At 45.2% G+C, this 57,671-nt stretch carries 53 protein-coding genes (1 of these 53 running past the window's edge); 10 read left to right on the forward strand and 43 right to left on the reverse strand.

Annotated features, from left to right (window positions below; all coding sequences use genetic code 11):
• Window positions 1-670: 670 nt before the first annotated feature.
• From DYE48_RS09305 to rpoE, 12 genes are all read right to left on the reverse strand, one after another.
• Window positions 671-961 carry a four-helix bundle copper-binding protein gene (locus DYE48_RS09305; RefSeq protein WP_115823368.1) on the reverse strand — a complete coding sequence of 97 codons (291 nt, stop codon included), beginning with the start codon at window positions 959-961 and terminating at the stop codon, window positions 671-673.
• 15 nt (window positions 962-976) lie between these two features.
• A complete protein-coding gene (locus DYE48_RS09310; RefSeq protein ID WP_115823369.1) occupies window positions 977-1,660 on the reverse strand; it encodes a Na-translocating system protein MpsC family protein in 684 nt (227 codons plus the stop codon).
• 888 nt (window positions 1,661-2,548) lie between these two features.
• Window positions 2,549-3,172 carry a thymidine kinase gene (locus tag DYE48_RS09315; RefSeq protein ID WP_089654860.1) on the reverse strand — a complete coding sequence of 208 codons (624 nt, stop codon included), beginning with the start codon at window positions 3,170-3,172 and terminating at the stop codon, window positions 2,549-2,551.
• 299 nt (window positions 3,173-3,471) lie between these two features.
• Window positions 3,472-3,717: a type B 50S ribosomal protein L31 gene (locus DYE48_RS09320; RefSeq protein WP_115823370.1), complete on the reverse strand. Its 246-nt coding sequence runs from the start codon at window positions 3,715-3,717 to the stop codon at window positions 3,472-3,474.
• 177 nt (window positions 3,718-3,894) lie between these two features.
• On the reverse strand, window positions 3,895-5,181 hold the full coding sequence (gene rho, locus DYE48_RS09325; protein WP_115823371.1) for a transcription termination factor Rho: 1,287 nt from the start codon (window positions 5,179-5,181) through the stop codon (window positions 3,895-3,897).
• Window positions 5,182-5,642: 461 nt separating this feature from the next.
• Window positions 5,643-6,611: a class II fructose-bisphosphatase gene (gene glpX / locus DYE48_RS09335; protein WP_115823373.1), complete on the reverse strand. Its 969-nt coding sequence runs from the start codon at window positions 6,609-6,611 to the stop codon at window positions 5,643-5,645.
• A gap of 57 nt (window positions 6,612-6,668) precedes the next feature.
• Entirely contained in the window at window positions 6,669-7,955 is a 1,287-nt protein-coding gene (locus tag DYE48_RS09340; protein WP_115823374.1) for a UDP-N-acetylglucosamine 1-carboxyvinyltransferase, read from the reverse strand.
• Window positions 7,956-8,022: 67 nt separating this feature from the next.
• The gene (gene fsa / locus DYE48_RS09345; protein ID WP_115823375.1) at window positions 8,023-8,664 is read right to left on the reverse strand and encodes a fructose-6-phosphate aldolase; all 642 of its coding nucleotides are present in this window, start codon (window positions 8,662-8,664) and stop codon (window positions 8,023-8,025) included.
• A gap of 121 nt (window positions 8,665-8,785) precedes the next feature.
• Window positions 8,786-9,649 (reverse strand): class II fructose-1,6-bisphosphate aldolase, encoded by an 864-nt coding sequence (gene fba / locus DYE48_RS09350; RefSeq protein WP_115823376.1) that lies wholly within the window; start codon window positions 9,647-9,649, stop codon window positions 8,786-8,788.
• Between the two features lie 158 nt (window positions 9,650-9,807).
• Window positions 9,808-10,179, reverse strand: coding sequence for a response regulator (locus DYE48_RS09355; protein WP_115823548.1), 372 nt, complete (start codon window positions 10,177-10,179; stop codon window positions 9,808-9,810).
• A gap of 763 nt (window positions 10,180-10,942) precedes the next feature.
• Window positions 10,943-12,547, reverse strand: a complete 1,605-nt coding sequence (locus DYE48_RS09360) for a CTP synthase (protein WP_115823377.1) — start codon at window positions 12,545-12,547, stop codon at window positions 10,943-10,945.
• 309 nt (window positions 12,548-12,856) lie between these two features.
• The gene (gene rpoE / locus DYE48_RS09365; RefSeq protein WP_089654852.1) at window positions 12,857-13,402 is read right to left on the reverse strand and encodes a DNA-directed RNA polymerase subunit delta; all 546 of its coding nucleotides are present in this window, start codon (window positions 13,400-13,402) and stop codon (window positions 12,857-12,859) included.
• A 251-nt stretch (window positions 13,403-13,653) separates the two neighbouring features.
• On the opposite strand from rpoE, the gene DYE48_RS09370 reads away from it, so the two are divergent.
• Window positions 13,654-13,968 (forward strand): hypothetical protein, encoded by a 315-nt coding sequence (locus DYE48_RS09370; RefSeq protein WP_089654851.1) that lies wholly within the window; start codon window positions 13,654-13,656, stop codon window positions 13,966-13,968.
• Between the two features lie 84 nt (window positions 13,969-14,052).
• Here the strand turns inward: DYE48_RS09370 and icmF are convergent, their stop codons facing one another.
• From icmF to DYE48_RS09410, 8 genes are all read right to left on the reverse strand, one after another.
• Window positions 14,053-17,298 (reverse strand): fused isobutyryl-CoA mutase/GTPase IcmF, encoded by a 3,246-nt coding sequence (gene icmF / locus DYE48_RS09375; RefSeq protein ID WP_115823378.1) that lies wholly within the window; start codon window positions 17,296-17,298, stop codon window positions 14,053-14,055.
• Between the two features lie 15 nt (window positions 17,299-17,313).
• Complete coding sequence (locus DYE48_RS09380) at window positions 17,314-17,940, reverse strand: TetR/AcrR family transcriptional regulator (protein ID WP_115823379.1); 627 nt, start codon at window positions 17,938-17,940, stop codon at window positions 17,314-17,316.
• Window positions 17,941-17,942: 2 nt separating this feature from the next.
• The gene (gene meaB, locus DYE48_RS09385) at window positions 17,943-18,881 is read right to left on the reverse strand and encodes a methylmalonyl Co-A mutase-associated GTPase MeaB (protein ID WP_089654848.1); all 939 of its coding nucleotides are present in this window, start codon (window positions 18,879-18,881) and stop codon (window positions 17,943-17,945) included.
• Between the two features lie 12 nt (window positions 18,882-18,893).
• Window positions 18,894-20,033, reverse strand: a complete 1,140-nt coding sequence (locus tag DYE48_RS09390; protein ID WP_089654847.1) for an acyl-CoA dehydrogenase — start codon at window positions 20,031-20,033, stop codon at window positions 18,894-18,896.
• A 12-nt stretch (window positions 20,034-20,045) separates the two neighbouring features.
• On the reverse strand, window positions 20,046-21,191 hold the full coding sequence (locus DYE48_RS09395) for an acyl-CoA dehydrogenase (RefSeq protein WP_115823380.1): 1,146 nt from the start codon (window positions 21,189-21,191) through the stop codon (window positions 20,046-20,048).
• 21 nt (window positions 21,192-21,212) lie between these two features.
• Window positions 21,213-22,064, reverse strand: coding sequence for a 3-hydroxybutyryl-CoA dehydrogenase (locus DYE48_RS09400; protein WP_115823381.1), 852 nt, complete (start codon window positions 22,062-22,064; stop codon window positions 21,213-21,215).
• A 13-nt stretch (window positions 22,065-22,077) separates the two neighbouring features.
• On the reverse strand, window positions 22,078-23,265 hold the full coding sequence (locus tag DYE48_RS09405) for an acetyl-CoA C-acetyltransferase (protein ID WP_115823382.1): 1,188 nt from the start codon (window positions 23,263-23,265) through the stop codon (window positions 22,078-22,080).
• A 171-nt stretch (window positions 23,266-23,436) separates the two neighbouring features.
• A complete protein-coding gene (locus tag DYE48_RS09410) occupies window positions 23,437-25,569 on the reverse strand; it encodes a heterodisulfide reductase-related iron-sulfur binding cluster (protein WP_115823383.1) in 2,133 nt (710 codons plus the stop codon).
• Between the two features lie 210 nt (window positions 25,570-25,779).
• Between DYE48_RS09410 and cls the strand changes: the two genes are divergently transcribed.
• Window positions 25,780-26,964, forward strand: a complete 1,185-nt coding sequence (gene cls / locus DYE48_RS09415) for a cardiolipin synthase (protein WP_115823384.1) — start codon at window positions 25,780-25,782, stop codon at window positions 26,962-26,964.
• 5 nt (window positions 26,965-26,969) lie between these two features.
• On the opposite strand, the gene DYE48_RS09420 is transcribed toward cls, so the two are convergent.
• The 6 genes from DYE48_RS09420 to speE form a co-directional block, all read right to left on the reverse strand.
• On the reverse strand, window positions 26,970-27,149 hold the full coding sequence (locus DYE48_RS09420) for a XapX domain-containing protein (RefSeq protein ID WP_089654841.1): 180 nt from the start codon (window positions 27,147-27,149) through the stop codon (window positions 26,970-26,972).
• Window positions 27,150-27,893: 744 nt separating this feature from the next.
• Window positions 27,894-29,561, reverse strand: a complete 1,668-nt coding sequence (gene argS, locus DYE48_RS09425) for an arginine--tRNA ligase (protein ID WP_115823385.1) — start codon at window positions 29,559-29,561, stop codon at window positions 27,894-27,896.
• Window positions 29,558-29,998: a YwiB family protein gene (locus tag DYE48_RS09430; RefSeq protein WP_115823386.1), complete on the reverse strand. Its 441-nt coding sequence runs from the start codon at window positions 29,996-29,998 to the stop codon at window positions 29,558-29,560. Before DYE48_RS09430 ends, argS begins: the two co-directional genes overlap by 4 nt.
• Window positions 29,999-30,082: 84 nt before the next feature.
• Entirely contained in the window at window positions 30,083-30,529 is a 447-nt protein-coding gene (locus DYE48_RS09435; RefSeq protein WP_115823387.1) for a hypothetical protein, read from the reverse strand.
• Between the two features lie 97 nt (window positions 30,530-30,626).
• Window positions 30,627-31,499, reverse strand: a complete 873-nt coding sequence (gene speB / locus DYE48_RS09440; RefSeq protein WP_115823388.1) for an agmatinase — start codon at window positions 31,497-31,499, stop codon at window positions 30,627-30,629.
• Between the two features lie 5 nt (window positions 31,500-31,504).
• Entirely contained in the window at window positions 31,505-32,335 is an 831-nt protein-coding gene (gene speE / locus DYE48_RS09445; RefSeq protein ID WP_115823389.1) for a polyamine aminopropyltransferase, read from the reverse strand.
• 137 nt (window positions 32,336-32,472) lie between these two features.
• Here speE and DYE48_RS09450 point away from each other — a divergent pair, with 137 nt between their 5' ends.
• Window positions 32,473-34,524 (forward strand): transglycosylase domain-containing protein, encoded by a 2,052-nt coding sequence (locus DYE48_RS09450; RefSeq protein WP_115823390.1) that lies wholly within the window; start codon window positions 32,473-32,475, stop codon window positions 34,522-34,524.
• Window positions 34,525-34,801: 277 nt separating this feature from the next.
• Here DYE48_RS09450 and DYE48_RS09455 read toward each other — a convergent pair whose 3' ends face one another.
• From DYE48_RS09455 to DYE48_RS09485, 7 genes are all read right to left on the reverse strand, one after another.
• Window positions 34,802-35,146 carry a YolD-like family protein gene (locus DYE48_RS09455; RefSeq protein ID WP_244199402.1) on the reverse strand — a complete coding sequence of 115 codons (345 nt, stop codon included), beginning with the start codon at window positions 35,144-35,146 and terminating at the stop codon, window positions 34,802-34,804.
• A 124-nt stretch (window positions 35,147-35,270) separates the two neighbouring features.
• The gene (locus DYE48_RS09460) at window positions 35,271-35,498 is read right to left on the reverse strand and encodes a hypothetical protein (RefSeq protein WP_089654948.1); all 228 of its coding nucleotides are present in this window, start codon (window positions 35,496-35,498) and stop codon (window positions 35,271-35,273) included.
• A gap of 102 nt (window positions 35,499-35,600) precedes the next feature.
• Window positions 35,601-36,143: a YwhD family protein gene (locus tag DYE48_RS09465; protein ID WP_115823391.1), complete on the reverse strand. Its 543-nt coding sequence runs from the start codon at window positions 36,141-36,143 to the stop codon at window positions 35,601-35,603.
• A gap of 86 nt (window positions 36,144-36,229) precedes the next feature.
• Complete coding sequence (locus tag DYE48_RS09470; RefSeq protein ID WP_115823392.1) at window positions 36,230-36,793, reverse strand: GNAT family N-acetyltransferase; 564 nt, start codon at window positions 36,791-36,793, stop codon at window positions 36,230-36,232.
• Window positions 36,790-38,817, reverse strand: coding sequence for an ABC transporter permease subunit (locus DYE48_RS09475; RefSeq protein ID WP_208639648.1), 2,028 nt, complete (start codon window positions 38,815-38,817; stop codon window positions 36,790-36,792). The genes DYE48_RS09470 and DYE48_RS09475 overlap by 4 nt, the downstream gene beginning before the upstream one ends.
• Before the next feature lie 102 nt (window positions 38,818-38,919).
• Window positions 38,920-39,420 carry a YwgA family protein gene (locus DYE48_RS09480; RefSeq protein ID WP_115823393.1) on the reverse strand — a complete coding sequence of 167 codons (501 nt, stop codon included), beginning with the start codon at window positions 39,418-39,420 and terminating at the stop codon, window positions 38,920-38,922.
• A gap of 13 nt (window positions 39,421-39,433) precedes the next feature.
• Window positions 39,434-40,729 (reverse strand): HD domain-containing protein, encoded by a 1,296-nt coding sequence (locus DYE48_RS09485; RefSeq protein ID WP_115823394.1) that lies wholly within the window; start codon window positions 40,727-40,729, stop codon window positions 39,434-39,436.
• A 233-nt stretch (window positions 40,730-40,962) separates the two neighbouring features.
• Here DYE48_RS09485 and lipL point away from each other — a divergent pair, with 233 nt between their 5' ends.
• Entirely contained in the window at window positions 40,963-41,805 is an 843-nt protein-coding gene (lipL, locus tag DYE48_RS09490) for an octanoyl-[GcvH]:protein N-octanoyltransferase (protein WP_115823395.1), read from the forward strand.
• A gap of 82 nt (window positions 41,806-41,887) precedes the next feature.
• Here lipL and pta read toward each other — a convergent pair whose 3' ends face one another.
• Window positions 41,888-42,859: a phosphate acetyltransferase gene (gene pta, locus DYE48_RS09495; protein WP_089654941.1), complete on the reverse strand. Its 972-nt coding sequence runs from the start codon at window positions 42,857-42,859 to the stop codon at window positions 41,888-41,890.
• Window positions 42,860-43,115: 256 nt separating this feature from the next.
• On the opposite strand from pta, the gene hemQ reads away from it, so the two are divergent.
• The 4 genes from hemQ to DYE48_RS09520 all read left to right on the forward strand — a co-directional run bounded on the left by hemQ (window position 43,116) and on the right by DYE48_RS09520 (window position 45,845).
• Window positions 43,116-43,853, forward strand: a complete 738-nt coding sequence (hemQ, locus tag DYE48_RS09500; protein WP_089654957.1) for a hydrogen peroxide-dependent heme synthase — start codon at window positions 43,116-43,118, stop codon at window positions 43,851-43,853.
• Between the two features lie 694 nt (window positions 43,854-44,547).
• Complete coding sequence (locus DYE48_RS09510) at window positions 44,548-44,970, forward strand: cell wall hydrolase (protein WP_115823397.1); 423 nt, start codon at window positions 44,548-44,550, stop codon at window positions 44,968-44,970.
• 42 nt (window positions 44,971-45,012) lie between these two features.
• Window positions 45,013-45,507 carry a spore coat protein GerQ gene (gene gerQ, locus DYE48_RS09515; protein ID WP_115823550.1) on the forward strand — a complete coding sequence of 165 codons (495 nt, stop codon included), beginning with the start codon at window positions 45,013-45,015 and terminating at the stop codon, window positions 45,505-45,507.
• 89 nt (window positions 45,508-45,596) lie between these two features.
• Window positions 45,597-45,845, forward strand: a complete 249-nt coding sequence (locus tag DYE48_RS09520) for a hypothetical protein (RefSeq protein ID WP_115823551.1) — start codon at window positions 45,597-45,599, stop codon at window positions 45,843-45,845.
• 2 nt (window positions 45,846-45,847) lie between these two features.
• Here DYE48_RS09520 and DYE48_RS09525 read toward each other — a convergent pair whose 3' ends face one another.
• The 4 genes from DYE48_RS09525 to DYE48_RS09540 form a co-directional block, all read right to left on the reverse strand.
• Complete coding sequence (locus tag DYE48_RS09525; protein WP_115823398.1) at window positions 45,848-46,216, reverse strand: DUF423 domain-containing protein; 369 nt, start codon at window positions 46,214-46,216, stop codon at window positions 45,848-45,850.
• Window positions 46,217-46,228: 12 nt separating this feature from the next.
• Complete coding sequence (locus DYE48_RS09530; RefSeq protein WP_115823399.1) at window positions 46,229-46,528, reverse strand: YwdI family protein; 300 nt, start codon at window positions 46,526-46,528, stop codon at window positions 46,229-46,231.
• A 772-nt stretch (window positions 46,529-47,300) separates the two neighbouring features.
• Entirely contained in the window at window positions 47,301-48,644 is a 1,344-nt protein-coding gene (locus DYE48_RS09535) for a sodium-dependent transporter (protein WP_115823400.1), read from the reverse strand.
• Window positions 48,645-48,773: 129 nt separating this feature from the next.
• On the reverse strand, window positions 48,774-48,992 hold the full coding sequence (locus tag DYE48_RS09540; protein ID WP_115823401.1) for a uracil-DNA glycosylase: 219 nt from the start codon (window positions 48,990-48,992) through the stop codon (window positions 48,774-48,776).
• A 73-nt stretch (window positions 48,993-49,065) separates the two neighbouring features.
• Here DYE48_RS09540 and DYE48_RS09545 point away from each other — a divergent pair, with 73 nt between their 5' ends.
• Window positions 49,066-49,782, forward strand: coding sequence for a YwaF family protein (locus DYE48_RS09545; RefSeq protein WP_115823402.1), 717 nt, complete (start codon window positions 49,066-49,068; stop codon window positions 49,780-49,782).
• Window positions 49,783-50,079: 297 nt separating this feature from the next.
• On the opposite strand, the gene DYE48_RS09550 is transcribed toward DYE48_RS09545, so the two are convergent.
• From DYE48_RS09550 to DYE48_RS09570, 5 genes are all read right to left on the reverse strand, one after another.
• Entirely contained in the window at window positions 50,080-50,652 is a 573-nt protein-coding gene (locus DYE48_RS09550) for a cytochrome c oxidase subunit 3 (protein ID WP_115823403.1), read from the reverse strand.
• Entirely contained in the window at window positions 50,649-52,556 is a 1,908-nt protein-coding gene (gene ctaD, locus DYE48_RS09555; protein WP_115823404.1) for a cytochrome c oxidase subunit I, read from the reverse strand. Before ctaD ends, DYE48_RS09550 begins: the two co-directional genes overlap by 4 nt.
• 24 nt (window positions 52,557-52,580) lie before the next feature.
• Window positions 52,581-53,279 carry a cytochrome c oxidase subunit II gene (coxB, locus tag DYE48_RS09560; RefSeq protein WP_115823405.1) on the reverse strand — a complete coding sequence of 233 codons (699 nt, stop codon included), beginning with the start codon at window positions 53,277-53,279 and terminating at the stop codon, window positions 52,581-52,583.
• A 314-nt stretch (window positions 53,280-53,593) separates the two neighbouring features.
• Entirely contained in the window at window positions 53,594-53,902 is a 309-nt protein-coding gene (locus tag DYE48_RS09565; protein ID WP_089653560.1) for a phasin family protein, read from the reverse strand.
• Window positions 53,899-55,563, reverse strand: coding sequence for an ABC1 kinase family protein (locus DYE48_RS09570; RefSeq protein WP_115823406.1), 1,665 nt, complete (start codon window positions 55,561-55,563; stop codon window positions 53,899-53,901). Before DYE48_RS09570 ends, DYE48_RS09565 begins: the two co-directional genes overlap by 4 nt.
• A gap of 224 nt (window positions 55,564-55,787) precedes the next feature.
• On the opposite strand from DYE48_RS09570, the gene DYE48_RS09575 reads away from it, so the two are divergent.
• A protein-coding gene (locus DYE48_RS09575; protein ID WP_115823407.1) for a M6 family metallopeptidase crosses the window boundary here: on the forward strand, window positions 55,788-57,671 show its 5' portion. The gene runs 234 nt beyond the window's last position; 1,884 of the gene's 2,118 nt are visible here — the first part of the coding sequence; the start codon lies at window positions 55,788-55,790; its stop codon lies beyond the right edge, outside the window.

Below are 57,671 nucleotides of genomic sequence, written 5' to 3' on the forward strand. Positions count from 1 at the left end.
TCTCACCTACATCGAATGGGGTGGTTGGGAAGCTGCGAGACTCCCGCGGGAATGGATTGACTGGCGAGACCCCGCAGAGCGAAGCTCGAGGAGGCTTGCCGTCATCCCCGCAGGAAAGCGAGTAGCTCCCCAGCCACCCCTGACGCCCAACATGGCAACGAAACCCGAAAACATCTCGAAACTGAGTCTTCCACAATCGGGAGCATTAGTGAAATAAGCGTAAAAAAACCAAGCGGGAGGGATCCGCTTGGTTTGGGGGATTAATCTTGGATGAGTAATTGATATTTTTTAGGAATAATGTCTTCCTGCTTGATTCTTTTCAAGTATTCTTCAGCTTCGTCATATTTTTCAAAAACCAAATCCTCGTTATCTTTTCTAAACTCAATAACGACACGGTGGCTGTCTAATCCAACTATACGATACAGAGCGCATACTCCTTTCGTTGAGCATAATCAGCTCGAAAAACGCAAAAAAGCCGAAAAGTATCCACTTGTAGAAAGAAAGATACTCTTCGGCTTTTGTCTAGCTCTATTGTCCAGATCAATGTTACCGAATAATATATAAAAATGTTATCTTCGTTCAATGGTTAAGCACGAGTAAGGATCAAACATCTCCGTTTCATCCCAATCACTATTATAGTACAGAATGGACGATATGAAAACAGGTCTGCTTAAATTGATTTTTTCATGTCCTTTTGTTGCCGAATCCTTTGATATCCCTCAAGCTCTTCACATAATTGAACATACTCTAAACACATAAGATAGACTCTGTCGTTTTCCATTTCTCCTAAAGTTAAACACTCTTCTGCAGCCTTCCTGCAAACCTCCGCACATGACGCCGCCATTTCATCCATAACCGGGCTGTTTTTCTGAACAGTTTCCACAGCGTACTTATAGGCATTCATGCATTCTTCAAGCAATAATGTCTTCTCCAGCAGCTTTGTGTCCTTTTCGCCGATCATTCTACATCCTCCTCTTTATGGTTTCAATATGAGAACCATATAACTACGATCCTTATTAAAATCCCAGTCTACAAAGACATCTTCTATACTTGTGCCAAGAATCGTTTCTAATGAGGCAAGATTCAAAAGTCGCTTTTCCAGCCTTCGTTTGGAAATCTTCAGAGGCTGTTCATATCCAGCATTGATCATTTCCTTTTCAATAGCCACTAATATTCCGTTACGCTCTATCAGTAGTGTCCGTTCATTCAACAAAAACGATCGAACGGAAGCCGGTGTTTTTTCTGCTTTGCGGCTCATCTTTTCCACTTCTTCGTGTACCGCGTCTTTATGTTTATAGGATTTTAAACCTTCCTTGTCAGGGTTGTCCGTTTTAATCACTCCGATAAGTACACCGGTTTGTCTAGATAAAGACCAGTCATAATATAGTGTATCGACATTTATACCTGTATCGGCACGAAGAGTTGCTTTTATATCAGGAATTAATTCTCTCATCATAAGGTCTCGCGTTTCATCCACTTTTTTATCATTTTTCTGCCCGACTAATACCCGCTCCATTGGCGCAAGGAAATCTTTTAGGTAGATGGTTAGAAATTTCCCTTCTATGGAGACGAATACAGATGAGGGTCCTTTTCCGAAGTGGTCACGCAGCAACTTGCCAATATAGCTCGACATTTCTGACTGCATGGACTGCTTATCCATTCCTATCCCCCCAGACCAAACGTTTATCTATATTTAAATTATCACAAAACCGGGGTGATTAAACGGAATCGAGCACATCGAAAATATAGGAAAGGATATTTATTAAACTAATTGGCAGGATTGTGGAAGACTTGATTTCGAGATGTTTCGGGGTTCGTTTACGGTGTTGAGTGTTAGGGGTGGCTGGGAAGCAGCTCGCTTTCCTGCGGGGATGACGGCAAGCCTCCTCGTGCTTTGCACTGCGGGGTCTCGCCAGTCAATCCATTCCCGCGGGAGTCTCGCCGCTTCCCAACCACCCCATTCGATGTATGCGTGAAACGAACCCCTTTACCAAGTTGGATTGTCTTCCACTATCCGACTGTTAGAAGCATAAAGCGCTCTTATCAAACTTTCAGGATTCTTGAACCTGGCATGGGAGTTGATCTTACACTCCCATCAAGCTGGATAGCTACTTATCCGAGAAGTGGTTTTGAGATGCTTATATGGGAAAGGAGCGGAGGGGAATGGGGAGACTCCTACCTTAAGTGTGCAGGCGCCTCGATCAGCGGCGTATGGACTGGACTGAGCTGGCGGAGATAAAGGAAACACGAAGAACGGAGTGATTCGATGTTGACTTATCGTACAGAAGCGAGGGAAGTCTCACTAGCCGCTAGGCGCCCGGAACCGGATAACTAAGAGGAAAAAAGTGCTTGGTGAGACCCCGCAGAGCGAAGCTCGAGGAGGCTCACCGCGCTCCCGCGGAAAGCGAGCCATTCCCCGCAGCCCCTATCCACACAACAAACATCTCGAAACTGAGTCTTCCAGAAAAGAGAGCTTTCTTGTAAGAAAGGAATTGGGTTTTCGGTAGGTAAAAAAAGACAGCTGGGGATCAGCTGTCTGAGTAGTGGTTTATGTTGTTTTTTCAGCGTAAACCTTTTTCACTTCCTGTTGCCTGGGCTTGTTAGGTACTTCGTGATGATGGCGGCAACGCGGTTCGTATGATTCTGATGCACCGACTAAGATGATTGGATCGTCATAGGAAGCGGGCGCCCCATCGATCAAGCGTTGAGTACGGCTGGCCGGTGAACCACAAATAGGGCAGATGGCGTTTAATTTTGTGACACTTTCACTCAGTGCCATCATATCCGGCATTTTACCAAAAGGTTCACCTCTGAAGTCGGTATCCAGTCCAGCGACGATGACGCGTATGCCTTTGTCTGCCAAACACTCTACGACCTCTACGATATGCTCGTCAAAAAACTGCATTTCATCGATTCCTACGACATCCACTTCATCCGTCACATGCTGAAGGATATCCAGCGAGCTTTTCACAGGACGAGCCATCACAGAAGTGCCATTATGAGATACAACCGCATCTTCTTTGTACCGGTCATCAATCGCAGGTTTATAGACACGGACCGTCAAATTACCGAAAGTCGCGCGCCTGACGCGACGGATCAACTCCTCTGATTTCCCGCTGAACATACTTCCGCATATGAGCTCGACCCATCCACTTTGTTTCATTACATACACGTCTACTGTCGCTCCCTTCTCACTCGATCAAGCTTCAAAATATGGGGGGGATCATCCGGTATCCTCCCCTTTATTTCAACAAAAAAGAGCGCCCTTGATGACACCGATTTAACGGCGGCTTTGATCACCAAGGACAGCTCCCCATATTGATAAGTCCTTTGAAGAGTATAATTTAGCGCCTTTCTAACAAGAGCTTTTATACCCCTATTTTTTGACAAAAAAACAGGCAAACATCTGAGACAATTTGCCTGTTTTTGTTCAAAATGATGAAGTCCCTCTCAAGAGAGAGGGTATCATTATTATGAAAGGTTATATTTCTTCTTGAAGCGATCCACACGGCCGCCAGCTTTGTCAGCTTTCTGCTTACCTGTGTAGAACGGGTGAGACGCAGAACTAATCTCTACGCGGATCAATGGATACGTGTTTCCATCTTCCCACTCGATTGTTTCTTCAGAAGTCTGAGTAGACCCTGTTAGAAACTTGAAATTAGAACTTGTGTCTAGGAATACGACTTTACGGTATTCTGGATGAATTCCTGCTTTCATGTTCTTCCACTCCTTTTTGCCCTGAGTCCTTTGGAAACAGAGTTATTGTAAGAGCCGTCGAAGGTTCATAATAACACCTTGTACTGAAACTCACATAGAATGATTATAACAGGGGCTCCCCCCTGATGCAACATCCAGTTTCAAGAAACATACAATCGTTGAAACCATGAATCCTTTTTAACGACGGGCGGCTGTTGCTTTCCCTTTCATATCTTTATCCATGAGATCGAAAAACTCTTCATTATTTTTCGATGCTCTCAAGCGACGCAGGAACCTGTCCGTGAAGTCCTGCGAATCAGACATCGATTTCCGGATGGCCCAGATTTTATCCAGTTGCGTTTGAGGCAGAAGCAATTCTTCTTTTCTTGTTCCAGAACGAAGAATATCGATCGCAGGGAAGATCCGGCGCTCAGCAAGACTGCGGTCAAGATGCAGCTCCATGTTTCCTGTCCCCTTGAATTCCTCATAAATGACGTCATCCATGCGCGAACCTGTGTCTACAAGGGCGGTGGCAAGAATCGTCAAGCTCCCTCCCTCTTCAATGTTACGCGCAGCCCCGAAGAATCGTTTCGGACGGTGGAAGGCAGCTGGGTCGATTCCTCCTGACAATGTACGTCCACTTGGAGGGATGACTAGGTTGTAGGCACGAGCTAAACGAGTGATGCTGTCCATGAGAACAATAACATCGCGTTTATGCTCTACAAGACGCATCGCTCTTTCTAACACTAGTTCAGAAACCTTGATGTGGTTTTCAGGAACTTCATCGAACGTAGAGCTGACAACATCCACATCCGGCGCTACGGAGCGCTCAATATCTGTCACCTCTTCCGGACGTTCATCGACAAGCAGAATGATGAGCTTTGCATCGGGGTGATTTGTAGAAATGCTGTTAGCCATTTGCTTTAAAAGCATCGTCTTTCCTGCTTTTGGTGGAGCGACAATTAAACCACGCTGACCATAACCAACGGGCGCCATCAAATCCATAATGCGTGTGGAAAGCTTTTTCGTCTCCGTTTCCAGCTTCATTTGACGATCCGGATACAATGGGGTCAACGCAGGGAAGTGTACCCTCTCCTTCGCAGAGTCTGGATCCTCACCGTTTACGGCATCTACGTGCAGCAAACCATAATAACGTTCGTTCTCTTTCGGGGGACGTACCTTACCGGATACCTTGTCCCCATTTCTTAAGTCAAAACGACGGATTTGTGAGGCAGAAATGTAAATATCCTCTGCGCTTGGAGAATAATTGATTGGTCGTAAAAAACCGAATCCTTCTGAAGGAATAATCTCAAGGATTCCGTCCATGAAAAGGAAACCATCTTTTTCAGCCTGGGCTTTTAAAATCGCGAAAATCAATTCGCGCTTTGTCAATTTTGCATAGTAAGAGACTTTATATTGTCTAGCTTTCGCATAAAGCCCTTTCAATGTCATTGTTTCTAAATTGGAGATTGTTAAATCCGCCACGTGATCACCACTTTTTATTAGTTTTCTTTATTTTCAAGTCATGCAGACGAACGCATAAAATATTTGGGGGACATCATGTTTTTTACAACCCTAAAGATGGAAAGGCTAAAAAAACTCGTATATGACACCCTTTTATTACATATAGAATTAAAAACTTCTCTAAAGGATTTATTGAATGGCCCTGCTTTAATAGAGGATCTGCTTCCTAACAAAGGAAAACATTCCTTCAGCAGAACTTTTTTGTTAGAAGAATGAGAAGAAGTTAAGTGAAGTCAGTAAATAGAAGCATAAGGAGACGTGTGTCATTATCTTCTATCCTAATCAAACAATCTTTATTGTACTCCTGTCTTTCTACAGTTTCAATGCTAATTTGTGAAATGTTTAAGAAGGTGGGTTTTTGTAGATGAAGAGGAAGCTGGTTTGAACACAGCTTCCTCTCTCTTTGATGAAGGATGTTTTCATTATGGTTTCATGACCAAATTCGGCTTTTTCTTCAGGCTGTGGTCTCCGTCAATGAAACGCACCGTTCCTGATTTAGCCCTCATGACTAACGTTTGAGTCGTCGCTTTCTGTCCTTTAAATTGCACGCCTTTAAGGAGTTCTCCATCGGTGACACCGGTGGCTGCGAAGATGGCATCATCCCCTCCACAGAAATCTTCCATGTAAAGGACTTTGTCGACATCTTCAATCCCCATCTGTTCACAACGGAGACGTTCCTCATCATTGGCAGGTAGAAGCTTTCCTTGGATTTCACCTCCAAGGCATTTCAGTCCGACGGCTGCAAGCACTCCCTCAGGGGCCCCGCCTATACCGAATAGAATATCAACACCTGTATGATCGAAGGCTGTATTGATCGCTGCGGCGACATCACCGTCAGGGATCAGCTTGATTCTTGCGCCAGCTCCGCGGATCTCCTCAATGATCCCCTGGTGGCGTTCGCGATTCAAGACGACGGCAACAACATCTTCCACATTTTTCTTTTTTGCCTCAGCAACGGCTTGCAGGTTTTCTGCAATGGAGGCGTTGATATCCACTTTCCCTACAGCCTCCGGGCCGACGGCTATTTTATTCATATACATGTCAGGGGCATGTAAAAGCTGCTTATGATCAGCGATCGCTATGACAGCAAGGGCATTCCACGTGCCTTGAGCCACGATGTTTGTCCCTTCGAGGGGATCGACAGCTACATCGACTCTGGCTCCGTACCCATTGCCTAGTTTTTCACCGATATAAAGCATAGGCGCTTCATCCATTTCCCCTTCTCCGATCACGACGGTCCCTTTCATCGGGATCGTATCAAACACATCGCGCATGGCTGAGGTCGCCGCATCATCGGCTTCCTCTTTCTTTCCTCTTCCCATCCAACGCGCAGATGACAATGCAGCTGCTTCCGTTACTCTTACTAATTCCATCGATAGACTTCTTTCCATGGTGATCTCCCCAATCAATCAAAGATTTTTCCTCATCTCCCCATGGAAATCGTGAAGCTACGAATTTTGGAATTGCTCGATTTCTTCGTCTGACATCTCCTCATACCAGACTTTTGCACCTAAATCGATCAGCTTGTTCGTAATGTTTTCATATCCTCGTTCAATGTGATCGACACCTGTAATCTCGGTAACACCATCAGCCATCAATCCAGCTATGACAAGAGCTGCTCCTGCACGAAGGTCTGTCGCTTTCACTTTCGCTCCTTGCAACTTAGAAGGCCCTGTCACAATCGCGGAACCACCTTCGACCTTAATTGAAGCATTCATACGCCTCAATTCATCGACATGCTTGAAACGGGCCTGATAGATGGTATCTGTGACTACACCCGTGCCTTGCGTCTGTGTGAGTAAGGATGTGAACGGCTGCTGTAAATCTGTTGGAAAGCCCGGATAAACGAGTGTCTTAATATCGACGCTCCTCAAGTCTTTTCCTGGTTTGACGTACAGCTGTTCATCATTCTCTTCGATGGTGACGCCCATCTCCCGCAGTTTCGCTAAAAGCGACTCCAAGTGTTGCGGAATGACGTTATCAATGATCATCTCCTCACCTTGAGCAGCAGCCATAATCGTGTATGTCCCTGCTTCAATGCGGTCCGGGATAATCGTGTGAAGACAGCCTTTCAGTGTATCCACACCTTCAATACGGATGACGTCTGTACCTGCACCTTTGATTTTCGCCCCCATACTTGTCAAAAGGGTGGCAACATCAATGATTTCAGGTTCTTTCGCCGCATTTTCGATAACCGTCTTCCCTTTTGCACGGACGGCAGCCAGCATAATATTGATCGTGGCTCCGACACTGACGACGTCTAAATAAATACGGGCGCCCTTAAGTTCTCTTGCACGAAGGTAAATCGCGCCTTGTTCATTTGTCACTTTTGCACCAAGAGCTTCAAACCCTTTAATGTGCTGATCGATCGGCCTTGGGCCTAAATGACAGCCTCCAGGCAAGCCGATAACAGCCTTATTAAAGCGGCCAAGCATCGCTCCCATAAAATAATAGGAAGCTCTCAACTTTTTAACTTTCCCATTCGGCAAGGGCATGTCGACCATTTCAGAAGGATCGATATGTACGGTTCTTCCGTCTTTACGCACCGAGCCACCGATCTCTTCCAACAAGTCCGACAAGATCCCGACATCAGAAATGTCCGGAAGACCTTCGATCGTCACAGGGGTTTCTGCCAAAATTGCCGCTGGCAGCAAGGCTACAGCACTGTTTTTAGCACCGCTCACCCGCACCTGTCCACGTAATGGTCTTCCGCCTTCCACTAATAGTTTATGCATGTGAAACTCCTCGCTTTAAGGTGAAGATTATGATTTTAGTATGTGCAATATTTTCCAAAACACACGACTATTTTTGATTATTCCAGTCATTCAAGAATTTTTCAATCCCCTGATCCGTCAATGGATGCTTAACAATCTGGCTCAAAACTTTGAAAGGAATTGTAGCAATGTGCGCCCCGTGGATAGCCGCTTCTGTTACATGGACGGGGTGGCGGACAGATGCTGCAATGATTTCCGTGTCAATGGCATGGCGGTCAAAGATTTCTGAAATCTGTGCAACAAGTTCCATTCCGTTCTGGCCGATATCATCAAGCCTTCCAAGGAATGGTGATACGTAGGAAGCACCAGCACGGGCAGCCATCAACGCCTGATTGGCTGAGAAAACCAAAGTTACATTTGTTTTGATGTTCAAATCACTGAAAGCTTTTACTGCTTTCAGACCTTCCAGCGTCATCGGTACTTTCACAGTAATGTTCGGGGCAATAGCAGCAAGTTCCTTCCCTTCCTGAATCATCCCTTCCGCATCTTCAGAGATGACCTCTGCACTGACAGACCCATCTACTTCATCCGTGATTTCTTTCAGACGGTCATGAAAAGATACTCCTTCTTTCGCTACAAGGCTCGGGTTTGTCGTTACACCCGCTAAGAGCCCTAGTGCGTTCGCTTCCCGAATATCTTCTATGTTTGCCGTATCAATGAAAAATTTCATATCCCCACTCCTCTTCGCTTCTTTTTGTTGCTTCAAGTTGATGAAAAAAGTCGAATGATGGCGTTTTCACACATGATGAAAAGGAAACCGCTACAGTGTAGCGGCTTCCTCCAAACTATTTTTACGCTTTTTGAGAAGATCCGAATTCACGCATCTTGCCAATAACCGTTTCCTTGATCGCATCACGACCAGGTCCAAGATATTTACGTGGATCGTACTGTTCAGGCTGTTCAGCAAGAACTTGACGAACCGCTTTACCTTGAGCCATTTGGTTTTCAGTGTTTACGTTAATTTTAGCTGTACCGAAAGAAATAGCTTTCTTGATATCAGCTGTTGGAATGCCTGTACCACCGTGAAGAACAAGTGGCTTGTCAACAAGTCCCATGATTTCTTCCATGCGGTCAAAGCCAAGGTTCGGCTCACCTTTGTAAGGTCCGTGTACAGAACCAAGCGCTGGTGCGAATACATCAACGTTTGTTTCGTCGACCAATTGCTTACACTCAGAAGGGATTGCGTATGCTGCTTCTGCATCGTCAACGATGATGTCGTCTTCTTGTCCACCTACACGGCCAAGCTCTGCTTCAACAGATACACCGTGGATGTGTGCAAGTTCAACTACCTTACGAGTGACTGCAATGTTGTCTTCAAGTGGATCGTGGGAAGCATCGATCATTACAGAAGTGAATCCAGCGTGGATCGCTTCTGCACATTTTTCAAAGCTTGAACCATGGTCCAAGTGAATCGCAACAGGTACCGTTGTACCATAAGACTTCATAAGTGCTTTTACCATGTCGACAACAACGTTGAAGCCGCCCATGTAGCGTCCTGCACCTTCAGATACACCCAGGATTACTGGAGACTGCTCTTCTTCAGCAGCCTGAAGAATCGCTTGAGCATATTCTAAGTTATTAAGGTTGAACTGACCTACGCCGTAGCGTTCTTCCTTAGCTTTTTCTAGCATTTCTTTCATTGATACTAGTGGCATGAAAGAATCCTCCTTTAGTTAGCGTACTGCATTGTATTTACAAGTCTGTTTCCATACGAAAACACACCATGTAAGTTTGGTTACAGTATTAGAATACCAATACCCTTTCTATGGTGCAACAGCAGGAGGATTATATAGCGCTTACATCAAGAAAAAAGTCATGAACGGCTGTGAACAAGGGTTCCATTAACCATTTCTTTCAATTTATGGATGTCAAATGGCTTAGCTATGATATCTGTTACAAAAGGAAAATCTGCTTCCTTCTCAATTGATTCCTTGGATGCTCCTGTAATGATGATGACAGGTGAGCCAAAGTGCATTTCTTCTAAGTAGAGCAACACTTCTTTGCCATGCATGACAGGAAGATTATAATCCATAATAATGAGATCCATGTCCTGTTCTTCCACAAAGTCACATGCTTCACGGCCTGTTTTTGCGCTTACGATTTCGTATCCCTCTGTTTTGAGAATCTCCTCTAACAGAAGTCGTATTCCTGGTTGGTCGTCCACGATCAGGATTCGATTTGTCATGCTTTTTACCTTCCCTTCTATCATCTTTTAATTTAAATTCCTCTCACTATCTCTCTATCATGTATTTTCTATACATGAATGGCGTATTCCTGCACACGTATGTTCTGTTTGTCAAAATTTCTGTAAAAATTTCTCTTTCAAAAGCTCCCTATTCTTGAAGACTCAGTTTCGAGATAACCGGGGTTCGTTTGCCGTATTGGGAGTCAGGGGTGGTTGGTAAGCTGCTCGCTTTCCTGCGGGGATGACGGCAAGCCTCCTCGAGCTAAAGCTCTGCGGGGTCTCGCCAGCCAGTCCATTCCCGCGGGAGTCTCCCAGCTTCCCAACCACCCCTTTCGATGTAAGAGAGAAACAAACCCCTATACCGATAAGGATTGTCTTCCACTCTTCTCTCCTTAAGCAGTCATAAAGCGATTTATATCAAGCAATTACTTTCGGAATACACCCTGTGGAAAGGTTTATATTATCCACTTCCCTCAATCATACAAGCTGTTTTTTCAGAAGTGGTTTCGAGAATCATACATGGCAAAGGGGCGGAGGGGAATGGGGAGACTCCTGTGGGAAAAAAGTGCATGGTGAGACCCCGCAGGACGCAGTCCGAGGAGGCTCACCGCGCTCCCACGGAAAGCGACTCATTCCCCGCAGCCCCCATCCACTCAACAAAAGTCTCGAAACTGAGTCTTCAAGAATCCTGCCATATACTTGAAGAACTCTATAAAAAAAGAGCCGATATCCCTGTCAAGGGGCATCGGCTCTCTTTCATTTATTATTGATTGGTTTTCATTGCTGCGCCGACGAAGCCGTGGAATAGTTCTTGTGGGCGGGTCGGGCGTGATTTGAATTCTGGGTGGAACTGGCTGGCTACGAACCATGGGTGATCTTCGACCTCGATGATTTCAACAAGGCGGCCGTCCGGGCTTGTGCCGGAGAATTTGAATCCTGCCGCTTCCATTTGCTCACGGTAGTGGTTGTTGAATTCGAAACGATGACGATGGCGCTCGTATACGACTTCTTCTCCGTAAGCTTCCATCGCTTTGGTGCCTGGTTGCAGACGGGATGGATAGATCCCAAGACGAAGGGTACCACCAAGATCAGACACTTCTTTTTGTTCTGGAAGAAGGTCGATGATCGGGTGCTCCGTGGAAGGATCGATTTCTGCGGAGTGCGCTCCTTTTAGGCCTAGGACGTTACGGGCAAATTCAACGGTTGCCAGCTGCATACCGAGGCAGATTCCAAGGAAAGGCACATGGTTTTCACGCGCATAACGGATCGCATCGATTTTTCCTTCGATTCCTCGATCACCAAAGCCTCCAGGTACAAGAATTCCGTCTACGCCCTGCAATTCATCGGCAACATTTTGTGCGTTCAGATGTTCAGAGTTCACCCATTTTACGTCTACATCGGAATCGTAGCTGTAACCGGCATGTTTTAGTGCTTCTACTACGGAGATGTAAGCATCCGGAAGCTCTACATACTTACCGACAAGCGCAATGGTTGTCTTGTGCTGAAGGTTTTTCACTTGGTCAATCAGTTTGTTCCACTCTGTCATGTCAGCTGGTGGCAAATCTAAACCGAAGTGCTGACATGTCAGTTCATCCAACTTTTGTTCCTGCAGTGTGATCGGTACATTATAAAGCGTGTCGGCATCACGTGCTTCAATAACCGCATTTTTATTAATGTCACAGAACAGAGCGATCTTTTCTTTCATATCTTCAGAGATCGCCATTTCTGTACGAAGCACGATGACATCAGGCTGGATACCTAGGGAGCGAAGTTCCTTAACACTATGCTGTGTTGGCTTTGTCTTCATTTCTCCTGCTGCGTTCAAATAAGGAACAAGCGTACAATGCAGGTACATCACATGCTCGCGGCCGATATCACTCTTGATTTGACGAATCGCTTCAAGGAATGGAAGGGATTCGATGTCCCCGACTGTACCGCCAATTTCCGTGATGACAACATCTGCGTTCGTTTCGTGACCAGCACGGAAGACACGTTCTTTGATTTCGTTCGTAATGTGAGGGATGACTTGGACCGTTCCTCCCAAATAATCACCACGACGCTCTTTTTTAATGACGTTGGAATAAACTTTACCTGTGGTCACGTTGCTGAATTTATTCAGGTTAATATCGATGAAACGCTCATAGTGACCAAGGTCAAGGTCTGTCTCTGCTCCATCATCGGTTACGAAAACTTCCCCGTGTTGATATGGGCTCATCGTCCCCGGGTCTACGTTAATGTAAGGGTCGAATTTTTGGATCGTTACCTTCATGCCTCTATTTTTTAACAAACGTCCTAAAGATGCTGCCGTAATCCCTTTTCCTAAGGATGATACGACACCGCCAGTTACGAAAATGTATTTTGTTGCCACGTTGAATCCCTCTTTCTCTATTTGTCTTATTTAGTTATTCACTAATCCTTCTGTTTTGATAAGGGGCAATTACATAAAAGCACAAGCGTCCGAAGACCTCCATGGCGAAACTTTATGCGCGATGGAGATCTTGGACGCTGAATGATACAAATGCACAGGCGCCTTAGCCATAACCAAGGCGCCTCTTTTTGATCGTATAAAAAAACAAAAAACGCTCCCCTCTCTCGGGGAGCGTTTGGAAATTTCGTTTCAGGAAATTAAAGAGCCCAAATAAGATTCTACTCATTTGACTTTTAAAAGTCAACCACCTTATTTATCTTCTTCTTCGTCGTCATCTCCAATGAAGCTGATGTCATCTTCCACGATTTCTTCCTCTTCTTCATCCAGGTCATCATCTTCATAATCACCTTCGAAGTCATCGTCGTCATCAAGATCTAAATCTTCATCTGTCAGCTCAAGATCATCCTCAAGCTCGTCCTCTTCTGCATCATCGAATTCGGATACACCCAATTCATCTTCAAGCAGCTTGGAAGGCTTCTTCTTTTTCTTCTTTTTCTTTTTACGTTTTTGTGGAAGGTTGGCAATCTCTTCTTCCATTTGTTCTACCGGATACCACTTTTTCAAGCCCCAACGGTTCGTTCCGATTGTCATGAATTGACCGTCGATATTCATGTCCGTATAGAACTGGGCGATGTATTGTTCTCTCTGTGCATCAGTAAAACCTTTCATGTCTGCGATACGCTTGAAGATTTCGTTAAAGTCAATCGCTTCACGTTCTTCTTCTAGGATTTTAGTAGCCAGTACAATCATGGAAGTTTCTTCAATTTGCTCTCGGCTCATTTGTTTTAAGCTCACGGTCCAGCACTCCTTTATATAAACAAAATAGAATAAGTGACCTCATGGGCATACGAATCACATTTAATCATACCATCCATTATATGAGTTGGCTTTACAAAAATCAAATAGAGTCTTCCTTACCTTTTGTAGACAAACCTACATGAATTTAAACTTTCGATATAAAATAGAGGTTAGACATATATGTTGGTGTTCCGGCTATTTTATTTTAAAATAAAGGTAGAATTGATCGAGAGAAGGAGAGACGAACTGTGCAAAATCATCCTTTTAACTGGGTGGCTACCATTATCGCCGCCTTAGCCGTAGGCATCTGGCTATTTACAAGCTTCGGTATGATCCATGAGGAACATAAAGAAGAAGCAGAAATCACATCGAAAACTCATAATGATGAAGGTTACTTTGTAGAAGTAGATGACAAAAAAATCCACGTCAAAGATACGAGTACATGGATGCTGTTAAAAGAAGGCGAAACGTATAACCTTACTTATGAATGGTATGGAATGAAAAAACCTTATGTAACCGAAGTGAACCAAGCCCATGACGATGATCAAGTCGGTGGTCACTAATAGAATGGCCCTCGCTAACTTTAGCGAGGGCTGTTTTCCTGTTTCTTCATATATTAGCGACTCACACCAATATATTAGCAACCATTACATATTCCTTCTATACTGCCCGCCTACTTCATAAAGCGCGTTCGTAATTTGGCCGAGACTCGCGACTTTGACGGTTTCCATCAATTCTTCAAAAATGTTTCCTCCGCCAGACGCCACTTGTTTCAAGCGATCCAATGCTTCCCCGGCTTTACTCTCATGCGATGTTTGGAAGTTGCGTAATTCTGTAATCTGGTGTTCTTTTTCCTCTTTGGACGCACGGGCGAGTTCCATGGAGTCGATTTCCTCCTCGGAAGGCGGATTCGGGTTCAAGTATGTGTTCACGCCGATGATCGGAAGTTCTCCGGAGTGTTTTTTCCCTTCATAATAAAGAGATTCTTCCTGGATTTTGCCTCGTTGATACTGACGTTCCATCGCACCGAGCACTCCGCCGCGGTCATTGATGCGTTCAAACTCCTGCAATACCGCTTCTTCGACAAGATCGGTCAGCTCTCTGATGATATAGGATCCTTGCAGAGAGTTTTCGTTTTTCGTCAAGCCGAACTCTTTGCTGATGATCATCTGAATGGCCATTGCTCTTCGGACAGATTCTTCTGTCGGTGTCGTGATCGCTTCATCGTAGGAGTTCGTATGCAGGGAGTTACAGTTATCCTGGATGGCGATCAGTGCCTGCAATGTTGTACGAATGTCGTTAAAGTCAATTTCCTGAGCGTGGAGGGAGCGGCCGGATGTTTGAATGTGATACTTCAACTTCTGGCTTCGTTCGTTGGCTCCGTATTTATCACGCATGACGATAGCCCAAATTCGGCGGGCCACACGTCCGAGCACCGTATATTCTGGATCCAAACCGTTGGAGAAAAAGAAGGACAAGTTTGGTGCGAACTTGTTGATGTCCATTCCTCTGCTCAAGTAGTACTCAACATAGGTGAATCCATTGGCAAGTGTGAAAGCGAGCTGTGTAATCGGGTTCGCTCCTGCTTCTGCGATATGATAACCGGAAATGGAAACAGAATAGTAATTGCGCACTTCGTTGTCGATGAAATACTGCTGTATATCGCCCATCATACGAAGCGCGAATTCTGTGGAGAAGATGCACGTGTTCTGTCCTTGGTCTTCTTTTAAAATATCTGCCTGGACCGTACCACGAACAACATTGATAGTCTTAGCTTTGATTGAAGACGCCTCTTCGGCATTCGGCTCACGGCCGTTTTCTTCCTTGAATTTTTCAAGCTGTTGATCAATCGCGGTATTGAAGAACATGGCAAGGATAATCGGCGCCGGACCGTTGATCGTCATGGAAACGGAGGTGGACGGGTCGACGAGGTCAAATCCGTCGTACAGTTTCTTCATATCTTCCAGTGTACAAATATTGACGCCGCTTTCTCCGACTTTTCCGTAGATATCCGGACGTTCATCCGGGTCTTCTCCATATAAGGTAACAGAGTCGAAAGCTGTACTGAGACGTTTCGCTTCGTCTCCTTCTGATAAATAGTGGAAGCGGCGGTTGGTCCGTTCCGGCGTTCCTTCTCCTGCGAACTGACGCTTCGGATCTTCCCCTTTCCGCTTGAACGGAAATACTCCCGCGGTAAAAGGAAAAGCACCCGGAACATTTTCACTTAACAGCCATGACAGGCGGTCGCCCCAGTCGGTATATTTCGGAAGCGCGACTTTCGGTACCTTCGTCCCGCTCAGGCTCTCCGTTGTGATATCCATCGTGATTTCCTTGTCACGCACTTTAAATGTGTACGTATCTCCGCTATAACGTTCATGAAGGGCATCCCAGTCCTCCAGCTTCTCTTTTGCGTCACGAGAAAGATGCCGTTCGTAATCTTCGACCAAGCGCTGAAGGCTTTCTTTAGTAGCTTCATCTTCCACAAGCTCAACCGTACCTTTCAGCTGATAAAGTTTACGCGCTTGGTCTGCCTGATTTTCTGTTTCCTTATGGTAATTGCGGACAGCTAAAGCAAGGTCACGCAAATATTGCTTGCGCTCATTCGGGATGATGACGTTTTGCTTTTCTACTTTTTCAATACCGGAAAAAGAGGTTTCATCTTCCCAGGAAAATCGATCGTTCAGCTGATCGACGATCGCCGCAAACAACGTATTGGTACCAGGATCATTGAATTGGCTCGCAATCGTCCCATAAACTGGGAACTTGCTGTCATCTTCATGAAAAAGCATATGGCTGCGCTGGTACTGCTTTTTCACCTGATTAAAAGCGTCTTCGGATCCCTTTTGTTCAAATTTATTAATGACGATAAAGTCGGCAAAGTCGATCATATCGATTTTTTCAAGCTGTGATGGCGCCCCGAATTCTGCTGTCATGACATACATAGACAAGTCAGTAATATCGGTGATTGCTGCATCCCCCTGGCCGATGCCGCTTGTTTCTACAATGATAAAATCGACACCAGCTGCTTTGACGACTTGAATCGCTTCTTCCACGGCTGTCGAAAGCTCGGAACGGGCATCCCTTGTTGCAAGGGAGCGCATGTAAACGCGCGGGTTGAAGATCGCGTTCATGCGAATGCGGTCGCCGAGTAAAGCCCCGCCTGTTTTCTTTTTCGTCGGATCGACAGATAAGATCGCGATCTTCTTATCAGGAACTTCATTGACGAAGCGGCGGATCAATTCATCCGTAAGCGAGCTTTTCCCCGCTCCCCCTGTACCTGTAATCCCAAGAACAGGAATCGTTTTTTCCTGTATTTTTTCAACAGCGCTCTCAAATGCTGCAACGGCTTCCCTTTCTTTCTTCGGCGTATTCTCAACATAAGTGATGAAACGCGCAATGGACTGATGATCTCCGGATGAAAGGCCTTCGACTCCTTTTTCCACATCAAGAGGCGGTAGGAAATCACACTCTTCGATCATTAAATTGATCATGCCCTGCAGACCCAATGTGCGTCCGTCTTCCGGAGAAAATACGCGGGCCACTCCATATTCATGAAGCTCCTTGATTTCACGAGGGATGATGACTCCTCCCCCTCCACCGTAGACGCGGATGTGTCCTGCGCCCTTCTGTTCAAGCAGGTCGACCATGTATTTAAAGTACTCCACATGTCCTCCCTGATACGAAGATATCGCGATCCCTTGAGCATCTTCCTGGATCGCCGCGTTGACCACTTCCTCAACGGAACGGTTATGGCCAAGGTGGATGACCTCGGCCCCTGTCGCCTGAAGAATCCGTCTCATAATGTTGATTGATGCATCATGGCCATCAAAGAGACTCGAGGCCGTCACGAAACGGACAGGGTTTTTCGGCTTATAGACTGTCGGTTGTTCCATATCCGATCATCCTTTCTATTGAAGTGTTTCTTCTTTATCGAGACCTTTCAATAACAACTGAATCTGCGTATCGGTATAGCTTTCAATAGTAAACGTGCGCTGAAGAATCCAGCGGCGGAACCCCCACATCTGTCCCTGAACAAAAATGTTGTTGGCGATCAGTTTGATTTCTTCCTCCGGGTGCTCTCCAGGAAGGCTGTTGACGATGACTTGTTCGAGCATCGCCACCATATCGCGCTCTTTTTGCAATACATAATCCTGAGCATCACGGGGCAGGGATTTGACTTCCTGATACATAACGAGCACCTCATCCTGCATATCATCCATCAATTGAAAGTAGGAGCGAATCGCATGGATCAGACTTTGCACACTCGTCTGATGAGGGTCAATCGCATCTTCCATCCGTTCTTTGACTCGCTGATAGATAGAGTCACAAACGAGAAACAGAACGTCTTCTTTTTTTCGAATGTATTCGTAGAGGGTTCCGATACTGAACCCGGAGGCCTTGGCAATTTCCCGAGTTGTCGTCTTGTGGAATCCTTTTTCAATAAAAAGAGTGACCGCGCCCTTGATCATCTGATTCCTACGCTTGGAGACGAGCGCTTCATCTTTAATGGTTGAAGGTACTTGTTTTTCAGGCAAACTCACTCCCCCTTCCTTACCCATTCACGAAACCAGGACCGAGCCAATTCATAAGGATCCGCATCCGGGTTTTGAAAAACTTTGAGCTTCTGCGCGTCTCTTTCAATCTCACCTTTGACTTCCCGCCAGATTTCTTCCCGGATTAAATCGTACACTTCCAGCTGGAGCTGTTGTTTACGACGCTCCGCCCCTTTGTTCGTCTCATACAGAAACTCACGGTGGTTTTTCATGCTTTCATAGAGTTCTGCCATCCCTTTGGCTTCGGTCGAGATCGTTTGGACGATCGGCGGTTCCCATCCCTCGGGTTGGACGATCATCATGTATTCTTCGAGTGTGGACTTCAGCTTTCTTACTCCTGGCAAATCTGCTTTGTTAATGATGAACAGATCGGCAATTTCCATAATTCCCGCCTTGAAAATTTGCAGTACATCTCCACTATTCGGTGTCAGCACCAGTCCTGTCGTATCCACGACTTTCATAATATCGAGCTCGGACTGACCGACCCCGACCGTTTCTACGAGAACGACATCAAATCCGTAAGCATCACATACACGGATACTGTCTTTCGTCGCTCGGGCTAATCCCCCGAGGCTTCCTCTTGTCGCCATGCTGCGTATGAAAATGCCGGGGTCGAGAAAATGCTGGTTCATCCTCGTACGATCTCCAAGCAATGCTCCTCCACTGAATGGACTGGTAGGATCAACCGCTATGACAGCGACTGTGAGATCCTGCTGTCTCAAATAGGTGAGCAATTGATTGATCAGCGAGCTTTTCCCTGCTCCCGGTGAACCTGTAATGCCGATGTAATGCGCTTGTTTTTGGATAGAAAAAATATCACTCATCAGCGAAAGTTTTTCTTCATCTTCATTTTCGATCAACGTAATCGCTCGGGCCAACGCCCTCATATCCTGCTTTTGGATTCGTTCAGCCAGTGGATGCATAACGCTGACCTTCTATTGGGTGACCATACGGCCGACAACGAGCCTTTGGATTTCTTGTGTTCCTTCATAGATTTGAGTGATCTTCGCATCACGCATATATCGTTCGACTGGATAATCTTTCGTGTATCCATACCCTCCGTGAACCTGCACAGCTTCTGTCGTCACTTTCATCGCTGTATCTCCGGCAAACAATTTAGCCATGGCAGAAGCTTTGGAATAAGGTAGTCCTTCCGACTCTAAATAAGCCGCCTGATACGTGAGCAAACGAGAGGCTTCAATTTCTGTCGCCATATCAGCGAGCTTGAAGGAAATCCCCTGGAGATGAGCGATCGGCTTGCCGAACTGTTCACGCTCTTTTGCATAGTTGACGGATTCATCCAGCGCCCCTTGTGCAATCCCGACGGCCTGGGCGGCAATGCCGTTACGACCTCCATCCAGGGTCATCATCGCCACTTTGAATCCTTTGCCTTCTTCACCGAGCAAATTTTCTTTCGGAATCTTACAATCTTCGAAGATCAGTTCTGTCGTCGGAGATGAACGAATGCCGAGCTTTTTCTCTTTTTTGCCTGTCGTAAACCCTGGCGTATCTTTCTCTACGATGAAGGCGCTGATGCCACGGTTGCCTTCATTCGGATCTGTTTTGGCAAAAACGACATAGATGTCCGCGACCCCGCCATTCGTAATCCATACTTTGCTTCCGTTCAGCACATAATGGTCGCCATCAAGTTTCGCCTGCGTGCGCATAGAGGACACGTCACTACCTGCTCCTGGTTCAGACAAAGCGTAAGCTCCCAGCGCTTCACCTGAAGCAAGTTGAGTCAAATACTTTTGCTTCTGTTCTTCTGTTCCGAATTTATAGATCGGCCAGCTTGCTAAAGAGATGTGCGCAGAAAGCGTGACCCCTGTAGAAGCACAAACGCGGGAAAGTTCTTCCACCGCGATCACATAGCTGACAAAATCAGATCCGATGCCGCCATATTCTTCGGGCCACGGAATCCCCGTTAAACCAAGCTCCGCCATTTTATCGAAGATTTCACGATCGAAGCGCTCCTCTTCATCTCTTTCAGCAGCCGTTGGTTCCACTTCATTTTTGGCGAAATCACGTACCATTTTTCTAAGCATTTCTTGTTCTTCTGTTAAAGTAAAATTCATTCTGTCATCCTCCTAGTCTCTGATCAGATGATTGCTTATGACGATTTTTTGGATCTCACTCGTACCTTCATAAATTTCACAAACTTTAGCGTCCCTGAAAAAGCGCTCGACCGCATAATCTTCGGTATAACCGTATCCGCCATGGACCTGTACGGCTTCAATCGACGCTTTCACCGCTGTCTTCGAAGCCATCAGTTTAGCCATAGACACTTCTTTTCCGCACTTTTTACCGGCCGCCTGCAGAGAAGCGGCATTATATACAAGAAGCTTTGACGCTTCCACTTCTGTTGCCATATCCGCGAGCTTGAACGAAACGCCTTGCAAGTGTGCAATTGGACGCCCGAACTGCTCGCGTTCTTTGGCATAAGAGACGGCATGCTCAAGCGCCGCTTCCGCGATTCCAAGGGACTGGGCGGCAATGCCAATTCGCCCGATGTTCAAATTGGCAAGTGCGATTTTATATCCTTCCCCTTCTTTCCCTAGCCGTTGGGAAACGGGAACCTCACATTGGTCAAAGTTCAGCGAAACGGTACTGGAGCCATGAAGCCCCATCTTTTTCTCTGCTTTACCGATGGAAAAACCAGGGGTGTCGCGTTCAACGATAAACGCACTCAAACCCTTCTTCGTTTCCACATCTGGATTCGTACGGGCGAAAACGATGAATGTATCTGCATTTCCTCCATTCGTGATGAACACTTTAGAGCCGTTAAGAATGTAACGGTCCTCCTGTTTTACTGCTCGCGTTTTCAGACTGCTGGCGTCGGAACCTGCACTCGGTTCTGTCAGGGCGAAAGCTCCCAGATATTCGCCTGAAGCCAGTTTAGGAATGTATTTGTTCTTCTGTTCTTCTGTACCGAAATACAGGATCGGGTTCGTTCCGACAGAGGTGTGGACAGATAAAATGACCCCAAGCGTCGCACTCACCTTTGAGATTTCGTGAATCGCGATGATATAGGAGATGTAATCCATCTCGGCGCCGCCGTACTTTTCCGGAATCGGCACCCCCATCAACCCAAGCTCTCCCATCTTCGGTAACAACTCAGAAGGGAATCGATCTTCCTGCTCCATTCGCTCCACAGCAGGAGCCACCTCTTTTTCTGCGAAATCGCGAACCATTTTCCTCATCATTTCCTGTTCATCCGTGAACTGCAAATTCATTCTCGTTCTCCCCTTTACACGTTAATCGTAGGTGTAAAAACCGCGTCCAGATTTCTTCCCGAGCCAGCCTGCTTTGACATATTTCCGTAAAAGCGGACATGGTCGATATTTGCTGTCTCCAAATCCTTCATGAAGGACTTCCATAATGTATAAACACGTATCAAGGCCGATAAAGTCAGCAAGGGTAAGTGGTCCCATCGGGTGATTCATGCCAAGCTTCATGACGGCATCCACATCTTCGGGCGATGCTACTCCTTCGTGAACGGTATAGATCGCTTCGTTGATCATCGGCATTAAAATGCGATTGGAAACGAACCCTGGAAAGTCCTCGACTTCGACAGGCGTTTTTTCCAATTTCTTTGTCATATCTTCAATCGCCTGATACGTTTCATCACTCGTTTGGATGGCACGGATGATTTCGACTAATTTCATAACCGGTACAGGGTTCATGAAGTGCATGCCGATCACTTGCTCTGGACGTTTGGTCGCCGCAGCTATTTCCGTAATCGGTAAGGATGATGTGTTCGTTGCCAAAATAGCATGTGAAGGAGTAATCTCATCCAGCTGTTGAAAAACGCTCACCTTCACATCCATGTTCTCAACGACGGCCTCCACGACAAGGTCACAGTCAGAGGCGTCCTTTAAATCAGTCGTTGTCTGCAAGCGGCCATAAGTCGCCTTTTGATCTTCCTCTGTCATTTTTCCTTTTTCCACCGCCCGGATCAGACGCTTTTCAATACCTGCAAGCCCCTGATCCAAGGCATCCTGGCTCATGTCATTCATTTTTACGTTCAATCCGGCCTGAGCAAAAACCTGGGCAATCCCAGCCCCCATCTGGCCTGCTCCAATGACCATGACTTGACTAATTGTCATCCCGCATTCCTCCTTATTGTTTCGGTACCTCGATCAATACGGCGTCTCCTTGACCTCCGCCAGAACAAATAGCTGCGATTCCAAGTCCACCACCGCGACGCTTCAATTCGTGAGCAAGCGTGAGAAGAATACGCGCCCCACTCGCTCCAATCGGGTGTCCAAGCGCAACAGCTCCACCGTTGACGTTCACTTTCTCATGATCCAGCCCGGCAATTTTGCCACTCGCTAAGGAAACAGCAGCAAAAGCTTCATTCACTTCAAATAGATCGATCTCTTCAATGGATTTTCCGGCTTTTTTCAACAATTTATTGATGACAAGTCCAGGTGTCTGTGGGAAGTCCTGGGCTTCAACAGCAATTTCATCATGTGCGAGAATCGTAGCCAGGGTCTCCGCACCTAATTCTTCTGCTTTCTCATCAGACATGAGCAGCATGGCGCACGCTCCGTCGTTGACCCCCGGTGCATTCCCCGCCGTGATGGTCCCTGTCTGATCAAAAACAGGACGAAGTTTAGACAGAGCTTCGACCGTCGTATCTTTTCGCGGTGCCTCATCTGTATCGATGACTTTCGGATCGCCTTTTCTTTGAGGGACTTCAACAGCCGTAATTTCTTCCCCGAGCTTGCCTTCTTCTATCGCTTTTACGGCTCTTTGATGGCTTTGATAAGCCCACTCATCCTGCGCTTCTCTTGTTAATTCGAATTCTTCAGCCGTCCGATTTCCGTAGTTGCCCATATGGACGTTTTCAAAAGAACATGTCAACCCATCATGCACCATCATATCTTTAACGGCACCGTCGCCCATACGGAAGCCCCAGCGGGCTTTCGGCATAAAGTAAGGAGCATTGCTCATGCTTTCCATTCCACCAGCAACGATGATGTCCTCTTCCCCTAAACGGATGAACTGATCGCCCATCGTCACACTACGCATACCAGAGGCACAAACTTTGTTGACGGTTTCTGTTTTTACATCCCAAGGGATGCCTGCTTCTCTAGAGGCCTGTCGGGAAGGCAGCTGCCCCTGTCCGCCCTGAAGGACGGTTCCCATAATGACTTCATCAACATCTTCCGCCTTCACATTCGCACGTTCCAAAGCGGCCTTGATGGCAATACCTCCAAGCTTTGCAGCTGTCAAAGGGGCAAGGGAACCTCCGAATTTTCCAAAAGGGGTACGGGCTCCAGCAACAATTACGGTTTTACGCATGTTTATTCCTCCTCTTATTGATAACGCTTTCAAAATTGACGATTGAACGCTCGCTCAAAATCGCCCCATAAGGAAAGTGTACATAAAACGCTGTACACTTTCCACAATTTTCATACTATTTTTCCTTTTAACATGCTTGTTCGACAGTCAAAATATTGGTCAAACGTTTGATTAAGCTGTCTTTTCTTCGGTTTTATCAAACATGGACTTCGCAAGGATTTCCGCAATATCCATCGTGCTGACTTCCTCTTCCACTTCTTTCGCTTTCGTTCCATCGGAAAGCATCGTCAGACAGAATGGACAGCCACTCGAAATCATCGTCGGTTCTACTTCAAGCGCCTGTTCGGTACGGGCGACGTTGACGCGGTTTCCGGATTTCTCTTCCATCCACATCATTCCGCCTCCGGCTCCACAGCACATGCCATTGGAACGGTTACGCTTCATTTCCACCACTTCGACTCCAGGAATCATTTCAAGCACTTCACGCGGCGGCTGATATACTTCGTTGTAGCGGCCGAGGTAACAACTGTCGTGATAGGTAATCTTCTCTTTTACGACCCCTTCTGGTTTCAAGCGTCCCTCTTTCAACCATTCGGCAAGCATTTCCGTATGGTGATAAACCTCAGCTTCAAGTCCGAAGTCTGGATACTCATTTTTGAAAATGTTGTAGGCGTGCGGATCGATCGTAATGATTTTCTTCACGTTATGTTTTTCGAATTCTTTCATGTTCTTTTCAGCAAGCTCCTGGAAAAGGAATTCGTTCCCCATACGGCGAGCCGTATCCCCGGAGTTTTGCTCCTTATTACCAAGGATAGCGAATTTAATATCCGCTGCATTCATCAGCTTTGCAAAAGCCATTGCGATTTTTTGGCTGCGGTTATCGTAAGAGCCCATCGAGCTGACCCAGAATAAGTATTCGAATTCTTCTCCTGATTTCTTCAATTCTTTCACGGTAGGGATTTGAACGTCCTCATCCAACTGTCTCCAGTCTTCACGTTCTTTTTTAGAAAGTCCCCACGGGTTACCTTGACGCTCGATGTTCATCATCGCCCGTTGTCCGTCGGCATCCATCTTTCCTTCTGTCAAAACCAAGTAACGGCGAAGGTCGATGATTTTATCGACGTGTTCATTCATGACCGGGCAGGCATCTTCACAGTTACGGCAAGTCGTACAAGCCCAAAGCTCTTCTTCTGTGATGACATCTCCGATCAAACTTTTATTGTTCACTGCATCAAGCGTAGCTGCTGCTTCATCTGACCCTTGGGAGCGGGACATTTGTGCGAGTGTATTTCCTTCTGTCCCGGAGAACGCATAAGCAGGCACCCATGGAGATTGGCCGGTTACAGCCGCTCCTTTTTCCGTCAGATGGTCTCTCAATTTAACAATCAGATCCATCGGTGAAAGCATTTTTCCGGATCCTGAAGCCGGGCAGACGTTGGTACAGCGTCCGCATTCCACACAGGCATAAAAATCGATCATTTGCAGTTGGTTGAAGTCTTCGATTTTTCCAACTCCGAAGGATACGTCTTCTTCATCGGCATCTTCGTCGATTTCAAAATCAATCGTCTTCAGTTTTCCTGGTGGTTCTTCACGGCTCAAGAATACGTTGACCGGTGCAGCGATCAAGTGAGCGTGCTTCGATTGAGGCACATAAACCATGAATGTTAGCAGGATGAGCAAGTGAATCCACCACATAATGAAGAATACAGTCGCAGCTGCCGCAGGAGGAAGCCACCCGAAAGCGCTTGCAATTCCGGACGCAACAGGTTCCGTCCATGCACCTTCATGTCCATGCCAGATGAGATCCATGCCATTTCCTACAAGAACGGTAACCATTAACGTTCCAATAAAAATAAGGACAAGTCCTGCTTTAAAGCCACGCTTCAAGCGAACCAACTTTTCAATATAACGGCGGTAGAACGCCCAAATGACAGCGACAAGGATCGTCAGTGTCACGATTTCCTGGAAGAAGGTAAAGCCTGGATAGAAAGGCCCTAAAGGCAGATGAGAATCTGGAGCCAGTCCCTTCCAGATAAAGTCGATCGCCCCGAATTGGACGAGGATGAATCCATAAAACATCATGACGTGGATGATGCCCGACTTTTTATCTTTCAAAAGCTTCTTTTGTCCGAATACGTAAATCCAAATCTTCTGTAAACGCCTCTTCAGCTGCCTGTCATACTCGAATTTTTTCCCCAGTTTAATGTAAGCGACGCGGGTCTGAACGACACGGACGAACAAGTACAGGCCGTAGACAAGGACGCCAAGGAATAAAATCCAGTTTGCCACCAACAACGGATTCATTGGTTCTCCCCCTCTTTGTTGTTGTCGCGCGATGGCGACTTCCCTTTTCTCCGATCAGAAAATCGACAAGTAATCTTATAATTTTCTGAATCTTATAGCTTTACTATAAATTATGAATGAGCATTCAGTCAACATATTTTCATGTTTTTCCTTTTGAAACCTTTAAAAACGGGGAAACTATGTGGAAGATATTTTTTAGGAGGTACGGAGATGCTCGTCACCATTATTCTATTCATCATTTTGTTCATTTTATTACTTGTCCTTGACTTCAAATGGGGACGGGCGAAACATAGAAAAAACCATAGACCCATCCCCCTGCCGGAAACAAGCGGCAATTACAAACTATATAAAAATGGTTCGGTCCTTTATGAACAGATGTTCCAGGAAATTTCCGAAGCAAAAAAACAAGTTGACGTATACTTCTACTTGATCGATAACGATTATATCAGTGAAAATTTCTTAGACGTATTGAAGAACAAAGCTCGAAACGGTGTACCGGTCCGACTCCTTGTCGACAGGCTCGGAGGGTACAAAATTAATAAGTCAGCTAGAAAGAAACTAAAAGACGCAGGGGTTGACTTCTACTTCGCCGAAACTCCCGGATTCCCCTTCTTTTTTTATCGATTAAATAGGAGAAATCATAGAAAAATTACGGTTATTGACGGAAAAGTAGGATATTTGGGTGGATTCAACATCGGTAAGAATTATATAGGAGAGTCAGCAAAATTCGGAGACTGGAGAGACTATCACCTGCGTTTGACAGGTCCTGTCGTTTCGCAAATCCATAAAGTGATGCTGGATGATTGGTACCTGGCTTCCGGAGAAACGCTTACTCCTTGTCAGCCTTCTGAAGACGGAAACCATAAAATGAACATTTTAGCAACGGACGGGGTCGAGCTGGAAAAAGAATTTGCGAAGATGATCCATTCTGCCAAAAAGGAAATCCTGATCGGCACCCCCTATTTCATTCCGACAGACAGACTACAAGAAGCCTTAAAGCAGGCGATCGATCGAGGGGTAGAACTTCACATCATGATTCCAATGAAGGCCGACCACCCATTTGTAAAGCCGGCAGCTATCCCTTATTTAAAAGAGCTTTATCACAAGGGAGCTTCCATTCGTTTTTTTGATGCAGGCTTTTACCATTCTAAAATCATCATCATCGACGGAACATTTGCCGATATTGGAACGGCCAACTTCGACCGCCGAAGCTTCTTTTTGAACAAGGAAGTCAACACCTATGTGTATGATGAGGACTTCATCAGTGACTTAAGAGCTGCTTACTTCGAGGATGCTGCTGATGCCATAGCCTTCGATGAACACTGGCTCAAGCGTCGTTCATTCACTACGCGCCTGAACCAGAGAATCGCTGTATTGTTGAGGCCTTTCTTGTAATTATTTCACTTGAAAAATTCTGCAAACATCGGGCCCGCCCATGCCATGACTTTAAAGCCGAGGTAGATCCCGATGATCCCTGCAACTCCAGCAAAAGCAGGTGGTGCGGGGATCGGCAGTTTGAACCCTGCAAAAACGAGTCCAACGATGAACCCTGTAATCAATGCGAGAATGACTTCTTTCATCTTTTCCACAACCTTTCGATATGTAAGACACAGCAATAGTTTTTGCTTGCATGCGCCTTGTCATGCAAGCTTCTTTTTATGTTACGAAAGCCCCCTGCCATTGATTCACCTAAAAGGACAATAGACTTCCAATTGTGGAAGCCTCAGTTTCGAGAGAACCGGGGTTCGTTTGCCTGGTTGAGCTTCAGGGGTGGTTGGGAAGCCACTCGCTTTCCTGCGGGGATGACGGAGAGCCTCCTCGAGCTCCGCTCTGCGGGGTCTCTCCAGTCAATCCATTCCCGCGGGAGTCTCGCAACTTCCCAACCACCCCATTCGATATCAGAGAGAAACGAACCCTATACCAAGATGGGATGTCTTGCACTATCTTTGTGTAAGAGCTCTGTATCAAGCTTCCTCGCTCGAAATGACCGATATGAAGGCTAATTCTCTACCCACTTTTCTAAGCAGAAATGCTGTTAACCCCAGAAATGATTTCGTGAACGTCATATGGCAAAGGGGCGGAGGGGAATGGCGAGACTCCTGCGGGAAGAGAGTGCTTGGTGAGACCCCGCAAGGCGTCAGCCTGAGGAGGCTCACCGCGCTCCCGTGGAAAGCGAGTCATTCCCTGCAGCCCCCATCCACTCAACAAAGTTCTCGAAATCAAGTTTCCACAATCCTGCCATATACTTCAATAATTTTATATAAATACAAAAAAAGAGCGCCCCTGCTCTATTAGCAAAGACGCCCTTTTCCTAGTATATGGAATTACATTTGGTTTGGTGCAGAAACTCCGATTAGTCGAAGTGCATTATTCAGCGTTGTACGGACAGCTTTCATCAAGGCAATTCTCGCTGCTGTCAGCTCTGGATTTTCATCGTCAAGTACTTTGACAGCATTGTAAAAGCTGTGCAGATTGGATGCGAGATCGAATGCATACTGTGTCACGCGGTGTGGCGTGCGTTTTTCTGCGGCATCCGCTACCACTTGCGGGAATTCTCCAAGACGCTTGAGAAGGTCTTCTTCTTTTTCAGCTGTGAGATAGCTTCCGTCATACGAATCTTTCACCAGCCCTTTTTCTTCTGCTTGCTTAAGCATTGTACAAATGCGGGCATGTGCATATTGGACGTAATACACAGGGTTTTCGTTCGATTCTGAACGGGCAAGGTCCATATCAAAGTCCAGGTGAGAATCACTGGAGCGCATGGAGAAGAAGTAACGCATGGCATCGATTCCTACCTCTTCCATCAGTTCACGAAGGGTGACCGCCTTACCTGTACGCTTACTCATTTTCACCTTTTCGCCGTCCTGGAACAAGTTGACCATTTGAATGATTTCTACTTCGAGCGTGTCTTTCTCGTAGCCAAGCGCCTGGATGGCCGCTTTCATACGTGGAATATAGCCATGGTGATCGGCTCCCCAAATATTGATCAGTGTATCAAATCCACGGTCCAATTTGTTTTTATGGTAGGCGATATCCGGCGTCAAGTATGTGTACGTTCCGTCATTCTTAATCAGTACGCGATTCTTGTCATCGCCGAACTTCGTCGTTTCAAACCAAGTGGCATCATCTTTTTCGAATACATAGCCTTGGTTTTTCAAAACGGCAAGGGCGTCTGTAATCTGGTCATCGTTGTACAGAGAAGTTTCAGAGAACCATTCATCAAATGGAACACGGAATTCTTCCAGGTCTGTTTTGATTTTATCCAATAGGAATTTCAATCCGTACTCACGGAAGAACTGAAGGCGCTCTTCTTCCGCAACATCGACCCATTTTTCACCATCTTGACTCACGAGCTTTTCAGCTAAGCCAATGATATCCTGGCCCTGATAGCCATCTTCCGGCATGCTCCACTCTTTTCCGAGATTTTGCATATAGCGGGCTTCCAGGGATTTCGCCAAATTCGCCATTTGGTTTCCGGCATCATTAATGTAGTATTCACGGGACACATCGTATCCTGCGGCATCCAAAACGTTGCATAGGGAATCACCGACCGCTGCGCCACGTGCGTGCCCTAAGTGAAGCGTACCTGTCGGGTTGGCAGAAACGAACTCCACCTGAATTTTGTGTCCTTCTCCACTCTTGCTGCGTCCATACTCTTCTCCAGCATTCAGAATCGTAGGAACCAATTCGGTCAAATACTGATTGTTCATGTAAAAGTTAATGAACCCTGGTCCAGCAATTTCAATTTTCTCGATGGATGCTTTGGACTTGTCGAACTGCTCTACGAGATCGGTCGCGATGGCACGTGGATTCTTTTTGGCTACGCGCGCCAACTGCATCGCCATGTTCGTGGCATAGTCTCCGTGCGCTTTGTCTTTCGGCTGCTCAAGGATTACTTCCGGCATCTCTTCCTCAGATGCAAGTTCGGCAGCTAGGACTGAGCGTACGATTTCATCCTTCAGTTTCTGTTCCATTTGTTCAACGATATTCATGAATCGCTCTCCTCCTCAAACGTCAACGTCAAGCGGTGGGCTTGAGTCACTTCATGGTTTAAAGTCATGGTATAACTTAAATACAGTCGGCCCTGTGTGGATTCTTCCAAAGAACGGAATTCCACTTTATCTGTAAGTGTCTTCATATGAAAATCACCATACGTATGATGATATAAATTTTCCGTTTCCGTGGATGTCTGGAAAACCTGGCGCATTTCCACGCCACCGCTTCGTTTGATGCTGACATGTTCCGGTTTGATCGTCACCATCGTACTGACCGGTTCTCCATCTTCCGGGTGCTCGATAAAGGTGAGCACTTGCGTATCGCCTCGTTTGAAAAACTGTCCCGGTTCGTGGATCTTCATCGTCTCTTTACGATCCTCATCCTGTATTTCCGTAACAAGCTGCACCTGGACATCTTTTGCGTTACTTGGCATCTTCCCTCCACCTTTTCTATCGCCATTTTTACGTACAAGATATAACTAATATATTATAAGAATTCGAACAGAAAAACGCAAGCGTCATTCAATAAGAAGGTTGACGTATTCGTGCACTTCCTTCACTTGGGCAACATGATTCGGAATCGAATAAGCCGCATATAGAACTAGGATAGCCAAAACAATCGTCAAGTACCACTTGAATGATAGATTTTTTTTGAACGGACGGCGGTCCGGGACAATCGCGAAAAGTAAAAATGGAAGCAAGAGGCCAATCACCCATACATCTGTACTCCACTGTTTATTTTCCACAGAGACTGCCAAAGTGAACTGCAGAAGGTCGTTCATTCGGTCTTCCACATTCACCTCAGCGACTTCCTCTTTCCCTATTCCTTCGTTAATCACAAGTGTATCTCCATTCAACTCATACGAGATGTTGGAGGGGTTCCAGTTTGCTCCGTAAGTGAGAAGCAGCAGGGGGAGCATGATCAATACATAGATCCCCGCCACTCCCATCGTCTTTTTATTCAAAACAAAAGCTCCTTTGTATCGTGTGTTTGCTTATAGCTCTATCCATATAGAAAAGCCACTATGAAGACCCTCACAGTGGCTTGTTCCATTCTATCATTTATTTGACGAACCCTAAAAGCATTTCGCGGATGAACTTGCTCGCCGCAATCTGCGTCTTCTCTGTCGGGTCATACGCTGGAGCGACTTCAACAAGGTCCGCGCCTACGATGTTCAAATCACTGCCGGCTATGGCATGGATACTTGCGAGCAGTTCTTTCGACGAGATGCCACCCGCTTCTGCCGTCCCTGTTCCAGGTGCAAAGGCAGGATCGAGCACATCGATATCAATCGTAACGTACACTGGACGGCCGGCAAGCTCAGGCAGCACTTTTTTCAAAGGTTCCAACACCTCGAACTTGGCCATATGCATACCGGATTCTTCTGCATATTGAAACTCTTCACGCATGCCGGAGCGGATGCCGAATGAGTAGACATTTTCTGCTCCTAGCAGCTCACACGATTTACGAATCGGCGTCGAGTGGGACAACACTTCTCCTTCATACTCTTCACGAAGATCGGCGTGGGCATCGATATGAATAATAGCGAGGTCCGGGTGTTTTTTGTACATGGCCTGAATGACAGGCCATGTGACGAGATGCTCTCCACCAAGACCGAGGGGAAATTTTCCTTTTTCAAGCAGTTCATCCAAATACCCTTCGATGATATCAAGACTACGTGCCGCATTTCCGAATGGCAGCATCAAATCGCCGGCATCATGATAGTTCACTTCTTCCAAATGACGATCAAGGTACGGGCTATACTCTTCCAGTCCGATGGAGGCTTCACGAATACGGTTCGGGCCGAAGCGTGATCCCGGGCGGAAGCTGACGGTCCAGTCCATCGGCATGCCGTAAATGACAGCATCCGCTTCCTCCTCCGTCGCCCGACTCATGATAAATACTTTTCCAGAGTAGGATTCATCAAAACGCATGCGGTTCACTCCTTCGTGAGATCTTTGACGAACTTCGGCAGTGCAAAGCACGCCTGATGAATTTCGTCTGTGTAATATTTGGTGTCGATATCTGTAAACCGTTCCTCGTTGACTTTGAGTGGATCGTGGACTTTACTTCCCATTGTGAATGTCCACAGCCCGCTTGGATAAGTCGGAATGTTCGCTGTGTACACTTTTGTGATGGGGAAGGTTTCTTTCACATCGCTATACACCTGACGGATCAGATCTGCTTTAAACCATGGGTTGTCCGTTTGGGCAACGAAAATACCGTCCTCTTTCAATGCTTTGGCAATGCCCCCATAGAAACCTTTGGAAAAAAGATTGACCGCCGGCCCTACGGGTTCGGTGGAATCGACCATGATGACATCATACTCGTTTTCACTTTTTGCGATGTGCATGAAACCGTCGTCCACCTTCACTTCGACACGGTTATCCTCAAGAGCTCCGGCAATAGAAGGTAAATACTTCTTCGAATACTCGATGACCTTCCCGTCGATCTCCACAAGTGTCGCTTTTTCTACACTTTCATGTTTCAACACTTCACGAATGACGCCCCCGTCACCGCCACCGACGACAAGAACGTTTTTCGGATTCGGGTGGGTAAACAATGGAACATGGGCAACCATTTCGTGATAGACGAATTCATCCTTCTCTGTCGTCATGACCATGTCATCAAGAACGAGCATATTCCCCCACTCCGCTGTTTCCAGCATCTCTAAATCTTGAAAGTCTGTTTTCTCACTATGCAGGGAGCGATTGACTTTCGCCGTAATCCCGAAATGATCAGTCTGTTTCTCAGTAAACCATGTACCCATGCTGCATTTCTCCTTTTTCATCTATGAAATAACTTTCATTCTATACGTTTGTTTCACTCAAGAAGTTTATTTTACTACGTATTCTCACATAATAATAGCAGTCTTTATACATTCGTAACAGTTAGGAGTATAAAAGGATGCGATCATTTTTCAGAACGACTTATCGATGGACGATCCGCGGTATGAAACTCGCCGTCTTCGGGACAATCGTAGGGATTGTTGGAATTATCGGCGTGTTGATCTATGCCATCACTCAGGGACCTCCATCGTTGATGACTGAACAGAATACTGTCTTCTATGGGACAGACGGGGAAATCATAGGAGAAGAGCAAGGGGCCGAAGAACGTTACTGGATTAACATAGAGGAAATGCCCGAATCTATCAAAGACGCTACCCTCGCCATTGAAGACCGGCGTTTCTATAACCACTTCGGTTTCGATGTGAAGCGAATTGCAGCAGCGGCACTTACGGATCTTAAGCAGATGAGAATGGCCGAGGGGGCCAGCACCATCACCCAGCAGTATGCAAGAAACTTATACCTTTCCCATGATAAAACATGGAAGCGGAAACTAAACGAAGCTCTCTATGCCTTACGATTAGAAATTTTTTATAACAAAGATGAAATATTGGAAGGTTATTTGAACACCATCTATTACGGCCACGGGGCTTATGGAATCGAAGCTGCCAGCCGGCAATATTTCAATAAACACGCGGCTGATCTTACTTTGACAGAAGCCTCCATGTTAGCCGGTATCCCTAAAGGCCCGACCTATTATTCACCACTGGCGAACGCTGAACGAGCAGAAGCAAGACAACAACAAATCTTAGCTGAAATGGAACAGAACGGCTATATCACTTCCTCTGAAAAAAGAGCAGCTGTGGAAGCGAGCATCTCCTATGCGGACGGTGAAGAAGATGACACCCAGGAGATTGCTCCATATTTTCAGGACCAAGTCGTTACAGAAGCGGCTCAGCTGCTTGAAGTAGACAGAGAAAGTGTCCAGACAGGCGGCTATCATATTCACACCACTCTGATTGAAGAGCATCAACGGATTTTGGAAGAGCAGGTGAAAAGAAACATTCCAGGGAGTGAAGAAATCCAAGTCGCTTCCGCTGTTATGAACAGCCATTCTGGAGCAATTACGGCCCTTGTCGGTGGTAAAGATTATGGAGAAAGTCCGTTCAATAGAGCCACTCAGGCGAAACGTTCCGTCGGTTCAACCATCAAACCTTTTCTGTATTATGCAGCGCTCGCGGAAGGGTACTCCCCTGTCACGATGAAAGAGACGCAGCCTATTGAAATTGAGGTAGAAGGTAAAACGGAACCTTATATTCCATCCAATTTCAATAACCAATATGCAGAAGAACCGATTTCTATGGCTCAAGCCCTTGCCGTTTCCGATAATATTTATGCGGTGAAAACCCACATGGATATCGGACCGGAAAAACTAGGAAAAACGATGAAGACGTTCGGTGTTGAAGAAACGTTCAAGCCACACCCTTCTCTTGCCTTAGGGTACTCCTCCATATCCCTTTTCGATATGGTCAGTGCCTATGGAAAAATGGTGAAAGGAACGGAATCCATTGAGGGACATACGATCGCTAAAATTACGGACCGACACGGGAATGTGCTGTATGAATACCAACCGGCTTACAATAAAGACGATGCTGTCGATCGAGCACGGGCGTTCACCGTGACCCACATGATGACGGGGATGTTCGATCCGATCTTAGATGCCGATTATGCATCGGTTACAGGTACTCCAATTAAAGGGAAGCTGACACGCATGTATGGAGGAAAATCCGGAACGACTGACAACGATAGCTGGATGATCGGATTCAGCCCTCAGTACGTTTCCGGTGTATGGGTCGGATATGATGAAGGCAGTAAGCCGCTCAAAGACTTCAACGACCATCGGTATGCGAAAGCCATCTGGGCCGATACGATGGAGAAAATACATGAGACAGAACCTACAGCAGCCTTCATCCCGCCCCCAGGGGTGAAAGGGGTCTACATCGACCCGGAAACCGGCTATGTCGCAGGTCCCAACTGTCCGCAGGAACGGTTAGTGTACATGGAAGAAACTGATATTCCTGAGGATGTTTGTGGCGGAGACGAAAGCAAGGATGTTGATGATGAATTCAAAGATGATCCTTGGTTCAAAGATGTGGTGGACTGGTTCTTTTAATGCGATTCTCGGTTCCTTTGGTGCGCGATTCATGCTCTCTTTGGCGCGAAAGGTCATCCTCAAAACGGATGACCTTTCGCTTTTTTTAACTGCTTTATCACACAGTAAAAAAAGACAGAGAAAACGACCGGGGGAACCGGTCGCTTTCTCTGTCCTAGTAAACATGTATAATCCATGTGTTACTTAATATATTACCCTTATCGCTGATTCGTCAAGATTGGGCGTCTGAATTCTTACACTTTTTTCATGAACATTTTGTGAACAAATCGTGAACACCTTATAAAATGGCAAGGTCAGCGATATCATCCAGGGGAATGCGGATCTTCTCTTTCGTCTGTCCATCAACCCCTGATACGGTGTGATTATTACGGTTCACATGGGTCACCTTCATCCTTATATCTTCATACTCGAAACCATTGTGGACTCTAACCTGGACGGTAAGATTGTCCGTTAGTGCCCTCTGCAAAAGAAAGTCAATCTCGACAGCTTTCTGTTCATCCATAATTCCTTTTTCTACCCGCTGATCTTCTTTCCAAAGTTTTTTCACCATTTCTACATGCTCCGGTAACATGAGCGATGTCCACTTGATCGTCCCGCGATCACGATTCCGGTTATCCATCATTGGTTCCCTCCACCACGAACGTTTGTTCTTATTCTATCATAAAAGAGGGAATCGTAAACTGGAATTTTCATACTTAGCTACATGGTCGTCTCTCTTGTCTAGAAAAAAGGGGTGTACGCTTTATCTACTCCATTTCTTTGTTACCTGCGTTTGCCTTCTTCTGATAACCGAACACGAAAATACAACTCACATAGATCACAAACGCACCTGAAACAAACCATAACCCTGATGTTAAATACTCATGTTCTGCATAAAAAGACCATTTAAACAGGAAATGAAGAATTCCTGAAATCAACCCCACAAGAGCAATCACAAAGTGAAATACTACATCATCTTCTAATATCCTTTTCATAGGATCCACTCCTTTCTTTTACAAAAAATATCAAATGAGAAAGAGGGAAACCCTGCAGATTCCCCTCTCTCCATAACGATGCTATGAGCTTTCAATCATGAATTATTGTACACCTAGAGAGTCTTTCAATTCCTGGGCTGTGTTCTCCCATAGTTCTGGTTTGAAATCACGCAAATATCCTCCGAGCAGCTTTTTCGACTTCTCATCAAGGTGATCGACGACAAAGCGACCCTTCAAGGATTTATCCATGTGGTTCACGTGTTCAGGCATCAATTTGTATCCGCGCTTGATGGACCTGTCCACGACAATCTCACTGGCAGCTACGCCGTGGTAACACGGTCTTCCTTCCTGGTAATCCACCGTTACCCATGCGATCCAATATTTCAGTCCGTTTTTAACGACTTCACGGTCGGTAATGAACTTGATCCGTTTTTCTACTTTACTACGCGCGTGAAGCGCACCCATATCGACATAGGCTTCGTCTTCATTCGGATCCACAATGACCGGGGTCATGTTCTCCAAACTGATGGAACCGACACCATATCCGCCATGACCATCGGTCGAATCATCTTTAAGGATTGTAAATTGGTTCTTCTTTTTATCGTTGCTTTCACCTTTGTTTTTAAATTGATCGAACTCTTTCATAAAGCGATCCTCCTCTTCAATCGTCCTCTTATTTTGTCCCATTTTAACATACAAAACAGTTCTTGTTAGAAGAGATGCTTCATGATTCATTGGTCAAACGTTTGTTTAACCTGCTCGTATTCCTTTTTCAGCATGGAAAACACGACGGTATCCTGAAATCTCTCTCCATCAAAATCTGTTTCCCTTAATACTCCCTCTTCCCGGAAGCCAAAATTATTCAAGAGCCTGCGTGATCCCTCATTTTCAGCAAAAATGTCTCCGACAATCCGGTTCAGATTCAGTGTGTCGAACGCATAAGGGAGAACATTAAGTAAAACTTCTGTCATGATGCCTGCCTTTTGGTACTTTGGATGAATGACCGCTCCCATTTCTGCTTTCCTATGCCAAAGATTCCATTTGTGAAAACGGAAAAAGCCGATGCATTCCCCTTCTTCGTTCTCAATCACCCATGGTATTTCTTTATGCTTACGAAAGCCAGCCAGTCTTTCTTCTACGTAAGCTTCCATCTCCTTCAAAGACAGAACGGGGTGAGGAGTGATGTACTTCATCGTATCCGGCCGGCTCATGAATTGGAACAAGGAGGGCGCGTCGGATATTTTTAAACCTCTCATCTTTATCTTTTCCATTTCAAACACAGGAATATGATTCATATAGACTTTCTCCTGTACCTGTGATCGTCCCGGGAATCAGATCCGCCTGTTTGTTTCGAACTTTGAACGAAGACAAAATCCGCTTCCTTGGGTGAATCATCTTTCCCTCTATGCGTTTCTTTTCTACGGAACACCCTCTTGAGCCATGTGTTCTGTTCTACAGGTACTCCCACACGACGTTGCTGCACTTCCTTAATCCCCTGGATGATCAACTGCATCGAGACAATGATTGCCATGAAACAAAGAAGTGTAGGGATAATGAGCCACCAACGCCCTGTCATCAACGAATCTTTGGCTGCTCCGATCATCCCGGACCATTCATAGGTGGTACTCGTTGGAGGATCCGCCACAAAATCATAGCTTACTTTTGTCCCTCCAAAATAAATGTCAAATACACCAAGGTGAATGAAAATAAGCAACGTTTGGATAAACTGCTGGCCAAAAATAATCCCCATTCTGGCACTTAAATGCGGCATCAAATGCTTCCACAACAGATGAACAGAACTGCCTCCAAGCACCTTTGTACTTGTTACGAACTCTTCTTTCATAATCAACTTCATTTCATTGCCGAACAACGTTATCACAAGCGGAACAGCTAAAAGTGTCAAAATGATCCCCTGATAAAGGATCCTCTCTGTTTCTGTCGTCGTAAACCCACCAGGAGGCATCCATAACACCGGCTTCAATAGCAAAAAGGCAATGATCGTCATCGGTAAAAAATGCATGCTGTCTACGAATTTTTCAAAAACCAGCTGTACCCTTTTGGGTAGAAAGAAAGCATAAGGAATAGCTAAAAGGAAGCCAATACCCATTCGTAAGAAAGCAATCACAAGACCGAAAATAATCGTATATTTCGCACCGACTATGATTTGGTCAAACACGCTAAAACCAAGAGCATCGGTACCCAAAAATACATACTCCGGTGTGTGGGGAATCGAACTGACTAATGTCCCTTCATCATCGTAGATCAGTCGATGCTGATCGATCAGCGGCTCTGCGGTCATGGTATAAGCGATACTGATAATGATAGTTCCCGTAATGACAGTAAAACCTAAGAGAAACTTTATATTTTTAAAATGCGCCCCGATTTCTGACAACGCATGAGTAAGCCACCCTCTGCCCCCTTTGAAAGAGACGGCTCCTACAAAACGGTTCATACGTGTAGCGACTTCTTCGGACTTCTTTTCATCCTTAAAAAGGAACAGTTCTGTGCCTTGATAGATGATATAAAAAGGTGTAAATAGCATGAGAAGGATAAAACTTGAAACGATCGGCCGAAAATCATCGAGAAATGCCGTCGTAATCCCATTCATATTGAAGATATATTCAATGATTAACAGACTCGACAACGCCCCCCATACAATGATTTTCGAATGGTAGAACGTACTTTTCCCGATGTTCCGAAGGGTATGTACACACAAAATGGCCGCTTTCTCCAACCCTTTTCCCCTGGCCATTTGTATATAAGATTTCGTCCATTCTTCTTCGATCAATGCGAGGATGATTTTGTACATCGTCACCATAGGCAGGACAGCAATGGCAAACATCGGAAGCAGGTAGACTTTATCCTGTCCGAGAGATGCAAAGGAAATAAGCAGGATTTCCGTCTGTTTATAAAACCAAACGATGAACAACTGTAAAGAAAAAGCCAACAATAAATCGGGTACGCTCTCGAGCAAGCCAAGAATACGGTCAACGACTGAACGCAGCCACTTCGGTAAAAAAACAGTGAAGAATGCACCTGCAAATGCGAGAACGAAACCTAATAAAATACCACCGAAGAAGACGGTCATAGAGTATTGATAAGGGTCCCATAAGTATTCCAAAATTGGTACAGGGCGTCCCTTGAATAAATAGGTCCACTCTCCCGGATTCACTACAGAGGCAAGCAATTGATTCAACTCTTTTATGTAATTTCCCAGATCTAAAAATGCCCCTTGCCAGAACAAAGCCGGCGTAGTACTAACCAATAGAATACCAACGATACCGATCATATAATAAGCGAAAAATTTAATGAAACGCACGTGTATAGACCCCCCACTCTACTTTCGATTTATGTTTTTTCAATTATCTGACATAAATACACAAGAAAAAAGGTGTACATCGTCGTACACCTACTTTTTATCTTAATGAATGGAACGCAAATGTTCAATAAATTTCCATCCTTCATCGATATCTTCTTGTGTGTAATTTTGAGCGCTTTTCACCGTGAACACTTTTTCAGCAATTTCTTCTTTCGGTAAGTGCTCAAAGAAAAGCATCGTAGAAACGAGCTCAAGGAAACGTGAACTACGTCCATTCATTTCTTCGATGTGAACATTAAGTGGAGGCAGGTCCATCTCATAATGGGTCAGGAAATCCCTTCCGCTATCGGTCAACTGGTACCGGTACTGATAATAATTCTTCTTCTCTTCTTTCGTTTCGCTGATAAAACCAAGATTACACATTTCCTCAACTCTCAGTGTCAGTTCCTCCGAGTAAGGGCCATAGAAATGAAACTGGTAACGCTCTTCAAAAGGGATTTCACACTTTTTCAGTATGTAAATCATCTTCTGCAACTTCTTTCGGCCTACAATTTCATCGGTGCTTGAGAAAAACTGCATCAACTTCGCATGATTCTCCAACATGGAGGTTCACTCCTTATCCAAACAAAATTTCCATAATCCGCTTCTTCGTTTTACTTCGATTTGACATTTCCTCGAGACGATCAAGAGGGATGTACAATTTATGATCCGTCCGTTTTTTACCAGAAATCGATTCGACAATATCGGAAAGCCTGGACAGTTCCTTCAACTCGTCATTCGGCTGCAGAAGGTGAATGGGCAGCCTTTCCCCTTCTTCACCCGGGCGATAAAAGTCATACGGAAGGTCCGAACTTGAGTCCACAACTAAATAATAATCAGGATTCAAACCAGCTTTTGTAAACAGTTTATAGAGTTCCATCCATTCATTCATCTGAGAATTCGGATTGAACTCGATGTATTTGAAAAGTTTACGGTTCACGAAACGATGGCACAAATCACTAAGTACGTCATCTTCTTCCTTCATCCACGTCTGGAAATAATAGAGGACGACCGCTTCATCCAGCGCCAAATATTCTTCAAGGGTAGGCTCACCAGAAAAGAAGGACAGAAAATGCACCGGTTTCAGCTTGAAGTTGTACCCTTCTTCGTACAGTTCCTTCGCACGGTGGAGAATTTTAGTTAAAATGACTTCTGCACTTCTCGTTACAGGGTGGAAATACACCTGCCAGTACATTTGGTAACGACTCATAATATAATCTTCGACCGCATGCATGCCGCTTTCCTTGACTACGACCTGATCTTCCATCGGCCGCATCACTCGAAGTATCCGCTCCATGTCGAAATGACCATAGCTGACACCTGTAAAATAAGCATCCCTCTGCAGGTAATCCATTCGATCCGCATCAATTTGACTGGAAATCAAGCTGACGACGAGCTTGTTTTCGTACGTCTTGTTAATGACATCCGCTACTTTTTTAGGAAAACCTTTTTCAACTTTACTTAGAACCTTATTTACTTCCGTGTCCCCGAGTAAAATCGCCTGGGTGAAATCTTCATGATCAAGTTTGAACACTTTTTCAAAGGAATGCGAAAAAGGTCCATGACCGAGATCATGTAAAAGAGCAGCACAAAGACAAAGCAGCCGTTCCTCCTGATCCCAGTTGGGACGGTCCTTGAAATTCTCGATGATTCTCCTAACGATTTCATAAACACCTAAAGAGTGGTTGAAACGGCTGTGTTCAGCTCCATGGAATGTCAAATAAGATGTGCCGAGCTGTTTGATTCTACGGAGCCTCTGAAATTCAGCCGTCCCGATCAAATCCCAAATCACCCGTTCTCGAACGTGGACATAACGATGTACGGGGTCTTTAAAAACCTTTTCTTCACTTAACTTCTCATCACGATAGGCCATCAGTTTGTCCTTTCTACACGACATTTTTATCTATTATATACCTTAAATTCCGACAAAAAAACATCTTGACAGACAGAAATTGACAGGTGTTCTCCGAGAAACCTGTCTATAAGCGCTCTAACTTTCGATATGATTTTTTTATCCATCAGAGAATTTTACAATCGATCTTCCATTCATGCAAGAGGCGACTTTTGGTATAATGGACGTTGCTACCGAAAAGGAGAACGAATGCTATGAATGAACTACATCCATTATTAAAACCAGAAACGTATCGCTTCATCGACCAAAGCAATTTAGGGCCCGGATTTTCGGCCTTACAGTCTTTTGCTATGGACGATGCGTTATCCATAAGTGTCGGTGAACGCATGAGCCCGACAACGGCAAGACTCTGGGTCCACCACGATACGATCGTACTCGGGATTCCGGATGCCCGCCTTCCTTATATAAAAGAAGCCATCCAACATTTGAAGTCGAACGGTTATGATGTGATCGTCCGTAATTCCGGTGGTCTCGCCGTCGTGTTGGATGACGGTGTTTTGAACCTTTCCCTCATCTTCCCTGATTCTAAACAGGTAAATATCCATGACGGTTATGAGGCGATGGTTTCGTTTATCAGCCAACTCTTTTCCGATTTGACGAACGGAATTGAAGCTTATGAAATCACCCAATCCTATTGTCCAGGGACATATGATTTGAGTATCAATGGCAAAAAATTCGCCGGCATCTCACAACGCCGGGTTAAAAACGGTTCCGCTGTACAGATCTATCTTGATGTAAGTGGCAGCGGCGCAGAACGTGCGGCGCTTTTGAAGCGGTTCTATGAACTGGGCAAACGCGACGAAGAGACCCGCTTCAGCTATCCTGTTATCGATCCAAGCGTCATGGCATCTTTAAACGAATTACTGGGCACTAACCTCAGTGTTGCCGACGTACGTGACCGTATATTGATGAAACTACATGAACTCTCGGGTCACCTTGTCACCCATGCTTTAGAAGGGGACGAAATCGACTGGTTTCATAAGAGGTTTGAGCAAATGATCAAACGAAACGAAAAAGCGCTCGACAACCTGGAATAAGGGTGTCGAGCGCTTTTCTATTTCTTCTGGGGGTTTGAGTAAAAAAGCTCGCTGGACGTTGTCCGCGAACTTTTTCACTTCTTTATAGAGCTTGAGCAGCAGTAATGATGGCTAGCTTGTACACGTCATCAGAATTACAGCCGCGGGATAGATCGTTTACCGGCTGGTTCAAGCCTTGCAGAATCGGGCCGACAGCGTCAAAGTTACCCAGGCGCTGGGCAATTTTATAACCGATGTTTCCTGCTTCAAGGCTTGGGAATACGAACGTGTTCGCTTCACCCATTAGTGGAGAATCCGGCGCCTTTTTCTCGGCTACAGATGGCACGAACGCCGCATCAAACTGGAATTCGCCATCAATTAATAGATCTTTGTTTTGTTCTTGGGCAATCTCAAGTGCTTGTGTCACTTTCTCCGTTTCAGGGGACTGGGCGGACCCTTTCGTAGAGAAGCTTAACATAGCGACTTTTGGATGGATATCGAATAGCTGGGCTGTTTCTGCACTTGCCAAAGCGATCTCTGCTAAGTCCTGGCTGTCAGGGTTAATGTTGATAGCACAGTCAGCAAATACATATTTCTCTTCATCACGGACCATGATGAATACGCCGGATGTTTTCTTAATACCGGGCTTCGTTTTAATGATTTGAAGAGCTGGACGCACAGTGTCTGCTGTAGAGTGAGCGGCACCACTGACAAGCCCGTCTGCTTTACCCATGTAGACAAGCATTGTACCGAAGTAGTTTCCGCCCTGCAGGATTTCACGTGCTTTTTCTTCTGTCGCTTTTCCTTTACGGCGCTCGACAAAGCTTGCGACCATTTCATCAAACTCATCGTAGTTTGCAGGATCAAGAATTTCTGCAGCGGAAATATCTACATTCAATTCAGATGCTTTCTGTTCTACTTTTTCTTTATTACCGACTAATACAGGTGTCAACATTCCGTCAGCACCCAATTGACTCACTGCTGTTAGGATTCTTTCATCTAAGGCTTCTGGAAATACGACTTTCTTGCCTTTTCCATCAATTTTAGACTTCAAAGTATCAAATAGGTTACTCATGATTAACCCTCCATTTTTTCATTCTGTTATACATGATAAGACCTTTTGTGTTCAAATGAAAGTGGTTCGAATCAAGTTTTCCGTTTGAAGCGATTTCATTTTATAACTTTACCCTATTTCCCTGCAGATGATACTTCTCTAACTGTTCACTCTTTTGTCATACCCGCATCGTTATCTATCCAAATGCAAATGTGTTATATTTATGGAGGATGTTTTATTAGTACAATACTTCAATGTAAAAGGAGCGATCGATCCCATGCCAGAAGCAGTAGTTACCATGGACGGCTGGTATTGTCTGCATGATTTTCGTTCTGTCGACTGGACAGCATGGAAGTATGCATCAAACGAAGACCGTGAAGAAGCGATCAATGAATTCAAAGAATTGATCGGTCAATGGGAAGAAACAGAACGCAGCAAAGAAGGTAGTCATGCTTTATATACAATTGTCGGTCAAAAAGCAGATTTCATGATGATGATTTTACGTCCGACAATGGAAGAGCTGAACGAAATTGAAACGGCCTTCAATAAATCCAAGCTGGCAGAATTCACGAAGCCTTCCTATTCGTATGTCTCTGTCGTTGAGCTTTCCAATTACATGGGGAGTGCGAACGAGGATGATCCTGAAATTCAGGCACGCCTGCGCCCTACCCTTCCGAAGTGGAACCACATTTGCTTCTATCCGATGGACAAGCGCAGGCAAGGAAATGACAACTGGTATGTCCTTGAAAAAGATGAACGTGCCAAACTCATGTATGCCCACGGGATGACAGGCCGTCAATACGCCGGCAAGATCCGTCAGATCATTACCGGATCCATTGGTTTTGATGACTGGGAATGGGGCGTTACGCTATTTGCTCATGATGTGCTTCAATTCAAAAAGCTCGTGTATGAAATGCGCTTTGATGAAGTAACTTCACGTTATGGCGATTTCGGATCTTTCTATATCGGAAACATCCTCAAGCCAGACGCTGTCGAACAATTTTTACAAGTATAAAGAAGAAAGCTGCCAGCTCACCTGGCAGCTTTTTTATATCCCCATTCTTTCACTAACGCTCCCTTTTCTGGAAGACTCAGTTTCGAGATGTTTCCGGGGTTCGTTGCCGTATTGGGCGTCAGGGGTGGTTGGGAAGCTACTCGCTTTCCTGTGGGGGAGTGGCGAGCTTCCCAACCACCCCATTCGATGTAAGGGAGATACGAACCCCTATACCGAGAGGAAGTGTCTCCCACTCTTCCCTCCTAAGTAGGCATAAAGCGCCCTGGATCAAGCTTTTACGTTCTGAATGCCCGCTGTGAAGAGGTTTATATTATCCCTTTTCCTCAATCATACAAGCTGATTTTCCAGAAGTGGTTTCGAGAATCTTCCATGGCAAAGGGGCGGAGGGGAATGGGGAGACTCCTGTGGGAAAAAGTGCATGGTGAGACCCCACAGGACGCAGTCCGAGGAGGCTCACCGCGCTCCCACGGAAAGCGACTCATTCCCCGCAGCCCCCATCCATTCAACAAAATTCTCGAAACTGAGTCTTCAAGAATCCTGCCATATTGTTGAGGAACAGCAAAAGGACTATCCCTTCTTGGGAGGTCCTTTTTTGTTGTCCATCAGAAAATATTTTTAATCATAACTCCATAGGCGTCCAACATATAGTGTTAAAGAACATGCAATCATGCCTTTATTAAAGTGAGGTGACCGCATGGCTGTTGTCCCCTTCAATCAGGCTGATGTCAAATTATTAGCGAGGCTTATGAGAGCAGAGGCTGAAGGAGAAGGTAAACTAGGCATGCTTATGGTCGGAAATACAGGAGTCAACCGTGTGCGAGGAAATTGCATCGATTTTACGGAGATCGATACGATTCGTAAGATGGTGTTCCAGAGCCCCGGCGGCTTTGAGGCTACTCAAAAGGGATACTTCTACCAAAGGGCACGGGAAAAAGACAAACGGCTTGCAAGAAGGACGATCAACGGTGAGCGGTTCCACCCTGCCACAAATTCACTTTGGTTTTTCAAGCCTTCTGGAGACTGTCCAGCTCAATGGTTCGGCCAATGGAATACGGGCAGGTTCAAATCCCACTGCTTTTATTCTCCGGTTCGGTCTGACTGTCCTAGTGTTTATTAATTCCAATAAGGAGTGATTCAATTGGCACAAAAGAAACCGCAAATGGGCGGACAGGGTCAGGGGCAAGGTCAAGGACAGCCGATGTACGGCGGCCAATCCTCCCCCTATTACGGCCAGAACCCGTATATGCAATACTACCCAAGTGCACAGATGCCAATCCAAGGAACACAGCCGCCGCAAGGTCAGCAAGGTGGTCTACAAGTTCCACAAATGCAGCAAGCCCAATCAAAAGGAGTAAACCCTCCGAATATGTTACCTTCCGAAGAATCATACATCGAAAACATTTTACGCTTGAATGCAGGAAAACCTGCCACAGTGTATATGACTTTTGAAAACAACGACCAATGGAACGCCAAAGTTTTCAAAGGAATCGTTGAAGCGGCAGGAAGAGACCATATCATTCTCAGCGATCCTCAAACAGGGAAACGTTATTTACTCTTGATGGTCTATCTTGATTACATTACATTCGACGAAGAAATCAACTATAACTACCCGTATGGCGCCGGACAGGGAATGGGCAATTATCAACCCCGCTAATGAAGCAAAAAACTCGCTATTTCGGTAGCGAGTTTTTCATTTCCATATTCAAAATTACTGGCTATACGCCAAAAGAAAAGGGTGTACAAATGCGACCTCCATATGAGAGTTACCAGAGAGCCCAGTTAGGTGCCCTTTTGTTAGCTGTAGTTCTTGCCGTGGTCGGTTTATTCCAGCTCGAACACCAATGGATCATCTTACTCATGTTTTACGTTCTAGCGGCGAGCTTTGCTCTAGAAGGTATGGTCGAGATGAAACGACAGCAAAAAGTGAATGCCATCATTCAACTTGTTAGGGCGGTCATTCTTCTGTTTTTCACGACGATCCTTTACTTTTAGTATTAAATATATTTAATGACAGCGTAACCCAGCAAAATCCAGCCGATCAAAAATGACAGACCTCCGAGTGGAGTGATCATAGCAAACACTTTGATTCCAGACGTAGCATAGATGTAAAGACTTCCGGAAAAAAGCAGGATTCCAATTAAGAAAAACCAACCTGCACCTGTCATCACACCGGTCTGGATTTTGCTCATCAATAGAGCTGTGACAAATAAAGCCATCGTATGGAACATTTGATAATCAACGGCTTTCCCCCATTGATCCAATCCTTTTTCGGAGACCTTCCCTTCAAGTCCATGAGCACCGAACGCACCTAAAGCGACGGATAAAAATCCATTGATTACGGCTAAAATTAAAAAAAGCTTCATTTTTTCTCCCCCTTAAAAATCGAAAATAGAAGACCCATTGGCTTCATCATGATCAATTTTCGTTTCTTTATCCTCTTCCTGAACGGGCTCAGGGTTGCCTGCTCCCATCATCTTGCGAATTTCTTCGACTGTTGGTTCTTGGACCACAGCCGGTGTACTTTGCGGACTGGTATCTTCCTCTAACAGTAAGTCAGCAAGCAATTTCACGGAACGCACGTGCTCCCTCACTTTTTGTTCATTTCCATGCTGCAGCATCGCTTCCTGTATCTCACTGGACATCTTTTTCAAGACCGTTTTGTTGGTAATTGCCATAAATCGTTTTCTCCTTTTCGATAAAAGATGGTTCTCTGTCGTAGTTTAACACGTTCCCCTCTCCCCTGTCCTTTTCTCTCCAGCAGTTTCATCAAATGTTAAAAAGTTACCTTGCTGAATTCAATTACCCACTATTCCAGATAAGCTCCCGTTTGTGGAAGACTCAGTTTCGAGATGTTTGTTGGAGTTTAGGGGCTCCGGGAAACAGTTCGCTTTCCATGGGGCGGGCGCTGAGCCTCCTCAGGCTACGCCTTCCGGGGTCTCACCTGTTCCACACGTCCCATAGGAGTCTCACCGTTTCCCTCCGCCCCTTGACCATAAGAGTATCTCGTAACCACTTCCAGAATAAGCGGCCCTCTATCGTAATGGGAGTTGGTGTATTCAACTCTCAAACAAGCAGTAAACTATACTCTAACGCTTGCTATAGAGCGCTTCTCAACTAGAAAGTAGTTATTATGGACGACGCTCCATTCGTGTACGTGGGTTCGTTTATCTCATCTCTCGAATGAGGTGGTTGGGAAGCTGCGAGACTCCCGTGGGAGAAGGAGATAGGCGAGATCCCGCAGGACGTAGTCCGAGGAAGCTCGGCGCTCCCCCACAGGAAAGCGAGTTGCTTCCCAGCCACCCTGACGCTCAACATGGCAACGAACCCCGGAAACATCTCGAAACTGAGTCTTACACAACCCTGCCATATTCTTCAATAACTAACTCTAAAAATTCCAACATGTAAAAAAGAACCCCGACGAATGGTCGGGGTTCTTGAGTTCTAAATTTATAGAGAGATGACTCCGATTTGGTTTAAAAAGATCAAAATGATCATGACTGGGGCAATGAACTTGACGATTGTAAACCATACGTTGCCAAGCAGCCCTTTTTTCATATCGGTGGCTTCCAATGCTTCGGATTTCTTGAAGTACCATCCTACAAGAAGGGCCATGGACAGACCGCCAAGTGGAAGCAAAATGTTGGAGGCGATATAATCCATCGAGTCGAGAATATTCAAGTCTCCAATCGGGGTGACGCCGGACCATAAGCCAAAGCCAAGGGAAACGCCAATTCCGAGTACAAACATAATGGAGCCCACCAACACACTCGTGGCAAAACGCGTCCAACCGAAAGCTCTCATAAAGTAAGCCGTCGGTACTTCCAGTATAGATACAGATGATGATAAGGATGCCAGAATTAAGGCGAAGAAGAACACCAGTCCGATGATTCCTCCAAATGGCATCTGCTCAAAAATACTTGGAAGTGTAATGAATACAAGTGGCGGGCCTGAACTTGGATCAATTCCAAACGCAAACACAGCCGGAAAAATCACAACACCTGAGATGATGGCGAAAAATGTATCCATGATGCCGATCCCAAGCGTCGCACTCGGCAGTTTGTTTTCTTTTTTCAAATAACTGCCGTACGTCAACATAGCTCCCATTCCAAGGCTCAAGGAGAAAAAGGCTTGACCCAGGGCTGCTATATAAATGGACGGATTACTAAACGCTGTCCAATCAGGCTGGAACAAAAATTCCAAACCTTCTGAAGCTCCATCCAAGGAAAGACTGAAGAACGCAAGACCGATCAAAATGATGGCAAGCAATGGCATGAAGATTTTGTTTGCTGCTTCAATCCCTTTCTTAACACCACTCAACACAATCACGATGGTTAAGATCATGAATAGTGCTGTCCAGGCAATCGGATGCCAAGAGTGGCTGATAAATTGGCCAAACGCCCCTTCATAACCAACTTCAGGCGAAGTAAAGAATGATCCATTAATATAATTCCAGAAATAAAAGATCGCCCATCCAGCTACCACAGCATAAAACCCTAAAATTAAGAAAGCACTGGCAATACCAAAGAATCCCGTCAAATACCAGGGCGTCTTAGGAGCCAACTTCTGAAATGAACCCACAACATCACTTTGCGCTTTCCTTCCGATACTGACTTCAGTCAATAACAGGGGTACTCCAATTAAAAGTACGAATAATAAATACAAGATTAAAAAGGCGCCTCCGCCATTATTACCTGCTACGAAGGAGAACCTCCATATATTTCCTAGTCCGACAGCTGACCCCATTGCGGCAAGCATAAAGCCCAGCTTCGTCCCCCACTGTTCTCTCGCCATACTCACTACACTCCTCTCACTCATTCATCTAATTCAGCCGCTCTCTTTTTTTATTCGGCTTAGTGAAATATTCATCAGCATACCATAGAATGAGCGAGTGTAAATACATATTCTGAAATTTCATTTAATTTACAGTCGGTAATCGATCAGGGAAGGGGTTCCAGATTGATTATTCTTCTTTTTTTGATTCTTTTCAGCAAATTGTAAGCATTCTGTGCCTGTCGATTTCAAAACGAATGCGGAAGGTATTTCTTTCGTTTTGAATCCGTAAGCCTCGCACGCTCTCGGAAAAGCTGGGTTCCATGTTGTACGAAAATGCTTGCAACGGAAGCAGTTGACCTTTTTCATATCGACCCTCTCTCCTGCCAAATGATATGGTAGAATCATAGCACAGCTAAAGCCTGTTCTCTAGGAGGCTATTATGGAAGCATGGTTTAGTGAACAAATTGACCAAACCTTTACTACATTCGGTACCAGCCATACATGGATGCTCTCCATTTACTTGGTTGTTTCTTTAGTAATGCTTTTGATGCATCAAACCTTAAAAAATTCCAATGTACTGCATAACATTGTGCGTTACAGTCTATTATTTTTGCTAATCCTATCTGAAATCAGCTACCAAACCTGGACGATCATGCACGGTCTCTGGATGGAAGGAAGCCACCTCCCCCTCCATTTGTGCGGGATCGCTTCTTTATTAGGTGTGGTTGCGCTCCTTACCTATCACCCTAAACAGATTAAGATCACTTTTTTCATAGGTATTCTGCCCGCAGCCATTGCCCTGATCACTCCTGATATCCCTCATGGATATGAGCACTTCCGCTTTTGGAAGTTTTTTGTGCATCACATGGCCATCTCCTGGACCGGTCTTTTTTTGATCATATCGACAAAAGTCACGATTAGAGGAAAAGACTTGTTGGAAACCTTCTTCTATTTGATCATTTACAGTGTGTTCATCTTCATTTTCAATACTTACTTCCAGACCAATTATTTGTATTTAAATGGACCTCCCATTGCAGGTACCCCTCTTGACTGGATGGGGGAAGGCGTCATGTATTATATCAGTCTAGTTTTAACAGCACTCTTTGTTTTTTCCCTTATGTATTTTCTTTACAAGCTCATTAAGAAAACTAGATAGACCTCCCACTATTCAATATAACGGCAGGATTGTTGAAGACTCAGTTTCGAGATGTTGCCGGGGGTCGTTGCCTAGTTGGGTGTCAGGGGTGGCTGGGAAGCTACTCGCTTTCCTGTGGGGGAGTGGCGAGACTCCTGCGGGAAAAAAATGCATGGTGAGACCCCGCAGAGCGGAGCTCGAGGAGGTTCACCGCGCTCCCGCGGAAAGCGAGTCATTCCCCTCCGCCCCTAAACTCACACAAAAGTCTCTAAACTGAGTCTTCCACAATCGGGAGGCTTATCTGTAATAGTTTTGATATCAGAATAGGTAGGGTGCGTAGACGATGAGGATGATGAGCACCCAGATGACATCGACGAAATGCCAGTAATAATTGAAGATTTTGTGCTTTTCTATGAACAAGGACTTCGGCATCGTCTGCTTGAACTGGACCATCAAAAGAATCATCCACACCAGCCCAAACGCAACGTGTGACGCATGAAGTCCAACAAGTACATAAAAGGAAGCGAGGAAATTGTTCATCGTAAGTGTGTAGCCTTCACTCCAGTACTTGTAGAACTCATGAACTTCCAATCCCATAAAAATACTCCCGAGCAGGAAAGTCGTCCCCAGTCCGATCCAGATCTTGAGACGATTCCAATTTCCCAACCCACTCTCCGCTATTAGTAAGGTCCCGCTGCTTGAAAGAAGGAAAACGGATGTCAATACGACGGTTCGCAGCTCGTACACTTCTGTTGGATCGGCTCCTCGCGGTGAAGGGGTGTAAAGGATATAAGTGGCGAACAACGTCGCAAACATGATGGCTTCAACGACTAAATAGAGGAAGAAACCGAGTCGTTTGTCATTGAATAAAACCTCTGATGTCTGTTTCATGAGTCTTCCTCCTTTCGGTACACAGCTTTCCTTTCATCATTAAACACACGGTAGATGAAGAAACCTAGCGCAGCGATTCCACCCATTACCTGTATCCAAACCCATCCATATATAAAGCCGATACTCATGACAATCAAGACACCCGCTAGCAGGACGGGAGCGACCGTTTGAATAGCGATTGGAGAAGGTCTCGGCTCTTCGGATTCTGGAAGCTTCTTTCTCTCCACTTTGCTGTACCAGTAAGCATCGATGGAATTTATTTTTGGAATAGGTTGGAAAGGATGCTCAGGCGCTGGGGATCCGACGGTCCATTCCAGCGTCCGCCCATCCCACGGATCCGCACCCACGGGGTCGGTAAGACGGTGAGTCTTATACAAATTCAATAAGACAAAAAGCATACTCGCCCCCATCAAAAATGCTCCGATCGTACTGACGAAATTCAATAAGAATACACCATCTTCCCACGTGTAGGTGTACACGCGGCGTGGCATCCCGTTTAATCCAGCAAAGTGCTGGGGCATGAACGTCAAATGAAAACCGATGATGAAAAGCCAGAAATGCCATTTGCCCAGTTTTTCATCAAGCATCTTCCCTGTCATTTTCGGATACCAATAATAAATGCCTGCAAATGCCCCAAGAATCGTTCCACCAATCATCGTATAGTGAAAATGGGCAACAACGAAATATGAATCATGATACTGGTAGTCAGCCGCTGCTACAGCGAGCATGACACCTGTCACTCCTCCAATGACGAATGTTGGGATAAACCCTAATGAAAACAGCATAGGAGTCGTTATTCGGACAACCCCTTTTCGCATCGTAAACAACCAGTTAAATACCTTGATCCCGGTCGGAACGGCAATTAACATCGTAGTGATGGCAAAGATCGAATTGGCCAGGGCCCCTAGTCCAACTGTAAACATGTGGTGCGCCCATACCATAAACCCTAGAAGTCCGATTAAAGCAATCGCAATGACCATGGATGTGTACCCATACACTCTTTTTCTTGAAAATGTGGAAATCACATCAGAAAAGATCCCGAAGGCTGGAAGGATCAAAATGTACACTTCTGGGTGACCGAAAATCCAAAATAAGTGCTGCCAGTACACAGGATCGCCGTATTCCCCAAGAAAGAAGCTCGTTCCATAAATCCGGTCGAACATCAATAACAATAGAGCTACCGTCAAGACCGGAAAAGCGATCAGGATAAGAAAAGAAGTCACGAGGGTAGCCCAGGAGAATAAGGGCATCCTTGTCATCTTCATCCCTGGCGCACGAAGACGGATGATGGTGACAATCATATTGATCGCAGTAAAAATGGTACCAAGGCCTGAGACTTGAAGACCGAATATGTAATAGTTGTTATTTGGGCCTGTGGTAAATGTATCTGTGGCGAGTGGAGCATAGGATGTCCACCCTGCGTTCGGGGCAGCATTGAAGAAAAAGGCCATATTGAAAATGATGCCGCCGGATACAAACAACCAAAAGCTGATCGAATTCAAATAAGGAAAAGCAAGGTCATTGGCCCCCAACTGAAGAGGCACAGCAATATTCATCAAGCCAATCAACAGAGGCATGGCAACGAAAAAAATCATAACTGTCCCGTGCGTCGTAAAAACTTCATTATACTTTTGAGATTGGAAGACCCAGAAATCATTTTCCGGTATGGCCAGCTGCGTCCTGATGAACATCGCGTCGATGCCGCCACGGATAAAGAAAACCATAGCAAGCAAAATGTACATCGTTCCAATTTTCCGATTGTCTGTAGTTGTTATGTAATCCCAAACCAATGGCCATTTCTTTCTCGTCGTCATCCACCATAATAAGGCTGCACCCAACAGAATGGATACAATCCAGGCCACAACGATATCTGAAGGTACTTCCCCTATGAAAGGTACATACATCCCATTCACCTCTTCTCCCCATGTTTATTCTTTTTCCAACCAGCTTTCAAATGCTTCCTGACTCACTACTTTCGTTTCAAACCTCATCAAAGTATGCTCCGCTCCACAAAATTCTGCGCATTTCCCCTGAAATGTCCCCTCTTCACGTGGCTCAAACGATAACCTTGTCTCTTCACCAGGGAGAACATCAATTTTCCCTGATAAATTCGGAACCCAGAAGGAATGGATGACATCATTAGAGGTGAGGCGGAATTCTACTTCTTGATCTACAGGTAAAACGAGCTCATCATAAGATTCTTTTCCGTTCTCATAAGTGAACTTCCAGTTGAATTGCTGGCCTACCACTTCAACGGTCATGGCGTCTCCCTGAGATCCTTCTGCTGAACCTGACACTTTCGAGGTTAAATCATATGTAGCCTTTACCGTCGGAACAGCTAAGATTGCAATTAATAAAAGAGGAACGAGCGTCCATGTGATTTCCAGCCACTTGTTCTCCTTCTCATCTGGGGGAATATCGAATTTCGCCTTCCCTCTTTCCCGAAACTTCCTAAGAAAGGCGACGAATAAAACAAATACGACGATCAGCACAAGCATCATAATGCCGAAACTCAGATAGATTAAGTCCGTCAATGTATCAGCTGTATCGCTTTTTGGATTAAGAACTCTCATTTGGCACCCAGATAAGAAAGCGATTACGAAAAAGAACAAAACTAGTTTCTTCACCGACTCTTCCCTCCCGTCCAGTTGGATATCTGTAGTTATAGGACTGTCTAGTAATGCTCTATTACCTAATCCTTACAGAACAAAACTCTTTCTTTTCCTCCCACAAAAGCACCTTATCTTTAAGACTTCGTTTAGATGTTTGTGTGAGGGAATGGTGGTCGGGAAAGCGAGCCATTCCCCGACGCCCCATCTTCTACACAATAGTCTCGAAACAGAGTCTTCTACAATCCATCTAATATTCGTAAATTTTTGTTCAATAATATAGCAAGGAAAAGCCCCCGTATCTGATGGAATCAGATACGGGGGCTTATTTGTTATCTTCCATGAAGATTTTCAAGCCTTTCGATGCGGGCTTCTAGCTTTTCATATTCTTCTTTTGAAACGAAGCCCAGTTCTTTCATTTGATCCTGGAATCTGGCTTTCGCTTGTTCATTCCATTCTTTGTCTTTGCTTTGTCCTTTTGAAATCCATTGGTTCATCCAATTGTTGACCATTGTCTTTGCTTGTGAAGGGCTGATTTCTCCGCGCTTCACCATTTCGTTGACCATTTTTTCAAAACGTTCCTTGCCACTGATGGCAGCGCCTAAACCAAGATGGAATCCTTTCTTCAATAAATCACTCATCCTTCATTCCTCCTATTGTGATGGATGCGTTTTAACATCCTCAAATGATTGAACGAACATACGAGAAACCCAAGTACACCGATTCCTGACAGGATACTCCCGATCCATACAGTCGGGAGGACAGGAACGATGAATGTGTAATATAAAGCGGCTGCACCGATTCCTGCGATGACGAGCGAAAAGAACGTATAAAATAAATAGTATTGATGAAATAAATGGTTTTTTTGATGATAACTCTTCCATTCCCTCTCTTTATCTCCATCTTCGAGATACTCGACCAATGCTCTCGGTAAGGAAAGGAGCGGTCGAGCTGTCTCTTTCGCGATTTCTTTATATAGAGAAAAACTGGAAGCTTCTCCTGACATCCATTCTTTGATCACTGGTCTGCCCCACCGGATTAAATCGATTTGAGGATACACACTTGTGAGAACCCCTACGATGATTGAAGTCGCACGTCCCAAAAAGGCATAATCGGCAGGCAGCTGAATCGGCTGCTCTTTCACAAACTCTTGCAAATCGCCCAGCATATCATTCATCATATGCGCATCCAACTTGTCAAAGTTCCCATCCAAGTACATGTCCGTCGTCTGCTTCAAGAGTTTCTTCACTTTTTCTGTATCCGCATCAGGAAGTAAGAAATCCATTTCCTGCAGCGATTCAATCACTCTGTCGTAATCATCTAATATGAAGCCTTGAATCATTTTCCGGATTGAATTCGCATCTTCATTTTTGATCTCCCCGACCATCCCGAAATCGATGACGACGACAGTACCATCTTCTTTTAACATCAGATTTCCGGGGTGAGGATCGGAGTGGAACATTCCTGCGTATAGAAACTGTTCGACACACAAATCAAACAACGTACGAGCGATTCCTTCCCGGTCGATGCCATGCTTTTTAATAAAAGATAAGTCCGTAATTTTTGTTCCTTCAATCCATTCCATGACAAGGACACGTTTCGTCGATAAATCAGAATAATAATCAGGAATGTAAACATCATCAAAATCTGCAAACCTCTTTTTGAAATGGTTACCGTTTTCAAGCTCCATGGTGAAATCCAATTCGTTGCTGATCACTCGGACGACTTCCCGATACAAAGCGGGCAAATCTGCTTTTTTTCCGTAAACAGTAAGCTTATCCAGCATCCAAAATACAATTTTCAATGCTTTGAAGTCCATCCGGAATGTATCGCGAACCCGGTATCGTTGGACTTTGACCGCTACGGGTGTACCGTCTTTTAAATGAGCTTTATAGACTTCTCCGATAGAAGCTGAAGCAACGGAATTTTCATTGATGTCTGAAAGGTATTCATCGAGGGATGCATTCCAATCTTCCTCTATGGTTTGTTTAGAATACCGGAAGGGAATCGGTTCAACTCTGTCGACAAGTCCCTCTAATTCTTTAATGAATGACTGGGGCAATAGATCTCCTCTTGAGCTTAAGAATTGCCCGAATTTGATCAGCAGACCACCTAACAAGACCGCCTTTTTCCGATACTCTTCCGCTTGCCCTGCCAGCATCTCCTCCCATTTCCGTTTTGTATCCTGATCCCAGATCCGGTGTCTTTTTTCAAACCAGAAAATTTGTATAAGAAATTTCAACGCCATCCAGACGATGATGGAAATTCTGTATATAGATATGTATTTCAATCGTTTTCCCATTTTCCTCCCCCTCCATACTTCTGTACTTCATTCTTCCCTTCTCTTATTCTCGTCAATCATGAAAATTTTTAAGCGCTTAAGGAAAATAGACCTAATACTTTTTACTTAACTTATTTGTTTCGGGTTCCGAAACTCCATACAAAATGACTATTCTAATTTTTTAGAATATTCTACATAATAATACTTAGATGTTTTTACAATTTTTTCATTAGGGGGATCATATTTTGAAGAATAAGAAACTAACAGCTTTACTTTCAGCGGGGGCTTTGACCCTGTCATTGCTATCTTCAGCTGCGGTGACGGAAGTAAGCGCAAGCAAAGTACAGGAAAATTGGAATGTCGAACGCTATAGCGAAAAGATAGATATTGATGGTCAATTGCAGCGCTTGGATGAAAGCGAAAGCTTCCAGCGACAAGCGAAGCAAACGATTAAAGAAAATGCATCTAAAGTTAACTTTAATGGGGAAGAAGGAAGCGGATCAGAATCAAACCAAGAATCCGCGAGTGCCTCTGCCCCTGGTGAAACCAAAAAATTCCTTGACCGGAACTTAGGATTTAAAGAATTCACACTTAAAAGTGTAGGAGAACATGCTGAAGTGTGGGTAGCCAATGACCTATCCTTCCCTGAAGGAGACGATCGTCCAGCTCATGTGGTCACCCAAGAGCAAGCAGACAAAATGGCAAAAGAATTTGATGAAAACATGTATCCTGTAGCCACTGATTTCTTTGGTTCCCCTGATTCATTGGACGGAACGAACGCTCAACTTGAAGATTTAGGTATTGTTCCTGAAGGATATTATAAAGGTGACGGAGACAAAGTGATCATCCTTGTTGATAACGTTGAAGATGAGAACTATAACGACCCAACCTACCCATTCTTTGTTGCTGGATTCTTCTGGCAGACACTAGAGAATTATATGGACCGTAACATCATCACGATTGATTCAAGAGACTGGGACACGCGCCTTGAGAGCACGTTCTTTGGAACAACCATCCATGAGTTGCAACACTTGATCCACGCGGATAACGACGGAGATGAGACTTCTTGGTTGAACGAAGGGATGTCCACTTTCTCTGAATACTTAGGTGGCTATGGTCTGGATTCAGGATCTATCAACTTCCTGCTTGACCACCCGGAAAACTCGTTAACAAACTGGGATGACCATCGTACGGCTGAAACAGGTCCTGAAACTATTGCCGATTATGGCCTGGTTCAACTATTCACCCTATACAACTACGAAAGATTTGGACAAGAGTTCATCCGTCACATAGCAAAAGATGACCTGAATAGTATTGAAAGTTTCGAAAAAGCCTATAAAGACTTTGGCTTGAACGTTACATTCAATGAAGTTTACCAAGACTTCTCCACAGCTTTAGTCGTTGATGATCCGTCATTCAAAGGCGGAAAATATGGTTTTGAAAACATCGATCTACGCAACCTTCCTGTTGGGGATGGGGAAACACGCGGGAAAACCGTCAATTTTGAAAAAGCGAAAGACTATGAAAAAGAGGGTGTCCCTGCCTGGGGTACAGACTTTAAAGAGTTCAACTTTGAACCAGGTGAAAACGTAGAATCCTTCAAATTTAATGGCGTAGATTTTGAAGATAACACTTGGGAATCTACTACAGACCCATTAGGTAGTGATGACGAAGTTCTTTGGGCCGGCGAGGGAGACGAGTTGGACAACAATTTGATCTTTAAAGCGGATTTAACAGATGTTGACGATGCAACATTGAACTTCGACCACTTTGTAGACATCGAAGAGAGCTGGGACTATGGTGTCGTTCAAGTCTCCACAGACGACGGACAAACATGGACGTCCCTGGAAAATGAAAACACGCGTTCCGATGTCGTGGAAGAAGGTTATCCGAAGATTAAAGAAAATGTTCCTGGGTTCACCGGACACTTTGAGGATTACCAGTCTGAAAGCTTCGACCTTTCTGAGTATGCAGGACAGGAAGTCCACATCTCTTTCCGTTACTTGACGGACTGGGGTTACAATGACACAGGATGGTTCATCGATAACATCGAAGTGCCGGAAATCGGTATAAGCTATAATGGCACTACAAAAGAGCCATTCATGTCGAAAGCGGAACTTCTCGGAAAT

It is taken from the genome of Halobacillus trueperi, from assembly GCF_003386945.1.
Lineage (GTDB): Bacteria > Bacillota > Bacilli > Bacillales > Halobacillaceae > Halobacillus > Halobacillus aidingensis.

What these genes read in the sequence shown, in the direction of transcription:
- DYE48_RS09305 (WP_115823368.1), bottom strand. Translation starts at nt 961, where the DNA reads ATGATCGGCGAAAAGGACACAAAGCTGCTGGAGAAGACATTATTGCTT.
- DYE48_RS09310 (WP_115823369.1), bottom strand. Translation starts at nt 1,660, where the DNA reads ATGGATAAGCAGTCCATGCAGTCAGAAATGTCGAGCTATATTGGCAAG.
- DYE48_RS09320 (WP_115823370.1), bottom strand. Translation starts at nt 3,717, where the DNA reads ATGAAAGCAGGAATTCATCCAGAATACCGTAAAGTCGTATTCCTAGAC.
- glpX (WP_115823373.1), bottom strand. Translation starts at nt 6,611, where the DNA reads ATGGAAAGAAGTCTATCGATGGAATTAGTAAGAGTAACGGAAGCAGCT.
- DYE48_RS09340 (WP_115823374.1), bottom strand. Translation starts at nt 7,955, where the DNA reads ATGCATAAACTATTAGTGGAAGGCGGAAGACCATTACGTGGACAGGTG.
- fsa (WP_115823375.1), bottom strand. Translation starts at nt 8,664, where the DNA reads ATGAAATTTTTCATTGATACGGCAAACATAGAAGATATTCGGGAAGCG.
- fba (WP_115823376.1), bottom strand. Translation starts at nt 9,649, where the DNA reads ATGCCACTAGTATCAATGAAAGAAATGCTAGAAAAAGCTAAGGAAGAA.
- DYE48_RS09355 (WP_115823548.1), bottom strand. Translation starts at nt 10,179, where the DNA reads ATGACAAATCGAATCCTGATCGTGGACGACCAACCAGGAATACGACTT.
- icmF (WP_115823378.1), bottom strand. Translation starts at nt 17,298, where the DNA reads ATGGAACAACCGACAGTCTATAAGCCGAAAAACCCTGTCCGTTTCGTG.
- meaB (WP_089654848.1), bottom strand. Translation starts at nt 18,881, where the DNA reads ATGCATCCACTGGCTGAACGAATCCAAAAGCAGGATATGAGGGCGTTG.
- DYE48_RS09390 (WP_089654847.1), bottom strand. Translation starts at nt 20,033, where the DNA reads ATGAATTTTACTTTAACAGAAGAACAAGAAATGCTTAGAAAAATGGTA.
- DYE48_RS09395 (WP_115823380.1), bottom strand. Translation starts at nt 21,191, where the DNA reads ATGAATTTGCAGTTCACGGATGAACAGGAAATGATGAGGAAAATGGTT.
- DYE48_RS09400 (WP_115823381.1), bottom strand. Translation starts at nt 22,064, where the DNA reads ATGACAATTAGTCAAGTCATGGTCATTGGAGCAGGCCAGATGGGGGCT.
- DYE48_RS09405 (WP_115823382.1), bottom strand. Translation starts at nt 23,265, where the DNA reads ATGCGTAAAACCGTAATTGTTGCTGGAGCCCGTACCCCTTTTGGAAAA.
- DYE48_RS09410 (WP_115823383.1), bottom strand. Translation starts at nt 25,569, where the DNA reads ATGAATCCGTTGTTGGTGGCAAACTGGATTTTATTCCTTGGCGTCCTT.
- cls (WP_115823384.1), top strand. Translation starts at nt 25,780, where the DNA reads ATGCTCGTCACCATTATTCTATTCATCATTTTGTTCATTTTATTACTT.
- DYE48_RS09420 (WP_089654841.1), bottom strand. Translation starts at nt 27,149, where the DNA reads ATGAAAGAAGTCATTCTCGCATTGATTACAGGGTTCATCGTTGGACTC.
- argS (WP_115823385.1), bottom strand. Translation starts at nt 29,561, where the DNA reads ATGAATATCGTTGAACAAATGGAACAGAAACTGAAGGATGAAATCGTA.
- DYE48_RS09430 (WP_115823386.1), bottom strand. Translation starts at nt 29,998, where the DNA reads ATGCCAAGTAACGCAAAAGATGTCCAGGTGCAGCTTGTTACGGAAATA.
- speB (WP_115823388.1), bottom strand. Translation starts at nt 31,499, where the DNA reads ATGCGTTTTGATGAATCCTACTCTGGAAAAGTATTTATCATGAGTCGG.
- speE (WP_115823389.1), bottom strand. Translation starts at nt 32,335, where the DNA reads ATGGGTACATGGTTTACTGAGAAACAGACTGATCATTTCGGGATTACG.
- DYE48_RS09450 (WP_115823390.1), top strand. Translation starts at nt 32,473, where the DNA reads ATGCGATCATTTTTCAGAACGACTTATCGATGGACGATCCGCGGTATG.
- DYE48_RS09455 (WP_244199402.1), bottom strand. Translation starts at nt 35,146, where the DNA reads ATGATGGATAACCGGAATCGTGATCGCGGGACGATCAAGTGGACATCG.
- DYE48_RS09460 (WP_089654948.1), bottom strand. Translation starts at nt 35,498, where the DNA reads ATGAAAAGGATATTAGAAGATGATGTAGTATTTCACTTTGTGATTGCT.
- DYE48_RS09465 (WP_115823391.1), bottom strand. Translation starts at nt 36,143, where the DNA reads ATGAAAGAGTTCGATCAATTTAAAAACAAAGGTGAAAGCAACGATAAA.
- DYE48_RS09470 (WP_115823392.1), bottom strand. Translation starts at nt 36,793, where the DNA reads ATGAATCATATTCCTGTGTTTGAAATGGAAAAGATAAAGATGAGAGGT.
- DYE48_RS09480 (WP_115823393.1), bottom strand. Translation starts at nt 39,420, where the DNA reads ATGTTGGAGAATCATGCGAAGTTGATGCAGTTTTTCTCAAGCACCGAT.
- DYE48_RS09485 (WP_115823394.1), bottom strand. Translation starts at nt 40,729, where the DNA reads ATGGCCTATCGTGATGAGAAGTTAAGTGAAGAAAAGGTTTTTAAAGAC.
- lipL (WP_115823395.1), top strand. Translation starts at nt 40,963, where the DNA reads ATGAATGAACTACATCCATTATTAAAACCAGAAACGTATCGCTTCATC.
- pta (WP_089654941.1), bottom strand. Translation starts at nt 42,859, where the DNA reads ATGAGTAACCTATTTGATACTTTGAAGTCTAAAATTGATGGAAAAGGC.
- hemQ (WP_089654957.1), top strand. Translation starts at nt 43,116, where the DNA reads ATGCCAGAAGCAGTAGTTACCATGGACGGCTGGTATTGTCTGCATGAT.
- DYE48_RS09510 (WP_115823397.1), top strand. Translation starts at nt 44,548, where the DNA reads ATGGCTGTTGTCCCCTTCAATCAGGCTGATGTCAAATTATTAGCGAGG.
- gerQ (WP_115823550.1), top strand. Translation starts at nt 45,013, where the DNA reads ATGGGCGGACAGGGTCAGGGGCAAGGTCAAGGACAGCCGATGTACGGC.
- DYE48_RS09520 (WP_115823551.1), top strand. Translation starts at nt 45,597, where the DNA reads ATGCGACCTCCATATGAGAGTTACCAGAGAGCCCAGTTAGGTGCCCTT.
- DYE48_RS09525 (WP_115823398.1), bottom strand. Translation starts at nt 46,216, where the DNA reads ATGAAGCTTTTTTTAATTTTAGCCGTAATCAATGGATTTTTATCCGTC.
- DYE48_RS09530 (WP_115823399.1), bottom strand. Translation starts at nt 46,528, where the DNA reads ATGGCAATTACCAACAAAACGGTCTTGAAAAAGATGTCCAGTGAGATA.
- DYE48_RS09535 (WP_115823400.1), bottom strand. Translation starts at nt 48,644, where the DNA reads ATGGCGAGAGAACAGTGGGGGACGAAGCTGGGCTTTATGCTTGCCGCA.
- DYE48_RS09540 (WP_115823401.1), bottom strand. Translation starts at nt 48,992, where the DNA reads ATGAAAAAGGTCAACTGCTTCCGTTGCAAGCATTTTCGTACAACATGG.
- DYE48_RS09545 (WP_115823402.1), top strand. Translation starts at nt 49,066, where the DNA reads ATGGAAGCATGGTTTAGTGAACAAATTGACCAAACCTTTACTACATTC.
- DYE48_RS09550 (WP_115823403.1), bottom strand. Translation starts at nt 50,652, where the DNA reads ATGAAACAGACATCAGAGGTTTTATTCAATGACAAACGACTCGGTTTC.
- ctaD (WP_115823404.1), bottom strand. Translation starts at nt 52,556, where the DNA reads ATGTATGTACCTTTCATAGGGGAAGTACCTTCAGATATCGTTGTGGCC.
- DYE48_RS09565 (WP_089653560.1), bottom strand. Translation starts at nt 53,902, where the DNA reads ATGAGTGATTTATTGAAGAAAGGATTCCATCTTGGTTTAGGCGCTGCC.
- DYE48_RS09570 (WP_115823406.1), bottom strand. Translation starts at nt 55,563, where the DNA reads ATGGGAAAACGATTGAAATACATATCTATATACAGAATTTCCATCATC.